Source organism: Nitrospina sp. P1_D6, from assembly GCF_052156615.1.
In the GTDB taxonomy this organism is placed as follows: Bacteria; Nitrospinota; Nitrospinia; order Nitrospinales; family Nitrospinaceae; genus Nitrospina.
This window is the reverse complement of record NZ_JBQKUN010000001.1, coordinates 229,751-287,421: the sequence shown is the minus strand read 5'-3', so window position 1 is coordinate 287,421 and position 57,671 is coordinate 229,751. Positions and strand designations below refer to the sequence as shown.

The window sequence follows — 57,671 nt, the reverse complement described above, 5'->3', positions numbered from 1 at the left end:
CACGCTGGATGGCGTGTCGGGCAACATCGACCGTGCCACGGTCATGACCACACTCACGCACATTGTCCGCGACAAAATCTTTCAGCCCAAAACGCGGGAGGAACCGATTCAGGTGGTCGGCCTTCTGGAATCGGCGGGCATGCAGTTCGATCATGTGTGGATTCTAGGTTGCCAGGCGGACGCCCTGCCCCCTCATAACGACCCAAATCCCTACATCCCTTTCACCCTCCAACGCAAACATAACCTGCCGCATTGCACACCCAACCGAACTTTGCAGTTTTACGAAACCATCCTGTTCCGGCTTTTAAATTCATCACCGGAAATCCAAATCAGTTATCCGTCTTTGGTCAAAGACCGAGAGAATCTCCCCAGTCCCCTATTGTCACCATGGAATGAATGGGAGCCTCCTGCCATTGAATTTTCTTCGAACCGCCTCATCGATCAATTCCAGGAACACAGTATTCTGGAAGAGATGGCAGACCGATCCCGTATTCAGGTTGAACCAGAAGAATTGGAAACCCTGAGAGGAGGCTATGCCGTCCTCAAGCATCAGGCCGAATGCCCCTTTCGCGCATTCGCCCTGCATCGCCTTAAAATCAGGGATATCCAACCCAAAGAAGTCGAAATGGATGCCTTGGCCCGTGGCAACCTCGTTCACGCCATCCTGGAGGGGTTCTGGCGGGAGGTCAAAACCAAACAGGCTCTCGATCGTTTGGCAGCCGATGGAACCCTGTCCGAAGTCATCCAAGCCCTGGTCGGTGACGTTCTGTCCGCGAACCGGAATTTATTTTTTGGGCAGGATGAATTTAGAAAGCTGGAGCGTCAGCGACTGGTCAATCTTGTTAAAGAATGGTTGGCTTTGGAACAGGCAAGAGAAGACTTTGAGGTCGTAAACACAGAAACCCCGCTGGAATTTTCTTTCGACAACCTGCATCTGCACCTAAAGATCGATCGCGTAGATCGTGTGGCCAAATCCAATACGGTTTTGATCGACTACAAAACAGGGAGAAATTTTCCCACAACAGGCTGGCATGAGGACCGAATCCGGGAACCGCAACTTCCCCTATACTGCCTCGCTCATCCCTCCGACGCCATCCTGTTCGCCCGCGTGGCCAGAAGCCAGTGCAACTTCAAGGGTGTCGGTCGCGATTCCCTGAATTTGCCGGGAGTCAAAAACAAATCCGCGGAACAAGGGGGATTTGAAGACTGGGACCAGGCCATCGAATTCTGGAAATCCAGACTGTCCGCCACCGCCCAGAATTTTTTACAAGGATCACTGGAGGTCGATCCCCTGGAAAGGCAGAGCCCGTGCAACCATTGTGAACTCCCCACCCTTTGCCGGAAGGCGGAACTCCTTCAGCAATCTCCGGAAGAAGAAGACGGGGCGGAATCATGAACGTGCCGATCCACGACCAGTATCAACGCGACCGGGCGCTCGATCCCACCCGGTCTTTCATTGTGCAGGCACCGGCGGGTTCCGGCAAAACGGAACTCTTGATCCAGCGGTTGCTCCTCCTCCTCGCGAAGGTGGATAAGCCGGAGCACATTCTCGCCATGACTTTCACCCGCAAGGCGGCAGGAGAAATGCAGACGCGAATCCTGAAAGCGCTCACGAAGGCCGCCAACGAACCTCCGCCTGATTCCCCGCACAGCCTGAAAACATACCACCTGGCGCAGGAAGCTCTGGAGCAGGACAGAAAGCATGGTTGGAACCTTTTGAAAAATCCCACCCGCCTGAAGGTGCAAACAATCGACTCCTTCTGTATGTCCCTGATCCGACAGACCCCGGTTCTTTCCGGCATCGGTTCGCTTCTAGGGGTTGAGGAAAATGCAGGAGACCTTTACCGCAAAACCGCATGGCGCATGCTAGCACGGGTTGAAGAAATTTCACCGGTAGGGGATGCGGCAAGGCATTTGCTGATGCGGCTCGACAACGACAAAAACAAATTCGTCGAACGTATGGTGCAACTGCTGGAGAAGCGCGATCGCTGGATGCTGACTTTTTTTTCAACCGATCTGGATACGCCTTCTTCATCCGAAAGCCGGGAACTGCAAGAGCGCGCCCTCTCCGACCTCATCGAGGCCCGCCTTGTGGAAGCCTGCCGTCATTTTGGAGGCTCCCTGGTTACTCAATTGCTCCCTCTGTTCCGATACGCGGGAAACAACCTGCAAACCACGGATCCGGATAACCCATTGGTGGTTCTAAAGGATATGACCCGGTTTCCGGAACCACTTGCCGAGAACCTGCCCTTGTGGCAGGCCATTGCCAAATTGCTGGTCACCGATCAAGGGGCCTTCAGAAAAAAAATGGATAAGAGGTCCGGTTTTCCCGCGAAAAACGACGGAGGCGATCCAGCCCTCAAAGAGGAGTATCAAAACATCCTGGAATCCTTGCGCGAGGACACAGCTTTTGCGCAGGCCCTGTCCCATGTCACCAATTTGCCAAAACCCTTTTTTGAAGACCAGGAATGGGAATTTCTGAGTTCGATGTTTCTTTTACTCCCGGAAATCGAAAAAACCCTGAGAAGGGTCTTCATCGAGTCCGGAAACACGGATTACTCTGAGTTGTCTCTGTCGGCCTTGAAATCCCTGGGTAAGCCGATGACCCCTTCCGATTTGTTGTTGAAGTACGACCTCAAACTGCAGCACATCCTCGTCGATGAATTTCAGGACACTTCTTACAAACAATATCAGTTGCTTTCCCTGCTGACCGAAGGCTGGACCCCCGGGGACGGACGCACGCTTTTCATCGTCGGCGACCCCATGCAGTCCATCTACCGGTTCCGCGACGCCGAAGTTTCTTTTTTCAACAAAGTAAAAGGAAGCGGCATCGGCCCGGTGCTGCTGGAATCGTTGCAATTGAGCTCCAATTTCCGGTCGCAGGCTCATCTTGTTCAATGGATCAATGATTGCTTTCAATCTCTCGACGAGCAGTCCATATCCACAGCCACCACCGACCTTGGGGGCGCTATTGCCCACAGTCCATCTCACGCGGAAAGAGACCCCGGGTTGGAAACCCCGGTGGTGTGCCATCCGTTCCTGAAATCGCAGGAAGGACAGGAAGCCGGGAGGGTTGTGGACGTCATTCGCGATTTGCAACGCGATCATCCAGTTGCATCCATCGCCATTCTCGTCCGGTCCCGCACTCATTTGGAATCACTGGTTCCGCATCTGCAGGAAGCCGGGATACCTATGCGCGCCGAGGACATCGACAAGATCACCTCCCGCCCTGCCGTGCTGGACCTGTGGTCACTCATGCGCGCTCTTCTCGATCCACACGACCGCATCGCCTGGCTGTCCATCCTGCGGGCTCCCTTCTGCGGGTTGTTGCTGGAGGACGTGCACCGGCTCTGCTGCATGGATTCTGACACCCCTGTATGGAAGTTGATGAACGATCCGGAACGCCGGCAGGCTTTTACCACAGACGGCCAATCACGGCTTACACGGACGATCGAAAAACTCACTCCCGTTCTCCAGGCCCTTCCGGGTGAGGACTTTCGCGATCTTCTGGAAGGGTGCTGGATCCATCTGGGCGGTCCCGCCTGCGTCGATCGCAACCAGTGGCAGGACATTGACGTATTTTTCGAGGAAGTTTCTAAAACCGTTCAATCCGGAAACGCCGACACCCTGAACCAATTTGAACGCGTGCTGGACCGGCTTTACGCGCGCCCCCCCACCGTCGAAGGCAATCCGGTGCAGATCCTCACCATGCACAAGGCCAAGGGACTGGAATTCGATTTCGTGCTCCTACCGGGACTCGGCAAGGGTACGGGGAAAAATGAAAAGCAGTTGATCTTCTGGCTGACTCATGACGATCGCATGCTGTTCGCGCCGATTGAAGAAGCCGGGAGCGACAACTCGGACATTTACCGTTTCCTGAGGGATATTGACAAAACCCGCGATCACCACGAAACCCGGCGCCTGCTTTATGTTTCCATCACCCGGGCGAAACAGCAGGTCCACCTGTTCGGCCATGTCACCGAGACCGACGATGGAATCATCAAGCCTCCGGTCAGCGGTTCCATGCTCAATCACCTTTGGCCATTCCTGCAAGCGGAGTGGGAACAGAATCTTCGAGAGCCTGCGCCAGGACAAGCGGGATACCAACCAAAACCAGAAGCGCTACGACTGCAACGGCTTGCGAAGGGATTTCAACCCCCTGCTCCACCCCCAGATATCCCTACCGGACGTCCCCTCGACATCCGCGAAGAACGGGAGGACCGCCCACCTTATTTCTGGGCGGGAAACGAAGCGCGATTCATGGGTAACGTGCTGCACCGGTGCTTCAAGGACATCGCCGATCAGGGACTCGCTGCATGGGATGCAAAAAAACCGGAATCCATGAAAACCGCGTTCAAGACCGCCCTGCTGAACGAAGGCCTGCCATTTGACCGGGCAGAGGCCGTGGCTGAAAAGGGGGTGCGGGCCCTTCAGAACATATTGGCAGATGAGAAGGTAGGGCGCTGGATTTTATCAACTCACGAAGATGCAAAAAGCGAATTCGCCCTCACCTATGCTAAAGACTCGATTTATTCCAACCGCATTCTCGATCGGACATTTGTGGATGAACAAGGGGTGCGTTGGATTATAGATTACAAAACCGGCGAACACGAGGGAAGCGAACTGGATGCTTTCTTCGAAGCGGAAAGAGAGCGATACAAAACACAATTGCAGGCGTATGCAGAAATCCTGCGGGCACGAGGGGAACAAAGGCCCATCAGGCTGGCCTTGTACTATCCCCTTCACCGCCGTATGGTGGAAGTCCCCGACATAAACGGCGACGGGTGAGGTAGCGGTACAAATCGTCAGCCTTTGCGAAACACCAGGCCGTCGTTCTCTTTTTCCACGCGGATGGTGTCGCCTTCGTGAATCTTTTCATCCAGCAGTTCCAGAGACAAAGGGTCCTGCACGTACTTCTGGATAACCCGTTTGAGCGGCCGCGCGCCGAATACCGGATCGTAACCCTTCTCAGCCAGCCATGCCTTGGCGTCCTCGCTCAGTTCAAGCGACATGTTCCGGTCGGCAAGCCGCTTGCGCAGGTCTTCGACCTGAATATCGACGATGTCCTTTATCTGCTCGCGTGACAGGTTGCGGAAGATCACGATGTCGTCGATGCGGTTCAAAAATTCCGGGCGAAAGTGCTGACGCAACTCCTGTCGTACCGCTTCCTGAACTCTCTCGTACTCCTGGTCCCAGTCCGCCTTTCCAGCCTTTTCCAACTGACCCATCTGCATTCCGGTTTCCTGGATCATCTTGCCGGCAATATTGGACGTCATGAGCACCACGGTGTTCCTGAAATCCACCGTCTTGCCGTGCCCATCGGTCAGGCGTCCTTCGTCCAGAACCTGAAGAAACAGATTGAATACATCCGGGTGCGCTTTTTCGATTTCGTCGAAAAGCACCACGGAGTAAGGGCGGCGGCGGACGTGTTCCGTCAGGTACCCGCCTTCCTCGTAACCGACGTACCCCGGAGGCGCTCCGATGAGCCGGGCGGTCGAGTGTTTTTCCATGTACTCGGACATATCGACGCGGATCATTGCCTGTTCGTCGTCGAACAGAAACTCAGCGAGGGTTCGTGCCAATTGGGTCTTTCCCACACCCGTGGGTCCGAGAAACAGGAACGTGCCGATGGGTCGGTTCGGATCCTGGATGCCGGACCGGCTTCTGCGGATCGCGTTGGACACGGCGGTGACCGCTTCGTCCTGTCCCACCACCTTGCGGTGCAGTTGCGATTCCATGGCCAGTAGCCGTTTCTTCTCCGACTGCATCATCTTTTCAACGGGAACACCTGTCCAGCGTGAAACAATGCTGGCGATCTCTTCCTCACCCACCTCTTCATTCAGGATTTTCTTTTCGGTCTGAACCTGGGAAAGATGGGACTCCAGGTCCTGCAACTCTTTTTCAAGTCTTGGCAGGCTTCCATACTTCAATTCAGCGGCCTGACCCAGGCGCCCTTCCCGTTCAGCCATTTCACACTCGCGCCGGGCCTGCTCGATTTTTTCCTTCAATTCGCGTTTCTCGGCGATGACTTTCTTCTCACTTTCCCATTGCTCCTTCATCGCATTACAGGCATCACCCAGTTTAGCGATTTCCTTTTCAATTTTCTGAAGGCGGTCCCTGGACTGCGGATCCGACTCCTTTTTCAAAGCCTCGCGCTCAATTTCCAGCTGCATCATCTTGCGCTGGTATTCGTCGATCTCTGCCGGCAGCGAATCGATCTGCATGCGCAGGCTCGAAGCCGCCTCGTCGATCAAATCGATTGCCTTGTCAGGCAGAAAGCGGTCAGAGATGTAACGATGGGACAACCGCGCCGCGGCGAGGATCGCCGCATCCTGGATGCGCACCCCATGATGCACTTCATATTTTTCCTTGAGACCGCGCAGGATGGAAATAGTGTCTTCCACCGAAGGTTCGCCCACCAGGACGGGTTGGAACCGTCGTTCCAGCGCTGCGTCTTTTTCAATGTATTTGCGGTATTCGCGCAGGGTGGTGGCCCCAACACAATGCAGTTCCCCGCGTGCCAGTGCGGGTTTCAGCATGTTGGAGGCGTCCATCGAACCTTCGGCCGAACCTGCACCAATGAGCGTGTGCAATTCGTCGATGAACAGGATGATCTCCCCTTCACTGCTGTTGATTTCCTTGAGCACCGCTTTCAGGCGATCTTCAAACTCGCCGCGGTACTTGGTCCCCGCTACCAACGCGGCGAGGTCCAACGCGATGATGCGTTTTTCCTTGAGGCCTTCCGGCACGTCACCATGATAAATGCGCTGGGCCAGCCCCTCCACAATGGCGGTCTTGCCCACGCCCGGCTCCCCGATCAGCACCGGATTGTTCTTGGTGCGGCGCGACAACACCTGCACCACGCGGCGGATTTCCGCATCACGGCCGATCACGGGATCGAGTTTTCCGGAACTGGCTTTCTGGGTGAGATCGATGCAGTATTTTTCAAGCACCTGGTATTTGGCTTCGGGATTCTGGTCGGTGACCCGCTGCGAACCTCGGAGGGTGGTGAGCGCCTGCAGGAGTTCTTCACGTTTGATGCTGTGGGACTTGAACAATTTGCCCGCGCGGGATTTGCTGTCCCCCGCTACTGCAAGCAGGACGTGTTCGGCATTCAAAAATTCGTCCTTGATTTGCCGGGCTTCTTCAAAGGCCTTGTCCAGGATGCCTTTGAGGTCGGGCGAAAGATAAACCTGGCCACCGGCCCCTTCGACGCGGGGGTATTTGTTGATTTGTTCTTCCAGATCGGCCACCAGTCGCGCCTTGTCCGCGCCGACTTTGCCGATCAAAACAGGCGCAATGCCTTCGGCATCATTCAACAGCGGCACGAGCAGATGTTCGCATTCAATGGCCTGCTGGCGCTCCCCTTCGCAAAGCGACTGAGCCTCCATCACGGCGTTCTGCAATTTAATGGTCATTTTGTCGAAACGCATCTTTATTCTCCTTGCCTGAAAGCCATACTGAGAATTTAATAAGATGCGCGACCGGGAGGGTCAAGGCAGGGGACGGGTATTTACCGCCGGTGAAAATGGGAACGGTTTTCAGGAAGGGTCAGGCGAGGCCCTGTTCACCCAGCCAGCGCTCGGCTTCCAGGGCAGCGGCACATCCGGCTCCCGCGGCGGTCACCGCCTGCCGGTATTTGTGATCGTGCACGTCTCCGGCGGCAAAAACGCCTTCCACACTGGTTTCCTGGGAACCGGGTTTGATCTTGATGTAACCGGTTTCATCGAGATCGATCTGACCCTGGAAGGGTTGGGTGTTCGGCGTGTGACCGATGGCGTAAAAGATACCCGCAACCTCGATGTCCCGTGTTTCGTTGGTTTTGACATTGCGCACACGCGCGCCGGTAACATACTGGTCTCCGATGGCGTCATCCAGCACCGTGTCCCACACCATTTCGATCTTTTCGTTTTTGAGCGCACGCTCCTGCATGATTTTGGAAGCACGTAACTCATCTCGGCGATGCACCAGATACACCACGGTGCCGAACTTGGTGAGGTAGGTGGCCTCTTCCACTGCTGTGTCGCCGCCACCGATCACCATGAGCGGCTGATTGCGGAAAAACGGGAGCGCCCCGTCGCACACCGCACAGGCAGACATGCCCTGGTTCCACAACTTCTCTTCGTTTGGAACCCCCATGCGTTTGGCAGTGGCGCCGGTGGAAATAATGACGGAATGGGCGAGCACTTCGGTCTTGTCGCCCTTGATACGGAAAGGACGTTTGGAGAAATCCACTTCGTGCACATCCTCCTGAACCATTTGCGTACCGAAGCGTTCCGACTGGCGACGGAACAATTGCATCAATTCAGGTCCGTTGATGCCATCAGGAAACCCGGGATAGTTTTCGACGTCGGTGGTGGTGGTCAACTGGCCGCCTGCGGAGCCGCCGACCACGTATCCCTCATACATGAACGGTTCCAGGTTGGCCCGTGCGGCGTAAATGGCCGCGGTGTGACCCGCCGGACCCGACCCGATGATCGCTACTTTCTTTACATCCTCCGCCATGTCTCTATCCTTTCTGACTCAACAAGGGGAGCCATCCATTATGACGACACCCGTCAGCATATCCGGTTATTGGTATTCGATGAGTTCCAAACCAAAAGGTTTCATACGGAAAGGCCCCTTCCGGTCAAACTGTCAGGTTGCCGTTCAACGCTTCGTTGATGGTATGCCTGATGCGGGTCTCGTCAGCCGGAAGTTCAAATGGTTTGAACAGGCATTCCGGTTCGACCCCTCGAAGGGTATTGGAATGGTATTTAACAAGAAAGTCGGTGAACTTCAATCCGTTGGCCGTTGAAATGACGACCACCCGGTGGTTCTTTTTGATCACCCCGCGCTTGAGCAGTTTTTCCATGACCGCCAGGGCCACCCCGGTGTGCGGGCAGCACAACAGACCTGTCTTGTTGGCGCGCCCCGCGGCATTGGCCAGTTCGTTTTCAGTGGCCTCCTCGACAATGCCGTCGAACTTCTGCAAAGCACGGATGGCTTTTTTCACGCTGACCGGCGCCCCGATCTGAATGGCGCTGGCAAGGGTCTTGCGCGCCTGGATCGATTTAAAGGATTTGAATCCGCGTTTGAAACTGCGTACCAGCGGATTGGCCCGTTCCGCCTGCGCACAAACCAGCCGTGGAAGCTTGTTGATGATGCCCAGTTCGTACATCATCTCGTACCCTTTGCCGATGGCGCTGACGTTGCCCAGGTTCCCGCCGGGAACGATGATGAAGTCCGGCACCTCCTGGTCGAACTGCTGGGTCAACTCGAAACTGATGGTCTTCTGCCCTTCGAGGCGAAGCGAATTCATCGAGTTGGCGAGGTAAATTTCCTTTTCCTGGCAGATGCTCTTGACGATCTTCATGCAGCCGTCGAAGTCGGTATCCAGCGAAAACGTCATCACCCCATGGGTGATGGGTTGAATGAGCTGGGTCATGGAAATCTTGTTGCGCGGCAGGAACACGATGGCCGGAATGCCCGCGACCGCGCAATAGGCGGCCAGCGAGGCGGAGGTATCGCCGGTGGAAGCACAGGCAACGGCCTTGATGTCCTGCCCTTCGGTTCGCATCTGTTTGACCATCGAAACCAGCACCGTCATACCGAGGTCCTTGAACGAACCCGAATGCGCCATGCCGCACTGCTTGACCCACAATTCTTCAAGGCCCAACTGTTGGCCCAGCCGCTCCGCCCAGAACAGGTTGCTTCCCCCTTCATAGGTGGAGACGATGTTGTCGTTATCCACGTTCGGACAGACCAGTTCCTTTTTGCCCCAAACGGAACTGCCATACGGCCAGTCGTGACGACGGTATCGTTCGTCAAACAGGTTTTTCCATTCTTCCGCCGAGCGTTTTTTCAGCCGTTCGAGGTCGTGCGTGACTTCCAACAAATCGCCGCAATGCGGGCAGTTGTAAATCACCTCATTCAATTCATACCGGCCGGAACAGCCATTGATGCACTGAAACCAGGCGTCGAATTCGAGAGCTACCTCTCCACTCTTATGAGAACCGTTTTCTCGCATACCACGTCCAATTGTTCGATTTCTTTTAAAGCCTGTTGAATGTTTTTCTCTTTTGCCTGGTGTGTCATCATCACGAGGGGAACGCCCTTGCCGTCCATATCCCGTCCCCGCTGGATCATGGACTCGATACTGATCGAGTGTTGCCCAAGAATACCAGAAATTTTGGACAATACACCCGGTTTGTCCTGCACGAGAAAGCGTAGAAAATATTCTCCCTCGATTTCCCGGGTGGGTTTGAGCGGGATTTTTTTAACGCTGTGGGTCTGGAACGACTGTGCCGGCACCCGGCCTGAGGCCCCGGAAAGGATGTTCCGGGCGATCTCCACGATGTCGCCCACCACCGCACTGCCCGTCGGCAGGGACCCCGCACCGTGCCCCACCAGCACGTTTTCCTCCATCAGGTCGTCGCGGACCATGATGGCGTTCAGCACCCCGTTGACGTTGGCCATCGGTTTGGCCTCCGGGATCATAGCCGGGTGCACGCGGATGTCCAACTCTTTTCCATCGAACTTGGAAACCGCCAACAGTTTGATCCGGAAACCGAACTCGCGGGCGCACTTGATATCGACCGGGGTGATGCGGCTGATGCCCTGGATGTAGATGTCATCGAAATTGACGGAGGTGCCGAAAGACAAGCGGCTTAAAATGGCTATCTTGTGCGCGGAGTCGATGCCTTCGACGTCGAAGGTCGGGTCTGCTTCGGCAAACCCCTTCTCCTGTGCTTCCTTCAGCACGAGTTCGAAATCCAGATCCTCGTCGGACATTTTACTGAGGATGTAGTTGGCGGTGCCGTTGACGATGCCTTCAATCGCCTCGATGCGGTTGGCGACGAATGCCTCGCGGATGGAACGAATGATGGGGATCGCTCCCCCGACGGCCGCTTCGAAACCGAGGTTCACCTTGTGCTTTTCCGCCGCAGCGAACAGTTCATCGCCGTGCTTGGCCAACAGGGCCTTGTTGGCGGTGACCACATGCTTGCCGTGCTCGAAGGCTTTCAGGATGAGGTCGCGGGCGGGTTCGTACCCCCCGATCAACTCCACCACCACATCCACTTCCGGATGGTTGACCACATCGTACGCATTGGTGGTGAGGATGTTCTGGTCCACTTCCACACCACGCGGGGTCTTGATATCGAGGTCGGCAACACACACCACCTCCACCGAGGTTCCCAAACGGTCCAAAATGTTCTGCCGGTTTTTTTGCAGGATGCGCACCACGCCGGCGCCAATGGTACCGAATCCGATCAAGCCTATTTTTACAGGTTTCATAAAGAAGCGAAGTAGGTTGAATTAGAAGATTTCACGGATGCCCCGAACAGCCTGGCGGATGCGGTGCTCGTTTTCCACAAGGGAAAAACGGACAAAATGATCGCCGCCGTCGCCGAATCCGATGCCCGGCGAGACCGCCACCTTGGCTTTATCGAGAAGCAGTTTGGAAAACTCCAGCGACCCCATCTGCTTGAACTGGTCGGGGATTTCCGCCCAGACAAACATGGTGGCCCTGGGCGGCTCCACCGGCCATCCGATGCGGTTGAGCCCGGAGCACAACACGTCCCGCCGGGCCTTGTACATGTCGCGGATCTCATTCACACAATCGCGGGGCCCGTTGAGCGCGATGATGGACGCGATCTGGATCGGCTGGAACATGCCGTAGTCCTGATAACTCTTGATGCGGGACAGCGCGTGGATGATCTCACGGTTGCCGACCATGAAACCCACCCGCCAGCCGGGCATGTTGTAGCTTTTAGACAGCGTGAAGCATTCCACGCCCACGTCCTTGGCGCCGGGCACCTGGAGCAGGCTGGGTGCGCGGTAGTCGTCGAAAACAAGATCGGCGTAAGCGTAATCATGGATCACGATCAACTTGTGCTCGCGGGCGAAGTCCACCACCTTGACGAAGAAATCGAGGTCCACCACCTGCGTAGTCGGGTTGTGCGGAAAATTGATGATAAGGGCTTTGGGCCGCGGCCAGCTCTGTTTGAACGCCTTCAGCAGGGCTTCAAAAAAATCGACGTCTTTATTCAGGGGTACGGAAGTGATGTCCGCATTTGCCAGGATAAAGGCGTAGGTGTGAATCGGGTACGTCGGCGTTGGCACCAGCACACTGTCACCGGGCCCGGTGATAGCGAGCGCCAGGGATGAAATACCTTCTTTCGAGCCGATGGTGGCGATGGCTTCGGTCTCCGGGTCAATGTACACCCCATGCTCCCGCTGATACCAATCCGCGATCGCGTGCCGCAGCTTGGGTATGCCACGGGAAAGCGAGTAACGGTGATTCTGCGGTTTCTGGATGGCCTCCACCAGCTTGTCCACGATGTGCTGGGGCGTGGCCTGGTCCGGGTTGCCCATGCCAAAATCGATGATGTCTTCTCCGCGGCGGCGGGCCTGCAGTTTCAACTCACCGACAATGTTGAACACATAAGGGGGCAAACGCTGAATGCGTGGAAATTCATTCATCCTTCAAATTCTTTTTTTATCAGATGTTATAAAAAGCAGGTCCGGCGGACTCAGTGCGAGATACAGAGGGGGTGGGCAAAACCTTCAGGCAGGCGCCCGGAATGGCATTCGGCCTTAACCCTTATAATATACCAACGTCCTCCCAAGCCAGCGTAAAGATAGCATATTTTAACCCGCCGTATCAATTTTATAAATGGGGGTTTAGGCCCCTTCGAATGTCCGGAAACCCTAAATAAGATTGAGTTTGCGCGCATGGTCCAGGATGGTGCGGGCATTGATGCCGATGCCTTGTTTGAATGCCGAATTCTGGTAATTGCTCATCATGCTCACCACCCCCATCAGACCCCCGTCGCAGGCCACGATGGCGCCGCCGGAATTGCCAAAAAACACTTCGTTGTCCTTGAACAGGATGAACTCGGATTTCTCCAGCACATCTTTTTTCTTGATCCGGGCTTTTTGCAGAGAGTAGTATTTGCGATTGGGATGCCCGACGATCATCAGATCGTCCTCACCATCCGGGTTCACCTTCAGATCCAGGTAGGAGGGGTAAGAACCCCGGGTTTGGATGAACGCCAGATCCAGGTTCCGCACCCGATGCACGGAATCGACTTCGATCGTCCTCCCCGGCCGGGCCAAATCGTCACCTGGGACCTCCGGAAGCACCACTTCGATCGATTTTCCATCCACCACGTGCCGCGCTGTCGCAATGAGGCGCGGACCGATGAACACCCCGGCGCCGACCGAATGATCCGCCTTGACCACAACCGTAGCCCCGGCCACCTGACCATACAGCCGGTGCGGTGTCCGGCATTCGATATCCTTGCCGATGAGGTGGCGGTCGAGCTCGTTTGCCGGGGGATTGAAAAACAGGCGCACCGCCCGCTTGATGCGCTTCGGGTAGGTGTTTTCCGGGTCAGTCATCGCCAGCCTCTGATTACTGAGGGCAACGACCCCGAGAACGACAAAAAATACGATCCAGCCTTTAATTTTTCTTGTATCGGAACGCATAGGTGCGAATGGAAGACCTCCAGGCAATTCTACTGGGCCTGATCCAGGGCCTGACCGAGTTTTTACCCGTTTCCAGCTCCGGGCATTTGATCCTGGTGCCCATCCTGTTTGAATTCGAGGACCAGGGGCTGGCTATGGATGCCATCCTGCACCTGGCCACCCTGCTCGCCATCATCATATTCTTCCGAAGAGAGATCTCGCAACTGCTGTGTGCGCTGTTCGACAAAAAGAACCAGCCCGCACGGCATCGTCTTGCATGGGGTATCATCGTGGCAACCGTACCGGCAGGCGTGATCGGATTGTCGCTCGGTGACTGGATCGAGGGGAACCTTCGAAGCCCGACATTCGTCGGAGGCAATCTTATATTCTGGTCATTCGTTTTCTGGTGGGCGGACCGGGGGGCATCCCGCACTGACCGGGGAGAAGCGGAACTGACCGGATTGTCCTTCAGGCAGGTTCTGTTGATCGGATGTGCTCAGGCCGTGGCCTTGTTTCCCGGCACGTCGCGGTCCGGCATCACCATCGCCGCCGGGCTTTTCATGAATCTGTCCCAACCCGCCGCGGCGCGTTTCGCCTTTCTGCTCGGGACTCCCGCCATACTGGCCGCAGGCCTGCACAAAACCGTGTCAGTAATCACACAACCCGGGGAAGCATTGATATTCACCAGCGGGCAAATGGCTATGGCCTTTGGAATCGCCTTTCTGTCCGGTTACCTCGCAATCAAACTGTTGCTCGCCGTGGTGAGCCGTGTCGGGCTGATTCCATTCGTCATTTACCGGATCCTTCTCGGGGGATTGATCCTGGCGCTGTACTGAAACAAAAAAAGCCGGACCGCCATTTAGCGGCCCGGCTCTCTTTGCTGACTAACGCGTTATTTGCATTCGACCATCAGGTCAACCGTTCCATTATTGGTGATGCGGACTTCGCCACTGATATCGCCCAGCGAATCACCACGGCTGAAATTGGGTTCGTGAGTCAAGGTAACCGACTGACGACCCATGCTGTGCTTGTTGGCCATGCCCACACCCCGATCGCCTTCCAGACCATGGTTCTGACCCGGTCCCAAGGTGATGGGAATGGTGGTGGCATTGGAAGATTTCCAGATAACCGCATTGGCACTTACCCCGTCCCCATGTGAAGAATTACCTGCGGCTTGCAGAGTGATCTGGTTGGCATCCACGCAGGATGTCTTGTCGCCCGGTTTCAGGGTTCCAGCAAATGCGGAAGCGGAAAAGCAGAGCGCGAGCACAGCGATAACAGCTACGAACAGGACTTTTTTCATAACGGACCTCCCTTACCCAATAAAATTGAACATTGCCCCATTTAAATTTGGATCACTCAATCTGCCCCTGTGGATCCAATTGCCCCAAAACTTCTATCAACCGGACCGTGCCGGTCGCTTAGTACCCTTTTCAGAGGGGCCCGCCTGCAACCCATTTCGCCCCTTACACTTAATTGTGGCCAGTATACTTGGATTAAGGTGCAAGTCAATAAAAAATTAGAATTTCTACTACAATTGATAATACCAATTCCTATAAGACTCAACCCTATTTTCCTACCACCCACGAAGTTATATAAAGCTTTATTTTTTAATTATTTTAAGGTGCAAGTCAATAAAAAATTAGAATTTCTACTACAATTGATAATACCAATTCCTATAAGACTCAATCCTATTTTCCTACCACCCACGAAGTTATATAAAGCTTTATTTTTTAATTATTTTTAAGAAACCTGATTTCCTTTAGAATGGTTGTATCGAGTTTTAATAGCCTTTTTGCAGTAGAAGTCCAGTCGCGGACAACGCCTGAAAAGAGAACCTATGGATGCCACGGGTCAGGAAGAAAGCAAATCCACCATTCCTGCCTCCGTGCGTCGGCGCTTCATCAAGTTCATTATTTTGATTCTGGTTGGTTTCGGAACCGGGTTTTACTTTTCCCGGCATGGGGTGAAACTGACCCCGGAATCGTTCCAGGCCTTTGTGCTGTCGATGGGAGTCTGGGGCCCGGTTCTTTACATCGGCGTGTTTGTCATCCGGCCTCTGTTCCTGATTCCTTCCATCGCCCTGTTCATTGCCGGGGGTCTGGCTTTCGGACCGGTGGTGGGTCCGTTGTATGCATCGGTCGGTGCAGCGGCTGGGGGCACGCTGGGGTTCTGGATCGCCCGCACCATGGGCCATGACTATGTGAAGAGCAAGCTGAAACTGGGCGCTGACATGATTGACGACACGCGTTTCAGCTTCTCGATGGTGTGGTTGTTGAGCCTCATCCCCATCATGCCTGTGACGGTGATCAACTACGGCGCGGGGCTGTCGACCATGCCGTTCCGGCATTACATCCTTGCCCATGTGCTGGGTTTGACGCCGCGTGCGTACGCTTACGGGTTTTTCGGAAGCACCCTTCTGGATATCGGTTCGACCGAATTCCGGGTCGCACTCATCATCCTGATCGTGTTGGCCCTCATCAGCCTGTTCCTTCGGTACCGCACCAAACGCAAACGGGCGCGGGAACTGGAAGCCACGCAATAAGCCGCCGAATCAGTTCTCCAGGGTCTGGTTTTCGATCACCACACCCCCCGGCACGGCCAGCGGATTTCCGTGGCTGATCAAACGCACTTTTCCTTTCAGTGTCGCTTCTCCCCGGAACCACACATTGCCCTCCACCTCCAACGACTCCAAACTCAGCAGGCCGGGAGCCTGCGGAATGCGGCGGCTGTACTCGTCGAAATTTTCCAGCGGCCCCTTCCAGGTGATCTTTGGCAGGTTCGCCTGCTTCCGCGCGGGATTCCGACGCAATTGAGACCCTTCCTGCACAAACAGGTCGGATTGAATCATCAACAAATCGGTGGTTTTTTTTACCGGTAAAAACCGGTCGCGGTTGACCACCAACCCGACAGCGTGCTCGAAATGCTCAAGAGCCGCCCCCATTGCGGTCTCCAGTTGAATGATGGATCGGCCGTTTACCGGTTTTTCGTTGACGATCAATTTAAGATCCATCGGTCCCTCATCCAACCGGCGTTTCAAATGCTCGAGGTGAATCCAGATGTTGTTGGTGTTGAACACCTTGAACTTTTCAGTGCTGCAAAACGATTCCATATGCTCCGCAGGCACTTGAGCCACCTCCAGCAGGTGAAGCCGTCCGTCATTATCCTCATACAACGTCCCTCCCTTGACATCCGCGGGGGTCTTCGCTGTCATCTCCATAAGAAAAGGAATGTTGTGCTTCAGCATATGGTGGGCGATGGCGGGATCGGGCGTCGCCCCCAGGTTATCGGCGTTGGATACAAACAAAAGCTTTTTGCCGTCGGCAAGCAGGCGGTCGAGAAGACCCTGATCCCCAAGGCAGGTATAGAGATCGCCATGCCCCGGCGGGTACCACGCCTCCTGTCCAAACTCTTCCTCACCAAGAAGCCGCCCCGTTTCCTTATCCAGCCGGGGAAGCCGGTTTTGCGTGAAACACTCGATCTGCTGCGACGGCGGACAACCGGAGAGGGCCGCCTTCGTTTGCTCTTCAGTATAAAAACTGTTCATCAAAATCAGCGGCACGCGCACCGCCCAGGTTTGCTCCAGCTCCTGCAACTGGTCCACGATGAAATTGAGGAAGGTGCGTCCCTCGCGAATGGGAATCAGCGACTTTGGCCCGGAGCACCCCATGCTGGTCCCAAGCCCGCCGTTCAGTTTGCAAACCACGAGGCGGGACAATCCTTCCCTGCCCCCGTCCTCGCCCGGAGGTTCCAGTTTTTCATGGGGCACCAGCTTGTCCGTCCGCGGAGATCGAATCTCATCCCAGTCCAGCGAAGGGTCGGGCCCTTTCCGGTACCGTTCCACCAACTGCAAAAAAGACCGGCGAGCACTTGGAGTCATGTCCACCTCCTGCAAAACCCGGTTCCACTCCGAAATTTCCATTGGTTTATCCCGTGAACAGCCTTAAATTAGATTCATCAACCCCTCTTTCAGAACCAATTCCGGGTTGATACGGATCGGAAACTTGTCTCGTCCGTATGACTCCACCATCTTCCATCTATGGACAGCTGATTATGAATGATAGCGTGCCAGAAACCAAATCCAGCAGTCCGTCGGAAAAGAACGGCATGGACGTGATCAAAGACTCCATTTCCCAGCATCTGAAATACTCGCAGGCGAAATCGCCCCGAACGGCGACGATCATGGATTACTACAACAGCATCGCCCTGACCGTGCGCGACCGTCTCGTGGAAAAATGGATCGAGACACAGAACCGTTATTTTACCAAAGACCCCAAGCGCATTTACTATTTGTCCATGGAATACCTTGTGGGCCGCGCCCTCAGCAATTACCTGGTCAATCTTGATTTCAAAAAGGAGGTGTGCCGGGCCATTGAAAAGCTGGGGCTCGAGTTGGAGCAGATTGAGCAGTCTGACATCGAAGCCGGGCTTGGCAACGGAGGTCTGGGTCGTCTCGCCGCCTGCTACATGGATTCACTGGCCACCCTGGGTATCCCCGCGGGCGGTTATGGCATGCGCTATGAATACGGGATTTTTTACCAGAAAATCATTGACGGCTTCCAGGTCGAAACGGCGGACAACTGGCTGCGAAAAGGCTATCCCTGGGAACTGCCCCGCCCTGATTACCTGTACCCCATACGTTTTTACGGCCATGTCCAGCACACTTCCAATAAGGAGGGCCGTGGAATCTGCCACTGGGTGGATTCGCACGATGACGTGATGGCAATGGCCTATGACATTCCGATCCCCGGGTACCACAACCAGACGGTGAACAATTTGCGTTTATGGAGCGCGCGTTCCACCCGGGAGTTCGACCTGGGAAGCTTCAACGAAGGGGATTACGTACAGGCCGTCACCCATAAACACGAATCCGAAACCCTCTCCAAGGTGCTTTACCCGAACGACAGCAACATGCAGGGCAAAGAATTGCGCCTGAAGCAGGAATACTTTTTCGTCTCCGCTTCCCTGCAGGACATCCTGCGCCGGTACAAGCGCAACCACTCCACCTTCGAACAATTCCCCAATAAAGTGGCAATCCAGTTAAATGATACGCACCCCGCCCTCGCGATTCCGGAACTGATTCGCTTGCTGATGGACCGCGAACACCGCCCCTGGGATGAAGCGTGGGAAATCACCATCAAAACCTTTGCCTACACCAACCACACCGTCCTTCCTGAGGCGCTGGAAAAATGGTCGGTCGATCTCCTGCAAAGGGTTCTGCCCCGGCACCTGGAAATCATTTACCATATCAACCAGGACTTTTTAAACCGTGTGCAGGTTTCGCACCCGGGCAACAACACCATGCTGGAAAAGGTGTCCATTGTGGAGGAAAAACCGGTCAAAAGCATTCGCATGTCCAATCTTGCCATCGTCGGCAGTCATTCCGTTAACGGCGTCGCCGCCCTGCATAGCGATATTTTGAAAAACAGGGTCTTTCCCGAATTCAACAAGCTTTTTCCGGGCAGGTTCATCAACGTCACCAATGGCATCACCCAACGGCTGTGGCTCAAGTCCTGCAACCCCGCGCTGGCAGACCTTCTGAACGACACCATCGGCGACGGATGGGTGACCGATCTCAACCAGATGAAGAAGCTGAGGGACTTCGCGGAGGACGTGAATTTTCAAAAACGCTGGCGCGACGTGAAGATGCTCAACAAAATACGGCTGTCGAAGTACATCCGCGAAGACAAGGCCCTCCGCATGGAGGTCAATCCCAATCACTTGCTGGACATTCAGGTGAAGCGCATTCATGAATACAAACGCCAGCTTCTCTGCCTCCTGCATGTCATTGTGTTGTACAACCGCTTCAAGGAAAACCCGAACTGCAGCCACGTCCCCCGCACCGTGTTGTTTGCGGGTAAGGCCGCGCCGGGTTACCACATGGCCAAACTCATCATCAAACTCATCACCAGCGTCGCCAAAAGGGTGAACGATGATGTACAAACGGCGGACAAACTCCGCATCGTGTTCATTCCCAATTACAGCGTGAACAAGGCGGAGGGTATCATCCCCGGAGCCGATCTTTCAGAACAGATTTCCACCGCAGGCATGGAGGCCTCGGGTACGGGAAACATGAAGCTCGCTCTCAATGGCGCACTCACCATCGGGACCCTCGACGGGGCCAACATCGAAATCAAAAACGAAGTGGGCGAGGACAACATCTTCATATTCGGACTCACCGCCGAACAGGTTGACGAGCTCAAGACCCGGGGCTACAATCCACACGATTATTATGAAAAAAACGGGGAATTGAAGCGGGCCCTGGACATGATCCGGGACGGCTACTTTTCTCCGGATCACCCGCACCTGTTTCAACCCCTCATCGAATCCTTGCTGGTCCAGGGGGATCGGTTCATGGTGCTGGCCGATTTTGCAAGTTACATTGAAACACAAAAAAAGGTGGAGACCTTGTTTCTCCAACCCAATGAATGGACGCGGAAGTCCATACTCAACGCCGCCGGGATGGGTCTGTTTTCGAGTGACCGTGCCATCCGTCAATACTGCGAAAAAATCTGGAACGTCCATCCGCTTCCAAAATAAGACAACGCCTTGAACGCACAAGCCCCCCTTCCGGGATATGCTGGTTTTCAAAAAAAATATATATTTTCATCCGCTTGATGCACTGCCCAATGGGGAGTTCAGGCCCTACGGCAGGGATGAAGAGCCCCAGCCGATCGCGTTTCACCTGATCCACAAGGCCCTCACTGCCGGGCGGGAAGTAATTGAAGAACTCACCGGGTACGAGGAATCTACCAGCTTTGAGAAGCTCAGGGTGCTGTTCCCCCATGCCACCCGCTTTGGCCGGCTGTCGGTAATGGATCCACTGTCTAAAATACTTCTGGACGGATTGCTCGACACCCGCACCTGGTATTTAATGAACTGCTATCATCTTTGCTACCTGTACGACGCCCTTCAGGAGATCGTCGAGGACTACAGTTACAGCGACCCCAAAAGGCGCCAGGAAATGATTCCGGAGTTAGGTGGAGAACCCATCAACTTCAACCATTTCCTCAACCAGTTTTTTTTCAACACCGCCTTTCTCATCTCCGCAAAACGCTACAACGGAATGACCCCGCAGGAGCGGCGTCAACTCGGAAAACTGGACCACGCCTACTTTGGCGCGGTCGTCCCCAAGGATGACCCGGAACGACCGGAAGACCCGACGATGGGAATGGTGATCAACGCCCAGCCTCCCGGGCCGGAAGAGATTTCCCTCACGCCGCACCCGGGAAATCCATACGCTTCCGGTGCGCTCAGTCTTTAAAAAGCTCCCCTTTTCTGCCTTTCCAAGCTATGCTAAATTAAACAAAAACAAGGTGCGGGGAAATCCATGCTGATTTTCAAAAACAACATTTACCGGAAACAACAGGGAGAACTGCTGGCCCTCTCCACCGTGCAGGATTTCTCCACAGAATTCGATCCCTATCACTTTGTCAAAGCCTGTCTGGACGAGGAGGTGGAGCTCCTGAACCTGATCGAGGGCCACCCGCAGGAATTCTGGCGTGACGACCTTGCCGGATTTTATCCGCGGTCCCATCGCTTTGCAGAAATGCCCGTGCTCCGCAAACTTCTGGAAATCCTCATTGAAGGGCTGGAGGACCACGATCACTGGTACCACATGAACACCTATCATTTCAGCCTGCTGTATGACGGGCTCAATCGATTCGCCTACAACTACAATCACGACAGTCCACAGGAAAAGCTGAAGTCGCTCCCTGAAATGCAGGGCAAGCCCATCTATTTCGAACAGTTCGTGGACGATTACTTTTTCAATACCGTCTTTCTGCTGACGGAAGATGCCTACAACCGCCTATCAGGCAAGGAAAAGCAGGATCTGGGTTACACCTGCCCGTGCCAGTTTGGGGCCATCAACGGCCTCATGCCCTGCCAGGAAGAAATGGAGTTGCAGATCGCCAAGGATTACCCTTACCCCGTATACGTCTGATCTCCGTCTTGCCCGCCAAATTAGATACAATATGCCGAGACGGGTGGACCCACCCCTTTCCTGAAATGTAAAAAAGGATTCGGCCATTGCAGAAAGTTGCGACAGCTCTGGAAATGCAGGCGGCAGACCGAACGGCAATCGAGCAGTTCAAGATCCCCGGTCTGGTTCTCATGGAAAACGCCGGACGCAGTGTGGTGGACCTCATGTTCACGCGCATTCCGGATCTCGCCGACAAAAAGGTCGCGGTGCTGGCCGGCAAGGGCAACAACGGCGGGGACGGATTCGTCATCGCCCGGCACCTGCACCAGGCGGGCGTGAGTGTTCGGGTTCTTCTCGCGGGCAAGATAGGCGATCTCAAAGGCGACGCCAGAACCAATGCAGACATCGCCGTCGCCATCGGGATACCCGTTGCCGAGATGAACGAACGCAACCTCAACTCACAGAACCATTCCCTCCGCCATTCCCACATCCTGGTGGACGCCCTGTTCGGCACCGGCCTGTCCAAACCCGCAGGCGGCCTCTACGCAAAACTGATCCAAAAGATCAACTCCGCGAGAAAATACGTGGTGGCGGTGGACTTTCCTTCCGGCATCGACGCCGACTCCGGGCAGATCAACGGGCCCTGCGTGCAGGCGGACCTCACCGCGGCCCTGGCTCTATTCAAACGCAGTCACCTGCTTTATCCCGCGGCGGAGGTGATGGGAGAAATTGTGCAATTCGACATTGGCATTCCCCGGCGGGCGGTGGAGGAACAGAACATCACAGTGGAACTGGTGGAGGAAACCGATATCGCCTCACTCCTGCCCAAACGCAAGCGCAACACCCACAAGGGAACTTATGGCCATGGGCTGGTCATCGGCGGGTCCAGGGGCAAGGGAGGCGCTGCGGGCCTGACGGCCCTGGCCGCCCTCCGGGCGGGAGCCGGACTCGTCACCCTCGCCATTCCTGAATCCTGCAACGCCGCGCTGGAGTTTCATCCGCTGGAGGCCATGACCCTGCCCCTGCCGGAAACGCCCTCCGGCTCAGTGGCACCGGAGGCGGTGGACCTGTGTCTTTCCCATCTCAAAAACAAATCGGCGCTGGCGATCGGGCCCGGTCTTTCCACGCACAAGGGAGCGCTGGCGTTTCTGGAAGCCCTCCTGCCACAAATCGCCTGCCCGGTGGTCATCGATGCAGACGGCCTGAACGGCCTGGCCAAACTTCCGGGTGTTCTCGACCGTATCCAAACCGAAGCGGTTTTGACGCCGCACCCCAAGGAAATGGCCCGGCTCATCAACACCACCACAAAAACCGTGCAGTCGCGGCGCATCGACACCGCCCGCGAATTCGCCCAGACCCACGGTGTGACGGTCCTGCTGAAAGGTGCCCCTACACTGGTGGCACTGGCTGACGGGCGAATCCGTATCAACCCGACCGGCAACCCCGGCATGGCAACCGGCGGCACCGGCGACGTGCTGACCGGCATGATTGCCGGTTTCCTGGCCCAGGGCTTGAGCGGACCCGATGCCGCCATCGCCGGAGCGTACCTCCATGGACTGGCGGGAGATCGCGTGGCCGCTGAGATGAGCGAGACCAGCCTCATCGCCGGGGACCTGTTGAAAGCCCTGCCGCAAACCCTGCAACAGGTCCAGTCGTAATATGCGATTTTCTTCCAGATCCCCTGAAGACACGAAAAACCTGGGGCAACGCATGGGCCGCCTTTTGAAGCCGGGGGATATTCTTCTCCTGTTCGGCGATTTGGGAACAGGCAAAACCACCCTGGTTCAGGGCATCGCACAGGGAATGGAGGTACCCCCGGACCAGTATGTCCGCAGTCCGTCCTTCACCCTCATCAACGAATACCGGGGCCGCATGCCCATTTACCACATCGACCTGTACCGTATCGAATCCGAGGGAGAATTGGCCGACCTCGGGCTGGAAGACTACCTTTTCGGGGAGGGCGTCACGCTTATCGAGTGGGGCGAAAAGTTGTTTCCCGATCAGAAAACGGACCAGCCACCCATTATTCCGATTGGCCATCGGGTCGATGTCCGACTGCAAATCGAGGAGGAAAACGACCGCACCCTCATCCTGACTCCCCATCCGGAGACCCCGGCCAGCCACCCCCTTTTTGCTTTACAATGAACGGCTCGTGTGGCATATTTTTCAGGTTGGTATATCCTTTGCATAGAGGGGCACTCAGCCAAAAATGACCAATAAAATCAGGAAATTATTGTTTGTCTCCATCCTCGCTCTGGTGTTTTCTTTTGGCGCTAACTATTATTCCAGCCTGGAAAACAACCCTCTCCCCATCTCCATCGAAAAAACCGAAAATGGCATCGACGTCCAGATCCAAAACTTTAAGGTAGAAAATGAGTATAATGGTCGTAAAGATTGGATTTTAAAGGCAGAAAAAGCAACGATCAATAATGAGCAGCAGGTCGTCAAGCTCAAGGACGTGAATGTAACCTATTTTCTGGACGAAGACCACGAATCGCATATATCCGCCCGGACCGGCCGCATGAACCAGGAAACGAATGACATCTACCTGGAAGGGGATGTCCGGTTCACTGCTGAACTGGGCGACTTTGTCCAGAAATACATGGACCGGAAACGGTCCGGAACCCAGACCTCGGTCAACGGATCGTGAACTTTTATTTCAAAAAACTTTTCTACAATCTCGCCTCTGTGGCGATCGGATTTTTGCTGATAGCCGGGGGGCCCTCCTGGGCACAGAAAGAAGCTCCAAAAAAGGAGGAGCCGAAACGGCTGGAGATCACCTCGGAGAAAATGCGGACTGAAGAAAACGGCCGAAAGATCATTTTCATCGGAAACGTACGGGGCACTTGGGAGGACGTGGTACTGACATCGAAGATCCTGGAGGTGTACACCAAGCCGCGGGACACTACCCAGTCCGGCTCCTCCCCCGGCAAAGAGGATCCCGGTCAAGGCCAGGAACTGGAGAAAATCATCGCGCTGGAAAATGTGGACGTGGTGAAAGGCACCAAAAAAGCCCGCGGCGATAAAGCGGTTTATTACGACAAAGACCAGAAGATGATACTGACCGGCACGCCTCACGCTACTGCATGGGAAAACGAAAACATCCTGGAAGGACCGGAGATGATTTTCTACATGAACGAAGACCGTTTCGAAGTCACCAACGGCGTCAAGTTGATCCTGTTCCCCAAGGATTCCGAACTGAAAAAGGTCGACAAAAAAAATTGAAACCGACACAGACGCCCCCAAGACGGACCGCCGTGAAGACCCTCAGCACGGTCAACCTGGTCAAGGCCTATCGCAAACGGCAGGTGGTCAACGAAATCAGCATCGAACTCAGGCAGGGAGAAATCGTCGGGCTCCTCGGCCCCAATGGAGCGGGCAAAACCACCACGTTCTACATGGTGGTGGGGTTGACGCGGCCGGACCGCGGCAGGGTTTTGCTGGATAAGGAGGATCTCACCGCCCAGCCGATGTTCGCCCGGGCGAAACGGGGCATCAGTTATCTGCCGCAGGAACCTTCCATATTCCGCAAGCTCACTGTGGAAGAGAATCTGCTTGCGGTCCTGGAATCCATGAACCTGCCGGTACGGGAACGCCAGCGCAAAGCGGAAGCGTTACTGAAAGAGTTCAACATCCTGCACATTCGCAATGCCATGGCGTATTCATTGTCCGGCGGAGAACGTCGGCGGGTGGAGATCAGCCGCGCTCTGGCAACCTCCCCTGTATTCATTCTGCTCGATGAACCGTTTGCGGGGATTGACCCGATTGCGGTGGCCGATATTCAATTGATTGTGGAAAAACTGAAGCAGCGCGGTATCGGCGTGTTGATCACGGATCACAACGTGCGGGAAACACTCCGTATCACGGACCGCGCCTATATCATCAGCGAAGGAAAAATCATCGCCTCGGGCCCACCACAAAAGGTGGCTCAGGACCAGAAGGTGAAAGAAGTCTATCTGGGAGAGAAGTTCACCTTTTAAAACAGAGATACGGTAGCGCTTATGGCCATGGAAATGAAATTGAATCTGAAGATGGCCCAGAAGCTGGTGATGACTCCCATGCTTCAGCAGGCCATCAAGCTGTTGCCGCTCGCGCGCCTGGAACTCGCCCAACTGGTCCGGCAGGAACTGGTGGACAATCCGGTTCTGGAAGAAATCATTGAAGAAGAATCCTTTCTGGAAGACGACGAAAACGACCCCGAAACCACCCCGGAAGACAATCTCCTCGATTCTCTTGGTGAAACGCCCATTGATGGTGACAAGAAAGAGGAGAACGACCCGGTCGAACAGGAGGTGGACTGGGAAAGTTTTTTACAGGATAACTACGAATACGGTCCCAGCCCCACTGCCGAAGCCGCGCCGGAACGCCCCTCGATTGAAGCCACTTACAAGAAAGAGCCGTCCCTCACCGATCATCTGCACTGGCAATTGAGCCTGGCTGTCGATACCGACGAGGATAAGTTCATCGGAGCCTGCATCATAGGCAACATCCAGAATGATGGTTATTGCACGGCGGAACCCGCCGAACTGGCTGAGATAAGCAACAGCACGCTGGAAGACGTCGAACGCATCATGAAAATAATCCAGACGTTCGAACCGGCGGGCGTCTGCGCCCGAAACCTGAAGGAGTGCCTGATGATCCAGGCACAGGCCCTTCCCGAACGGTCCCAAACCCTGGAAACCCTTATTGACAAATACCTGGAAAAAATTGACGAGCGGTACTACCAGAAAATTTCCAACGATCTGAAGTTACCGGTAGAGGAAATCATCGAAGCAGTGAAGGTGCTTCGCAACCTGGACCCCAAGCCGGGATACAATTTCAGTTCGGAGGGAACGGATTACGTCATTCCGGACCTGGTGGTCGTCAAAAATGAAAACGGCGAATACGACGTGGCCCTCAACGACGAGGGCATTCCGCGAATCACCATCAGCCCGTATTATCAGACCCTCCTCCAAAGCTCAAAGGAAAGCCAGACAAAAGAATACCTGGAAAACAAATACCGCTCAGCCATGTGGTTGATCAAAAGCATCGACCAGAGGCGACAGACCATCTACAAGGTGGGTAAAAGCATTATCAAGCTGCAGAAAGAATTTCTGGATGAAGGCCTCGCACACCTGCGGCCCATGGTGCTCCGCGATGTCGCGCAGGACATTGAGATGCATGAATCCACTGTAAGCCGCATCACCACGAACAAATACATCGACACCCCGCAGGGAATCTTCGAACTCAAGTTTTTCTTCCACAGTGGCATCAAGTCTTATACCGGGGACAACAATCTATCTTCCATCCGGGTGAAAACCATGATCAAGGAAATCATCCAGGAAGAAGATGAGAAAAAACCCTATACAGACGACGAGATGGTGGAAATCCTCATGAAGAAAAACGCCAAGATTGCCCGCCGGACGGTGACCAAGTACCGGAAAGAATTGAATATTCCAGCAGCAAGCAAACGGAAAAAATTTTATTGAAGGCCCCCACCCTGCTTGATATTTTGAGGAGTTGAGGCTAAATTCGTTACCTTTTATTCACTCGGCCTTTTGCAGGAGAATCGATCCATGAAACTCACGGTTTCAGGGCGCCAGTTGAAAATCACGCAGGCAATGGAAGACCATTTGACCCAAAAATTGAACAAGACCTTGAGAAACCTCGATGACTCTGCCGACGTCCATGTTGCTCTAGCTGTCGAAAAGCATCGCCATTTTGCTGAAATCACCTTAAAGGAGAAAGGCGTAACCGCACACAGCGAATCAGAGACCGACGACCTGTACCAGGCAATCGATCAGGCTATCGAAAAAATTGAAAAACAAGTAAACAAACACAGGGAAAAAATAAAAAGTAAAAAAATAAAGAAAAGCCAGGAAGAAAAAGACAAGCAGCTGGAATGAATATCTCCCCCTGACCTGTATACCGGACTCTGACATTCTCATGAAAATCAGCGAAATAATAACAGAAGACTTCGTTCTCTCCAGCGTGTCCGCTTCCGACAAAAAGGGGGTCTTGGCTGAGTTGGTTGAGTTTTTGAAAAAAAGAGGCGCAGTGGAAGACGGCAACGATCTTCTCACTGCATTGATCGAGCGCGAAAAACTGGGCAGTACCGGAATAGGAGAAAATGTTGCCCTGCCTCATGCCAAGGTCAAAAACCTGGATAAGATTGTAGCGGTTTTCGCCCGGTCAGTGAATGGTATCGATTTCGAGTCACTGGATCAGAAGCCAGTGCATTTTATATGCCTGCTTCTGGCACCCGAGTCGTCAACCGGACTGCACCTGAAGGCCCTGGCAAAAATCGCACGGCTGTTTAAAATCGAATCCCTGCGCGAAGCGATATTGAAAGCTCATGACACCACGGAAATTTACTCCCTGATCGAAGAGGAAGACGCGAAATTTATATGATTGAAAGGCCAACCCCTTTTAAAAAGAACTTATGAGCAAATACCCCGGTATCCCGGTTTCAAACGGAGTGTCCATCGGAAAGGCATATTTGCTGGACCGATCCAAAGTCTGCGTGGTCAAGCGCAGTCTCGCCGATAATGAAGTCTCGGCGGAAATCACGCGCCTTCGCGAAGCCATTCAAATGTCCAAGGACCAGCTTCGCGACATCAAACAACGCACGGGTTCGGTAGCTGAAAAATACGCCATCATCCTGGACACCTACACCCTCCTGCTTGAAGACGACCTTCTGGTCAATGAAACCATTGACAACATCAAACAGGACAAAATCAACGCAGAATGGGCCCTGAGCCGCACTCTCGACAAATTCACCAGCCTGTTCAACAACATCAACGACGATTACCTGAAAGGCAAGCGCGACGACCTGGATCTTGTTGTTCATGGCGTTATCAAGAACCTCATCGGCCATCATCAGGAAAGCCTGGTGGACATCGATGAACCCGTGATCATCGTCACACATGCCCTCAGTCCTTCAGACACGATTGTGATGAACCGGGCTTTTATTCTCGGGATGGCGACAGAGGTCGGAGGCAAAACCTCGCATGTCGGGATATTCGCCTCGGCTCTCGGAATACCCGCTGTCGTCGGCGTCCCCAACATCACCGAGTACGTTAACTCCGGAGACATGGTCATTATCGACGGTATCGAGGGCGAGGTGATCGTCAATCCCGATGAAAACACCCTCAACCATTTCAGGACAAAACAAAAAAACTACCTGCGTTACGAAAAGAAACTGCTCGACAACATCACTCTCAAATCGGAGACGATGGACGGAAACCCGGTTCAATTGATGGGCAATATAGAATCGGCGCACGAAGCCAGGGCGGTTCGCAAATACGGCGGCGAAGGCATCGGCCTGTACCGGACCGAGTTCCTGTATCTCGGTGCCAATTCCCTGCCCACGGAAAACGACCTGTACGCCAATTTCAAGAGCGTCGTGCAGGCCATGGAACCCTACACCGTGGTCATTCGTACGCTGGATATCGGTGCGGACAAGCAGTTATACCATCTCGATCACGAAACCGAGGCCAACCCGGCCCTCGGTCTGCGCGGAATCCGTCTTTCCCTCAAAAAGCCGGACGTGTTTATCCGGCAGATCAAAGGGATTCTAAGAGCCAGCCTTTACGGGCGCGTTAAAATCCTATACCCTATGATCACAAGCGTGGATGAAGTGCGGGAGGCCAACCACTGCCTCGAACAGGCAAAAAAAGAATTGAAACGCGCACAAATTCCTTTTGATGAAAAAATCCCCGTAGGGGCAATGATTGAAACACCTTCCGCCGCCCTCACGGTCGATTCGATCCTCGGCGTAGTGGATTTTATCAGTATTGGTACCAATGATCTGATACAATACGTGCTCGCCGTTGATCGGGTAAATGAGAATGTGGCCCATCTGTATCAGCCCTACCATCCCTCGGTCCTTAAAATTCTTCGACAGGTTTTTGAGACCGCTGCAGAAAAAGGCAAGCATGTTGCCATTTGTGGAGAGATGGGCGGCGACCCCATGGCCACATTCCTTCTCCTTGGGTTGGGGACGGTCCATGAATTGAGCATGGAACCCCATTCGATACCCAAGGTGAAAAAAATTCTGAGGAAGGTCACATTGGACGAGGCCCGGAAAATCGCGGACCACGCGTTGAGCCTGTCCACTGCTGAGGAGGTCAACCAGTTTATCACCAACGAAATGCGTACCCGCTTTCCGTCGGATTTCGACCGGGATCTCGCGTTTGGTGAAAAAATATCTTGAAACTCCCCCTCCCCATTAGCTGATTCCATCAGAAATCCGGTACACAGTTGTTTTTAGTTTTGATATGAACCATTGAACATAAGGATTCAATATGAGCATAGGAAATTACCTGTTTACTTCCGAATCGGTGTCCGAGGGACACCCCGACAAAATCTCTGACCAGATTTCCGACGCCATTCTCGACGAATGCCTGAAGGTGGACCCACTGTCACGGGTTGCCTGTGAAACCATGGTGACCACCGGTCTGGTGGTCATCGCTGGAGAAATCACCACCAACGCCCAGCTCGATTTCCAAGCCATCGCCCGCAAAACGATTGAGGAAATCGGTTACAACGATTCCGAGATGGGTTTCGATTATAAATCCTGCGGCGTGCTCGTCACCGTGGACAAGCAGTCCCAGGACATCGCGCAAGGCGTGGACGACGACAAGAAAGAACAGGGTGCGGGCGACCAGGGCATGATGTTCGGTTTCGCCACCAATGAAACACCCGAGCTGATGCCGTCGCCGATTCTGTTTTCGCACAAGCTGGTAAAGAAAATGGCCGAACTTCGCAAAAACGGAAAACTGCCCTACTTGCGCCCGGACAGCAAGTCGCAAGTCTCGGTCCGCTATGATGAATGGAAACCGGTCGGGGTGGAAACCGTTGTCATCTCCACCCAGCACGCACCGAAGGTCAGCAACAAGAAGATCAAGGAAGACCTGATCAAGCACGTGATCAACCCCATCATTCCGGAAAAATTACGTGCCAAGAAAATGAAAATCCACATCAACCCCACCGGCCGCTTTGTGATCGGCGGTCCGCAGGGCGATTGTGGTTTGACCGGACGCAAAATCATTGTCGACACCTACGGCGGTTATTCCCGCCACGGCGGGGGCGCGTTTTCCGGCAAGGACCCGTCGAAGGTTGACCGCTCCGCAGCCTACATGGGCCGTTACATCGCCAAGAACATCGTCGCCGCCAAGCTGGCGGAGCGCTGCGAAGTGCAGTTGGCATATGCTATCGGCGTGGCCGAACCTGTATCCGTGTTTGTCGATGCCTTCGGCACCCACAAGATCGACCTAAATCGCATCGAAAAACTCATCCGTGAACATTTCGATCTGCGCCCGGCGGGCATCATCAAAACGCTGGACTTGAGGAAACCCCGGTTCCGGGCTTCTGCCGCGTACGGTCACTTTGGTCGTACCGAGAAGGAGTTCACCTGGGAAAAGACGGACAAGGCTGCGGCATTGAAAAAAGCCGCACGGCTGTAAAAATTGAGCGCCCCGCCGTTTTGGCGGGGCTTTCTTTTTACACGGTCACTCATTTGCCCTGAATGCCGGTTTCCAGAACAACGGCCGGCGGACCCGTCCCTTTCTATTCCGGATCGCCTCCCATGAAGATCCATTCACTTCACCGCTGGGATGTCACTCCCAAAGAAGCCATCAGCATCCAGAAAGCCCTCGCCCGGCGCATAAACACATCAGCCAATTTGAAACAACGTCCGAAACTCATCGCCGGAGCGGATATCAGCCTGTCGCACTCACGTGGCCCGGCTTACGCTGGCGTGGTGGTGCTGGATGCCAACTCGCTGGAAGTGGTGGCGGAATACACACAGAAGGGGGTGATTGATTTTCCTTACGTGCCGGGCCTCCTGTCATTCCGCGAAGCGCCGCTGTTGCTTAAGGTGTTCGAACAGATCGATCCCCCGCCGGATCTGATCATGCTGGACGGACAGGGCATCGCGCATCCGCGCGGTTTGGGACTGGCCTCGCATCTGGGATTGTTTCTGGATTGCCCGGCGGTGGGTTGTGCCAAAAGTCGCCTGGTCGGGGAACACCGCGAACCCGGAACAAAGAAGGGGTCACACACACCATTGAAAGGAAAAAACGGGGAAACGCTGGGGGCGGTCCTGCGAACACGTGAAAACTGCAAACCCATTTTCGTCTCGGTGGGGCATAAAACCGATCTTGCCTCGGCACTCGAATGGGTTCTCCACGTCTCGCCGCGTTACCGCATCCCGGAGCCGACACGGCTCGCGCACAACCTGGTCAACCGTGTTCGCAAAGAGGGTCAGGGTTTACGCGCCACCAGCAGGTAACCGGAGTCCGCATAAACCGGTTTGATCTCCTCCACGGAAAGGCCCGCCGATTCAACCTCCCGGCGAAAATCGTCTCGATTGTACGCGTGCCACACTCCCGCTTCCAATTGATGCTGGATGTGGCGCAGCCCGAGCAAGAGCGTGAGGGGATAGAACAGAAAGCGTTTCACCCGGTGTTCCAGCAAAGACATCCTTCCTTTCTGCGAACGTACACTGTGCTTGATGATTCGGTGGCCATTGTAGGTCTCGGATGGATTGGAGATGATGGCACGCCCGCCGGTCTTCAAAACCCCGGCAATACGCCGGTACACCTGCATCCGGTCTTCGGCCCGGGCCAGCGTATACACGGAAAAATGGGCGACGACACAGTCGAAGGTTTCCGCTTTCAACGGCCACTCAGCCAGCATGTCCGCCTGATACGTGCGCACGGGAGGAAACGACGGAAGAAGCGATGCCTTCTGCCGGAGCTGTTGCAGGCCGGATGGAAGGATATCGGTACCCACGTATTTCAGGCCCCCATTCCGGTTTGCCCCAAGGTGGTTCACCAGGAGTCCGGAACCGCATCCCAGATCCAGAACGGCCGAACCCTCAACAGGGGCAACTATATCCGCCGCGGCTTTGATGGAATCGTGATAGGCCTGCGGGCAAAGCCCATCGTACAACCGGGTTTTGAACCCGAACTGCCAGTACCCCTTGAACAGGGTTTCAAAAACTTTCATCTGCAACTTGCCGGAAATTTAAGAACTCAATATAATAATGCATTCTGAAAGACCCGTTACACGGAGAACACAAGATGGCGAAAAAACCATTCATCAATAAATACGGATTTGTCGAATACCCGTTTTTGCACGACACGCGAAAAGGGCAGAACTGGTGGTTCTTCAACCTCCTCGAAGACTACCTGAAACGACGCTGCAAACACCGCCTGGGCGACGACTATACCAAAAACGATATGGAAGTGGACATGATGGGCTTCCTGCACGAAACCAAGCTGAAATTTTTCGCGCTGGTCCCGGTGGGCATGGGCATGGAGTTCAAGCTGATCGGCAAGTACCGCTCGGAAGACCTGATGCATCTGGAAGATCCCGTCCCCTTCATCGGCGAGACCTACGGCGGCGGCAAGTTCAAGGTGAATATCTACCACGAAGGCACCTTCGCCGGGACCGAAAACTATAAAACTCACGGCGATCCCAAATGGGTTGAGATCCCTGACGACGACTGACCGGACCGCCCTCCTTCCCCTCCGCCTGGGCTAAAGCGTTTCGTCCGGATTGATCGGTTTCTGGATGGTGGGAATTTTGAATTTCAGGGCTTCGGGCACGGCGTTCTTTTCCTTGCCCACCGCCTTCCTGTCCTCTTCCGCGTCGATGCCGATCCGCACCACGCCCTTGTGCACCCGTACCGGAAACACCGTCGTTTTCAGTTCGGGGTTCTGGGGGCATCCGCCCGTCTCCAGGCTGAACCGCCATTCGTGATTGGGGCAGATGATGACGCCTTCCTCGATCCGTCCTTCTCCCAGCGGCGCACCTTTGTGAGGGCATTTGTTCGACACCGCAAAGTACTTGCCCTTGTAATTAAACAGGGCGATTTCCTGGTCCCGTACTGTAACGATCGCGGATTTCCCCGGCGGCAGGTCGCCGTCCTTCATGACTTTGATATAGAGTTTCATGACTGCCTTTTCAAGTTCCGTCCGCCTTCATGCGGCAGAGCGGGCGGTCATTTCTTTTCTTCTTCCTGTTTGCGTTCGGCGGCACGCTTGCGGGCTTCTTCTTCGCTCAGGTACTCGAACTCGCACTGGGAATAAATGAAGTTCAGCGCTTTCTGTCCCAGAAGGCGGCTGGTGGTCTGGTTCAGGTGCTCCTGATTGCTCATCAGGGTTTTTCGCACCTCTTCCATCGATTTACCCGTCTGCTCGGCCAGCCGCTGGTATTCGGCTTCCAGGTCGGATTGCTTGACGTTCAGCTTTTCCTGTTTGGCAATGGCGTCCAAAATGACGTAACCCTTGGTGTTGTACACCGCGCGTTCGCGCCACTCCTCTTTGGCCCGTTCCTCGTCAAAACCGGAATCCTCCAGACTCATGCCCGACTGTTGAATCTGAAATTTCATTCCGTCGATCATGAACCCCACCTCCTGGTCAACCAGGGATGTCGGGGCTTCCACATCGTGTTCCTTGACCAGGTAATCGAAGATGTCCTGCTTGATGTGCATTTCCTCCAGGTGTTCCTTCTGCGCCTGCAGTCCGGTTTTGATCTTGCGGCGAAAAGACTCCACCGATTCTTCGCCCTGCGCCTGCACAAACTCGTCGGTCAACTCCGGTAGATTGAGCTTTTTTACCTGCTTGATGTGTACGCGGAAAGTGGCCGTATCCGGAAGTTCTTCACCGTCCTTCCCCGGAATCGGCATGCTGATGCGGCGCATCTTTTTATTCCAGTCCGCAGGAAGCTGGACCTTCACGTCGAAAGGATCGTCCTTCTTGTGTCCGATCAACTGATCCTCGAATCCCGCAATCATTTTCTTCTGCCCGACACGCACCTCGTACCCGTTTGCCGTGCCGCCTTCCAGCACCTCGCCATTATGCGTTCCTTCAAAATCCATGACCAGAAAGTCGCCGTACCCGACCTCGTAGTCGTCCGGCATGATTTCCATCGTCCCGAACGGCTCCAACTGCTTGCGTATTTCCGTATCGACTTCCGCGTCGGTGACCTTGAACTCGGTGCGCGGGAACTTGAGGCCCTTGTAGTTTTTGAACTGCAGTTGGGGTTTGACGTCAAGCGTCACGCTGAAGGTGAACGGCTTGTCACGGTCGATAGCCTCAATGTCGGAGTGGTCGATCTCCGGCGGCCCCGCGGGAATGATACCGGACTCGGTGAGCGCCTTGTTGTAGTACTCCTGCATCAGGTCCTGCCACATCTGTGTCATCGCCTGAAGGGGCACCTGCTTCTCCAGGATTTTCTGCGGGATTTTACCGGGACGGAACCCCGGCATGCTGATCTGCTTGTTCAGTTCGCGGTATGCGCCGTCGATCTTCTGGGACACGATGTTCTGCGGCACCTTGATCTTGATCTTGCGGCGAAGGCCTTCCAGTTCTTCCAGTTGGTAATCCATAGTTTGTCTCAGTTCCTCCGGCCTTACGAAATGCTCGGTTCCTTCGCGCCGTAACGGTCCTCAATCAGTTTGTCCAGTTCCTCTTTCAGCTTGCCCAGGATTTCATCGTAGCCGAAAGCGCCCACGGTCTCTGTTTTCTTTTTCAAATTGACGTGCGCCGGGCCGCACCACAGGCCGAGATCGGCGTCGTCGGTTTCGCCCGGACCGTTCACGCGGCACCCCATCACGGCGATGGTGATCTTGTACTTTTCCGCGTATTCCGTCATGCGGCGCACATCCTGAGCCAGATCGACGAACTTGCCGTTCTCCACGCGAGAGCAACTCGGGCAGGCGATGATGTTGAGTCCCTCCAGAAAGTTTTCCGGCACCGAACGGAACCGGCCGTTTTCGATGTCATCCAGAATCGAGCGGCCGACGTCGATCTCCTGCCCCTTGTCGTCGTCGGGCACAGTGAGGGAAACGCGAATGGTGTCGCCAATGCCCGCCGGGATCAACTGTTCGAACGCAATCCGGGTTTTGATGATGCCTTCCGGCGGCATACCGGCCTCGGTCACCCCCAGGTGCAATGGCACGTCCGGCCGCAATTCGGCGAAGCGCTTGTTGCCCTCGATCACCTTGCTGCTGTCGGAATCCTTGAGCGACACGCAGTAGTTTTCGAAGCCCAGCTCGTCCATCATGGCGCAGTGATCCACCGCCGAGCGCACCATGGCCTCGATGCTGTCCTCCGGGTAGCGCGCCTTGTAATCGGGATCGACGGAGCCGCAGTTGACGCCGATGCGGATCGCGAGGTCGTGCTCGCGCGCAGCATTGACAATGAACTCCACTTTTTCCTTAATGGTTTTGTCTTTGTCCAGGTGCCACAGGTGGCCGGGATTGTAACGGATCTTGTTGACGTAGGGCGCCACGATGGGAGCCAGCCGGTAGTTTTCCTGCAGGTCCACGGAAAAGATCGCCTTCGATCCCTTGCGCAGAATTTTCAGCGCTTCCACGTCTTCCTTGCTGTCCACGGCGATGCGGATAATGTCCGCGCCGGCTTTTTCGAGGATTTCGATTTGACGGCCCGTCGCTTGCAGGTCCTGTGTGCGGGTGGCGGTCATGCTCTGCACGGCAATGGGAGAGTCGCCGCCCAGGGTCAGGGTACCGACTTTAATTTTACGGGTGGTTCGAGGTTTTATGTTTGCACTCACTGAGTGGATTCTCTTTCATTAGAATGGGTTAGACAGGTAAATTCCAACCAAGATAGCAAAAACGGCCCGGCTTCTCAACGAATTCCTTCGCCGGAACCCCCAGTCGATCCGGACTTCCGAAGGGTCCTCTTGGCAACGCTTGCTTTATCCATTATAGTGAACACCCATGAGTCCAGACCAGCCCAATCCAACCCTTCCCCGCCCGAAAAAAGCCGTCCTAAGGTGCCCTCATTTTACCGGTTTTTTACTGGTTTTGGCCGCCTTGCTGGCCTTGCCCGGCCAGTCGCTGGCGGAAGCCCTGCACGGGCTGTCGTTGTACGGTCCTGAGGGGTTGAAATACAAGGCTGACCAGCCCTACGACCACGCCCGCATCCATGCGCCCAAGGGAGGTCACCTGATTCTGAGCGACGAGGGGGCTTTCACCAAGCTCAACCCGGCTTCACTGAAAGGCGTTCCCGCTCCCGGGGTCAATCTCGTTTTCCAGACCCCGATGGACAGCTCGAACGATGACGACGAGCCCTTTTCCCAGTACGGGGGCCTGGTGGAAAAGGTCGAACTGGCCGACGACCGCATGTCGATGATCTACCACATCCATAAAAAGGCCGCCTTCTCCGACGGCCATCCTGTGACCGCGGACGATTTCGTATTTTCATTCGAGCTCATCAAGGACCCGCAATACCACCCGTTCTACAAGCAGTATTTCCATGACATTGAAAAGGTGGAAAAGCTGGACACACACCGGGTCAAATACACCTTCGCCATTTTCAACCAGGAACTGCCGCTCATCACCGGGCAGATGCTGATCTTCCCAAAACACATTTACGGCAAAGCGGGCAAGAAATTTGGCGAGGACTTCGACGAAATTGCCGTGGGAACCGGTCCTTACGTGGTGGAGAAATACGAGTACGGCAAATTCATCACTTTCAAACGCAATCCCGACTGGTGGGCGAAGGACCTGCCCAAAAACCGTGGACGTTATAATTTCGACCGCATCACGTGGAAAATCTATCTCGATCCGGTGGCCATGCGTGAGGCCTTCAAGGGCGGAGAGTTCGATGCGCACCTGATTTCCAGTTCGCGCGACTGGGCACTGGACTACCAGGGCGATTTCGTGAAAAAGGGATACTACCTTCGCGAGATGGTGCCGCACAAGCGGGTGGCGGGCATGCAGGGATTCGTCATGAACATGCGCAACGATATATTTAAATCGCGCCGTGTGCGTGCCGCCATCGCCATGGTGTACGATTTCGACTGGGCCAACAAGAACCTGTTTTACGGCCAGTACACGAGGAACGACTGCTACTTCGACAACAACCCGGAAATGAAAGCCGACGGCCTGCCCAAAGGCCGGGTACTGGAATTGCTGCTGAAATTGAGAAAAAAACACGGAGCGGAGCACGTTCCCAAAACCGTGTTCACCAAACCCGTCGGCGCCCCGGGACAGGGAATCCCCTTTGAGAAAAACGTGGCGCTCGCCAATAAACTTCTCGATGCCGAGGGCTGGAAACTCGGGCCCGGCGGGGTGCGCATGAAAGACGGAAAGGCCCTCCGCTGGACGCTTCACCTCGCCAGCCCGGGATTCGAACGCATCGTCGAGCCTTACAAAAACAACCTGAAAAAAATCGGCGCCGACATGTCGTTCAAGGTGGTTCAGGTGGCACAATACGAGGAAATCCTGCGCGACTTCAAATTCGACATGATCGTCATGGGCTACGCGCAGAGCCGCTCGCCGGGCAACGAGCAGCGCAGTATGTGGAGCAGTGAGGCGGCGGACATTCCCGGGACGCGCAACTTCGCGGGCATCAAGAACCCCGCCATCGACGAGTTGATCGACCTCATCGTCGAGGCCAAAACCCGGAAACAACTCGTGGACCATGTGCAGGCCCTCGACCGTGTCCTAGTTCATCAATTTTACCTGGTCCACCACTGGTACATCGGCGCCGACCGCTTTGTGTACTGGAACAAATACTCCCGCCCGAAGAAAAACCCATCGCAGGCATCCATCCTGAATAACATGATCGAATGGTGGTGGTGGGACGAGTCGAAAGCGGAAAAACTGAAAGCCGCCCGAAAGGCGGGCATTCCGGTCAACTGACTCCCTTCCCTCCAGCTTCGATAAATAGCGCACCAATCCGCGTTGTTCCCTCCATCCGGGCTTGATATACTTTTCACAGTCCCGCAACTCCAGAAAAGGCTTGCGGGCCATCCGTAACGAGTCCCGATTCCCAACCGGCCTGACCCTATATGTTCAGTTACATCATCCGTCGCCTTCTTCTGATGTTCCCCACCCTGGTGGGCATTGTCACCATCTCATTTATCGTTGTGCAGTTCGTGCCGGGCGGGCCCATAGACCAGGTCAAATCCCTTCTGCGCGGCCACGCCGGGGTGCTTGGGGAGGCGGGAGGAGCGGCGCTGGACAACCGCAGTCTCAAGGCGCAGGAGCTCGATCCGCGCCACATGGAGCAGCTCAAGAAAATATATCATCTCGACCGGCCGTTATGGGAACGCTATCTCCGCACGTTCATCTGGTACGATCCCGAAAACCCTGAAGCGCCATTCACCGACCGGTTCTTCACCCGCGCCAACTGGGACGGATTTCTGGTTTTCCAGTTCGGCGACTCGTTTTACCGCAACAAGTCGGTGCTGGAACTCATCAAGGAAAAACTTCCAGTATCTGCATCGCTGGGCGTCATCAGCTTCTTTGTCAGCTACATCGTTTGCATCATGCTGGGGATCGCCAAGGCGGTGAAAAACGGCCAGGCGTTTGATACATGGACCAGCCTGGTGGTGCTGATCGGTTACAGCACGCCCGGTTTCGTACTGGGTATTTTCCTCATCGTGTTCTTCGGGCCGGGTGACAGCGCCATCATGCATCTCATTCCGTCCGGAAAACTGACGTCCTCCGATGTGCCGGGTTATGCCGACTGGAGTTTCTGGGAGAAGCTGATCGATTACCTGCACCACCTGGCCGCGCCGCTGTTGTGCTTCATGGTGGGCAGTTTCGCCACACTCACCATCCTGACCAAAAACTCGATCATTGAGGAGATGCGTAAGCAATACGTCATCACCGCCCGCGCCAAGGGATGCACCGAACAGCGCGTGCTGTACAAACACATCCTGAAAAACGCATTGATCCCGCTCATCACCGGGTTTCCCATCGGCTTCCTCGCCATGTTTTTTACCGGTTCGCTGTTGATCGAGCAGATATTCACGCTCGACGGCCTGGGCCGGCTTTCTTATGAGGCGGTCATCCAGCGCGACTACCCCATCGTATTGGGCACGCTGTTCATCTTTTCCCTGCTGGCGCTGGTGGGTCAATTGCTGACCGACATCTCGTACGTCATCATCGACCGCCGCATCACGTTTGAAGACACGCAAGGCTGAGGCATGATCCGCATCAACAAAGACCTGCAAACCAAACTGCGCAAATTTCGAAACGACAAGCGCGCTTATTACAGCATGCTGGTCTTGCTGGTTGCGTTTCTCATCACCCTGCCCGCGGAACTGTTGTGCAATGTTCGGCCGATCCTTTTGGTGGTGGATGGCAAACCGCATTTTCCGATTTTCATCACGTACACGGAACAGGATTTCAGTGGTACGCGTCCGGTGGAACCGGACTACAAATCGGAAGCGTTCATGAACTGGCTGAGAGGCGAGGTCCCATCTGAACCGGAAGCGATGTCACAATCAAAACCTTCCACGCAATTGATGGAGCGGGACACACAGGGACTGGCCCTGTCGATGGACGATTTTCAGGAACAGGAGTTCGATCCGGAACTGTTCCGCACGCTCAGCGAAATCCGCGGGGAGGACAGTGGAATGGGATTGGGTCTCGACGACTTTGAGGAAGACGCGGGGACCGGGCTGGGTCTGGATGATTTTGAAGAAGAGTCGGGCGGATCGTTGAGCCTCGATCTCGGCGACTTTGAAGAAGACAACGCGGCCTCGCCTCCTGTTTCGCAATCGGAGCCCAAACCCGAAACAACACAAAGCACCCTGCCGCCATCCCGTAAACCACACAGCGTGTGGGCCATCTGGCCTCCGGTGCGCTATGACTACAAGTACATTCCGACGGAAAGCCGGACCGGGCGCGTGGCGCTGGCCGCGCCGTACGAGGTGCAGTCCGCCGACGGCTCCCGCACCCTGGCCTCATCCTGGGAAGACGGGCATTATCTTGGAACGGACGACCGCGGACGCGATGTGCTGGCGCGGCTCATCTACGGATTCCGCATCTCCATGATATTCGGCCTGTCGCTCGCAGTGACCGGCACCATCATCGGTTGTCTTCTGGGCGGTGTTCAGGGATTCTTCGGCGGCTGGATCGATCTCATCGGCCAGCGCATGACGGAAATCTGGGGGTCCATCCCGCGCCTCTACATCCTCATCATCCTGAGCGCGTTTCTGGTCCCGAACACGTTACTGCTGTTCGTCATACTCAATCTCACCGCGTGGATGGGCATCGCCGCCTACATCCGCGCCGAATTCCTGAAAGGACGCAACCTGGAATACGTGAAAGCCGCGCGCGCCCTGGGTGTGTCGAATCCGTCCATCATGCGCCGGCACATCCTGCCCAACTCACTGACTCCGGTGATCACGTTTTTTCCTTTTGAAGTGACGGCAGGCATCCTGGCACTGGTGAGCCTCGATTACCTGAACCTGGGCGTGCCCAGCCCCGCCCCCAGCATCGGTGAACTGCTGGCGCAGGGGAAAAACAACCTGCAGGCTATCTGGATCCTGCTCCCGACGTTTCTCCTGCTCACCACCACGCTCACCCTGTTGACGTTTGTCGGCGACGGCATCCGCAACGCCTTCGACCCGAGAAAGGCGGAATGACCCTCCCATGATGCTCGAAGTCAAAGACCTGAAAACTTATTTCCGCGTGGTCAACGGCCAGGTGGCGAAAGCGGTGGACGGCATCAGCTTCGGTCTGGAGCGCGGCAAAACCCTCGCTCTGGTCGGGGAATCGGGTTGCGGCAAAAGCCAGACCGCATTTTCCATCATGCGCCTCATTGCCGAAAACGGGTTCCATCCCGGCGGCCATATCTATCTCGATCGTCGTGAACTCACCCAACTCGACGAGGAAACCATGCGCGGCATCCGCGGCAACGACATCGGAATGATCTTCCAGGAACCGATGACGTCGCTCAATCCGCTCTACCGCATCAGCAACCAACTGGAGGAAGCCCTGCGCATCCACCGTGAAATGCAGAAAGGCGACGCGCGCCGACGGTCCATCGAACTCCTTGAGCAGGTGGGCATCCCCGACCCGGAGAAACGCATCGACGACTATCCGCACCAACTCTCCGGCGGCATGAAGCAGAGGGTGATGATCGCCATGGCCCTCGCCTGTGAACCGAAACTGCTTATCGCCGACGAGCCGACGACGGCGCTCGACGTCACCATCCAGGCGCAGGTGCTGAAACTGATGGCCGATCTGCAAAAGAAGATGGGCATGGCCATCCTGCTCATCACCCACGACATGGGCATCGTCAACCAGATGGCCGATGATATCTGCATCATGTATGCCGGGCGCATCGTTGAGCACGGAACACGCGAACAGGTTTTTTCGAACATGTCGCATCCGTACACGCGGCGGTTGTTCGACTCGATTCCCAAGGCAGGCGACCAGCCTTATCTATTGAACACCATTCCCGGTATGGTGCCCCCCGCCACCGAATACGGCGAGGGCTGCCTGTTCGCCGACCGTTGCTCGTTCGTCATGGACGTCTGCCGCCGCGTGGACAGCCCGATTTACACCCTCGAACGCGGCCACACGGTGCGTTGCCACCTGTTCGAATCGAAAATCGGCACCGCCGTGGAAGAAGACAAGGCCCGCATCCCGGCACCACCAAAACCCATCACCCCGGAAACACTGGTATCCATCAAAGCACTCAAGACCTGGTTTCCCGTGCGCAAGGGCGTGTTCCGCACAGTGTCGGCGCATGTGAAGGCGGTGGACCATGTCGATCTCGACATCCAGCGCGGTTCGACCGTGGCACTGGTTGGTGAGTCCGGGTGCGGCAAGACGACGCTGGGCGAATCGATCCTGCGTCTCAACCGCGAAGTTCGGGGTACGGTGCGGTTTCGTGAACAGGACCTGATGGCGCTCTCCAATCCGGACATGAAAAAAATGAGAAAGTCCCTGCAGGTTATTTTTCAGGACCCGTTCGGGTCTCTCTCGCCGCGCATGCGCATTGAAGACATCGTTGGAGAGGGGTTGGAAGTGCACTTCCCTCACCTGACCGAGCAGGAACGGAAGGATCGTATTGCCAAGGTGCTGAAGGAAGTGGGGCTCGGGGCATCGGCCATGGAACGGTACCCGCACGAATTTTCCGGCGGCCAGAGGCAACGCATCAGCATCGCGCGCAGTCTCATACTGGAACCCGAGTTCCTCGTTCTGGATGAACCGACGAGCGCGCTCGATGTTTCGGTTCAGGCGCAGGTGTTGAACCTGTTAAGGGAGTTGCAGGCAACGCACAAACTGACTTACCTGTTCATCACCCACAACTTGAGCGTGGTGCAGTATATGGCGGACGTGGTGGCGATCATGTACCTCGGGCGGATCGTGGAATACGCCCCGGCCAAAGATCTTTTCGACAACCCGCTCCATCCCTACACGCAGACTTTGCTGAAAGCGGTGCCGACGCTGGGCGAGCGCAAGCCATTTGAAGCGGTGGTGGGAGATGTGCCCTCGCCGCTCAACCCGCCGCAGGGCTGTCATTTCCATCCACGCTGTCCGATTTTCCGGAGCGAACCCGAGGGATCGCCTCTGCGCAAAAAATGTCTGGAACAGTACCCGGAACAGAAGGTCAAAGGCAACGCGTATGCCGCGTGTCACGCTGTGGGGTGAAAGCTGGAGATGAGGTTGGGGCCGGGGTGAAGGCATCCCGGAAGGGAAAACGGATTCAGGCGTTGTTGGCTTTGTTTTTTTCGGAGATGTAGTAAAACAGACAGCCCAGTACGGCCACGCCGACCAGACCCCATACCAGCAGGCAATTGAGGGAGTCCACCACCATGATTCGGTCCTCGCAAAAGGTAGAAAGAGTTACGCGTTCCCGGCGATAAACCAGGTCCAAAAAGGATTAAAAATACATTTTTCCGGAACTTCCCGCAAGCCTTTTTTGTGCTCTCAGAGGTTTCAACCCCTTTTGTCGAAAGCATTTGGCTGGTTTGGACCTTTGAATTTGGGTTTGCCCATCCCACCCCCCTGCAAAACCAGTACTTGAAATCCCCTGCCGTTTCTGGCGAATCTAAATAGTGAGGGCATCCACCATCTCCTTTTCAGGGAGGCAGCTCATGCGCATTCTCTATCCATTCGCCAGGCGGTTCATTGCCGGGGAAGACCTCGCCACCGCTCTCAGGAACATTTGCAGGCTCAACGAGGACGGGTACCTTTGTACCATCGACGTGCTGGGGGAAGACACCCACAGTCCCGAACAGGCAGCCAATGCCCGGGACGAATACATCACGCTCCTGCGAGCCATCGAGACCCACCCCACCCCGCAGGACCTGTCGGTGAAACTGAGCCAGATGGGTCTCGCCTTCGACTACGATCTGTGCAAGCAGAATGTAGAAGCGGTGATCGATGCCTCGGGCCAGAACACGGTGCGCTTCGACATGGAAGGTTCCAACCTGACGCAGGGAATCATTGACATGTGTCTGGACCTGCACGAAACGCATCCCAGCCTGGGTATCGTCGTGCAGGCCTATCTGCACCGTACGGAGAAAGACGTCGCCACCATGGTCGACAAACAGATCTCCGTCCGTCTGTGCAAGGGGGCTTACAAGGAACCGGAAGACATCGCCTACCAGGACATGCAGGACATCCGGGCGAATTTCCTGAAGCTTGCGTGTGTATTGTTGAAAGAGGGGTACCTGCCCGCCATCGCCACCCACGACGAAACGCTGATCCGGGAAGTGCTGAAATTCATCAAAAAGGAAAACATCCAGCCGGAGCAATTTTACTTTGAGTTGCTTTACGGGGTACGGCGGGACCTGCAACAGCACCTGCTTGATCTCGGTTACCGGGTGCGGATTTACGTGCCGTACGGGAGTGCGTGGCTGCCTTACACCCTCAGGCGGCTGGCTGAGCGGAAGGAGAACATCCTGTTCGTGGTCAAAAGCCTGGTGCGCGAAACGCTGGGGTTGGGCAAGCTGGGAAAGTAGGAATCAGACCAAGCCCAAGACGCCGGCCTGACGATCGGCCTCGTATGAACTCCGCACCAGCGGACCGCTCTCCACGTGGTCAAATCCCATGTCCTCGCCAATCCGTTTGTATTCCGCAAACCGGTCGGGATGGATGAACTCCTTGACTTCCAGATGATCTCGCGTCGGCCGCAGGTACTGGCCGAGGGTGAGGATCTGGCAACCCGCATGGAGAAGGTCTTTCATCGTTTGAACGATCTCATCGTGCGTCTCCCCCATTCCCAGCATGAGGCTGCTCTTGGCGATCAGGCCGGAACGCCGCGCCACGGACAGCGTGTCGAGCGACCACTCGTAGCGGCACTGCGGCCGCACCATTTTCTGCAGGGATGCCACGGTTTCGAGGTTGTGCGCGAGAACATCGGGCGTTGCGTCGCATACGGTTTGAATGGCGCTTTTGTCGCCCTGAAAATCCGGAATCAGCGCCTCGATCTTGAGTTCCGGACAATGTTTTCGTACTTGCCGGATGGTTTCCGCCCACAATGCCGAACCCCCGTCTTTCAGGTCGTCCCGGTCCACGGACGTGATCACAACATAACGCAGGTTGAGTTTCGACAGCATGAGAGCGACTTCTTCCGGCTCTTCCATACGTGGTGGTTGCAGGTGGCCGGTGTCCACATCGCAGAAACGGCAGGCGCGGGTGCAGGTGTTGCCAAGAATCATGATGGTCAGCGTGCCGCGGTCCCAGCACTTGCCGATATTCGGGCAGGAAGCGGACTCGCACACGGTGTGCAGACCGTGTTGCCGCACCAGCGATTTGAGGTGGAAGAATTTCGGATTTTTGGGCAGCGGCGTTTTCAGCCAGTCCGGGAGGCGCATAAACTAAATTAATTCAAAAAGTTCGGATGTGTTTTTGGTTCACGGGAAAGGAATCGATAGTATAATCGAAATTCAGTGGGGTCCACGGACAGGATCCAAGCCCACTTCGTCCACAAAGCTTTCCATTTAATTCCGATTCTACCAGCAAACATGAAAATCATCCACCGCTACATTTTTACCGAGATGCTCAAAATCTTTGTTATCAGCACACTGGCGTTGACCATGGTGCTGTTTATGGACAAGGTCTTGTTCATCACCGATCTCGTGTTCAACCGCGGAGTGACTCTGCCGGAAGTGGTGCGGATGATTTTTTATATCACACCGGGGTTTCTGGGACTGACCATTCCCATCAGCGTGCTGGTGGCGGCCATCGTGGTGTTCAACCAATTGTCCACGGACAATGAGTATGTGGTGATGAAAGCATCCGGCTGGAGCTTTCTTTACCTGCTTCGTCCTGTCTTTTATTTTTCCCTTGCTGCCTACATCATCACCAACCTCAACATGTTTTATTTTCTGCCGTGGGGTGGCCAGCAGTTTCAGAAGATGGTGTACGACATCGTCCGCACCCGTGCCAATATCGATATCAAGCCCAACGTGTTCAACAAGGACTTTGAGGGCCTCACCGTATTCGTGAATGACAAGGAAGGCAGTCACGAGCTGCGAGGTATTTTCATTTCTCACAATGCAGCCGAAAACGACGCCAAAATCATCCTCGCTGACGAGGGAACCATCGTTTCCGACCCGAAAAACTACCGCATCCACCTGCAACTTCGAAACGGTTCCATTCACGACGCCAATAAACCCGGTACACGGTACCAGATTATCAAATTCCAGCGCTATGACCTGAACCTGGACCTGCCCACCGCGGGCAAAATGCGGGAGAGCGGGATTTTCAAGCACAAGGACAAATCCGTGGCCGACCTGTGGCAATTGATCCAGGAAAAGCAAAAAGCGGGGCAACCCACACAGTTTGAAGAAGTGGAGCTGAGTAAAAAATTTTCGATCCCCTTCACCTGCCTCCTGTTCGGTTTGATCGGCGGTCCCTTGGGCATCAAATCCAGCCGGTCCGGCAAGTCCGGCGGATTCGTCGTTGCAGTGGCGATCATCCTGATTTATTACGTCGGTCTCATATCCGGTCAAAACCTTGGAAAGGGTGGTGAAATCCCTGCACTCCTTTCCGTCTGGATACCCAACATCGTTTTATTTTTCTTCACAACGTATGTATTATATAAAGTGCATAGAGAAATTCCGTTCACACTGGTGGACCGGGTAAACGATGCCTACCTGACGTTGCTGGATGCATTCAGGCGACTGAAACCGGGAACGTCCGAAGCCGAATCCCGCCACACCAAACCAAACCTGTGAACGCGGATACGATGTTTTTCCGTTGACCGGAGGTGGAAAATGCTGAAAGCCCGCGACGTCATGACCAGCAAGGTGGTGACCGTAAAAAAAGACCTGACCCTCCGCGAACTGTCCAACCTGTTTCTCGCACACCGGGTCAACGGATTTCCGGTGGTGGACGACGACGGCACTTTGATCGGTGTGGTCACCGAAAAAGACCTCATCGAACAGAACAAAAACCTTCACATACCCACCGTCATCGCCCTGTTCGACGCAGTCATCTACCTGGAAAGTGATGAAAAGTTTGAAAAAGAGGTCAAGCGATTCACCGGCACCCGGGTGGAAGATATATTTCAGCAGGATGTACTTACCGTGGAGCCCGATACGGATATGAATGAAGTGGCCACCCTAATGGCCAACCACGACATCCACACACTCCCCGTTGTCGAGGACGGAAAGCTGGTCGGCGTGATCGGCAAGGTCGACGTGATCAAATGCATGAGTGAATTCTGAACCGCCAAAATTGGTCTTTTCATTCCCCCCGATTCCAGTCATAATTGAGATATAAATTCACGGCAAGTTACCCTGCCTCTTAAGGAGGTGGCTCCATGCGCACGCGGGTACGAATTCTTTCTTTTTTCTTGCTGTTGGGGGTGCTCACTGCCCTTCCACTCCCAAATTCTTCCGCAGTGGTCCTCAAAACGCCTCTTGGCATCTCCCCTGAGAAAGCCGCATATTTCATCCACGGCGTCATTGAGGCAGACCGTACCATTTATTCCCAATACCTGGTGGACCGTTTGAAGGAAACGGTGAATCTGGATTCCACGGAAAACTGGCAAAAAGACAAAACCCTGCCCCTCCCCGCCCAATTTCTTCTGATGGCATCGGAACGGGTGCGTTCCAAAAACGTGGGATTGGATTTCCGTTTGATGAGCCTCTGGCCCATCAATCCCAAAAACAAACCAAGAAACAACCAGGAGAAAAAAGGGTTAGAGGAAGTTTTCAAAAATCCGGACAAGCCATACACCTGGCTCCAGCAAAAAGACAACAAGCTCATTTACAATGCGGTCTATCCGGATAAAGCCGTCGCAAAAAGGTGTGTCAGTTGTCACAACAGTCACCCGAAAAGCTCCAAGCGCGACTTCAAGCTGAACGACGTGATGGGGGGCATCCTGCTGGCCTTTCCAATCGACCAGACACTGGGCGAAAACAACGAAACGATCTATCACGTGCCACCGGAGGTGGTGACCGATTACATCCATGCCATTCTGGAGGCGGACCGCACAGTGTACGCCCGGCACGTGGTGAACCACCTGCAGAAGGAAAATGTGATCTACGCGTCCGAAAACTGGTGGGAGGAAAACACCCTGCTGCTTCCTGCCCAATTCATGCTGAACGCGTCGGATCTCATCCGTAACTTGCGGCTGGGGGTGGATTACAGGTTGATCAGCCTGTGGCCAATCAATCCTCAAAACGGGGCGGCCAACAGATTTGAACGGGCGGGACTCGAATCAGTCGCCTCCTACCCGTTACGGCCCTACATCCGCACCACCCACGTGGGCGAACAAAAGTACTTTCAGGCAGTGTACCCGGACCTGGCGGTGACGCCCTCCTGTGTGGAGTGCCACAATGCCCACCCCCACAGCCCGAAGCATGATTTCAAACTTTATGACGTGATGGGCGGGGTGGTGTTGAGCGTTCCACTGGATCACGATTGACGGGATTTCCGCCGTTTCAGGGCCTGGGCAATAAACTCGTTGAACAGCGGATGCGGTTCGCGCGGGGAGGATTTGAACTCGGGGTGAAACTGACCGGCCAGGAACCATGGGTGATCGTTGAGTTCTATGATCTCCACCAGGTTGCCGTTGGGAGAAATGCCGCTGATGCGCATTCCCGCCTCTTCCAGTTGAAACCGGTATTTGTTGTTGAACTCATAACGGTGGCGGTGACGTTCTGAAATTTCACGCTTGCCGTAAGCTTTGAAGGCAAATGACCCCTTGCGAAGTTGGCAGGGATATTCTCCCAGCCGCATGGTTCCGCCCTTATCACCGTTCAACTCCTGGTCAGGCATGAGGTCAATAATGGGATGAGGGGTTTCAGGAACGAACTCCGCACTGTTCGCATTTTCAAGCCGCGCCACACTGCGTGCAAACTCGACCACCGCCGAATGCATGCCGAGACAGATGCCGAAGTACGGAATTTTGTTTTCACGTGCAAACCGGGCCGACTGCACCTTGCCCTCAAAACCCCGATCCCCGAAACCGCCTGGAACCAGAATGCCGTCGCACTCCCGCAGGTGTTCCCCGCCACCTTCGACTTCCAGGTCTTCAGCCGACACCCATTTCATACGAATGTGCACGCGGTTGCTGACTCCGGCGTGAATTAAGGCTTCGATCAAACTTTTGTACGATTCCTTGAGATCGACGTACTTTCCAACGATGCCAATAATGACTTCCCCTTCCGGCTTCTGAAGGTATTCATTGATCACCTGCCACTCCTTGAGGTCCGGCTCATGCACAGCGAGCCCCAGCTTTTCGAGAACGATCTTATCCAACCCCTCTTTATGAAAATTGAGCGGCACCTGGTAAATGGATTCCGCGTCCATCGCCGGAACCACCGCTTCCACCTCGAGGTTGCAGAACAATGCGATTTTCTTTTTTACATCTTCAGTGAGCTGACGTTCGGTGCGGCACAACAGGATATCCGGCTGAATACCGATTTCCCTCAGTTTCTGCACGCTGTGCTGGGTGGGTTTGGTTTTAAGCTCATCAGCGGTTTTCACATAGGGAAGCAGGGTGAGGTGGACATAGATGACATGGCGCGGACTCTGGTCGAACCGGAACTGGCGAATGGCCTCCAGGAAGGGAAGGCTTTCAATGTCGCCCACCGTACCGCCGATTTCGCAAATCACCACATCCACATCCTCGCTCACCGCGCGGATGCGGCTCTTGATTTCATCGGTGATATGGGGGATCACCTGAACTGTCGTTCCCAGGTATTCGCCGCGCCTTTCTTTCTGGATGACGTCATTGTAAATGCGGCCTGCGGTGACATTATTGAAACGGGTCATGCGGGCGTGGGTGAAGCGTTCGTAGTGACCGAGATCCAGGTCGGTTTCCGCTCCGTCGTGGGTTACGAACACCTCGCCGTGTTGGAACGGGTTCATGGTGCCGGGATCGACATTGATGTAGGGGTCGAGTTTCAGCAGGGTGATGGTGTAACCGCAGCACTCCAGCAGACTGCCGATGCTGGCGGCGGCGATGCCCTTGCCCAGGGAAGACAACACGCCCCCGGTTACAAAAATGTATTTGGTTTTTTTGCCGTTTGTTTTTTTCCTCAAGAGCGTCTCCCCGGTTGCGGTTCCAGTCCATCCTTTTCGTGCACTTTGATCCAGTTTTCCACTTTAACCAAATCCTCCTCGCAATCCACACCCATAGAAACCCGGTCCGTCTCCCCCACCTTTATACAATACCCGTTCTCCAGGATCCGCAATTGTTCCAGCTTCTCACGCTGTTCCAACGGAGTTGGAGTCATTCGTGTGTATTCCAGAAGAAAATCGCGGCGGTAGGCATACAGGCCAATGTGCCGGAACCACGTGCGCTCCGGAACCGGCTGGTCTTTCATCCGGTCAGGGGACGGACTTTGCCAGGTATCCCGAAAATAGGGAACCGGCGAACGGGAAAAATAAAGGGCACGACCCTCGCTGCCAGTCACCACCTTCACCACGTTGGGATCAAACACGTCTTCGTAGTTATCAATGGCTGACATCAAGGTTGCGGCTGCCGCCTGTTTGTCTTTTATTAATATCTGAACCACCTGTTCGATGTCCTCCGGTGGGATGAGGGGCTCATCTCCCTGCACGTTCACCACAACGTCGCAGGAACGCTTTAAAACCACCTCGGCAATGCGATCTGACCCGGAGGGATGATCAACAGAGGTCATGACTGCGTTGCCCCCAAATTCCTCAACCGCCTTGACAATGCGTTCATCGTCGGTGGCCACAATGACATCATTAATGGAGGGAGCCAACCGGGCGCGTTCCACAACCCATTGGATCATGGGACGTCCGGAAAGCGGTGCCAGGGGTTTGCCGGGAAACCGGGTGGAAGCCCAGCGGGCCGGAATGACCGCAACAACTCTCGGCTTCGCTGACATGTGTCCACCCATTTCAAACGAGGATTCCCTGAATACCTTGCATACCGGAGGCTGTCGATCCCAATAAAAGGAATGAAATCCGTCCTTCAGCACTCAAAACAAAAGGAGCCCGGACGCCCATTTCCGCAATGGAATAGTCCTGAAAACCCTCTTGGAATAACAGAATGTCTGGATCTGCTCGGTGACCCGGCCGGGGTGATCGTTGCCTGAAAGGTGCAGTGGAGTTGCCGAACCCCGCGAGAAAGGGTCCGGAGTCTTTTAACCCCGGGGCCATCGGATATGCCGGAATGATTGGGCCTTCTAACGGCAACCACGCCGGAACAATCGAAAGAATAGCTTAAAAGCCAGACCGCTTCAACAGCAAATTCCGACGCGGTGCCGTGCCCTTCTCCCGAAAATCAACCGTGTTGGCAGGACCGTAATTGAAACGGAATTCATTTGATTTCCATCAAATGCCGCTCAATTTTATCCCGTACCTCGGAAGGCGGATTCATCTGCAATGCTTTTTCCAGCGTATCGAGAGCGCGGCCCGTATCGCCCATCTTGTGCAGGGTGACCCCCATCATAAAACGGCTATCATGAACTTTGTTGCCTTGCGGATATTGGGTGAGCACGATTTCAAAGTGTGAAATGGCCTCGTCAAAGCGGCCCAGCTGGTAATAATTGTTACCCAGCCAGAAAATGATATTGTCCTGCAGGTCGGCGGGTGGGTTCTTCAGCCGGTATTCCTGGAACATCATGATCGACTCGTCGTACTGGCCACTGCGATAAGCGTTGAGCGCCTGTGTGTATTCCTGCGGAATTTTGTAGGCGGTGGCTTTCTTCATGATGGCCGGGCCCTTGCGAGGAGTGAGTTTGGCCTGCGTCATGGGGCCCGCATCTTTCATCGATTGGATTTCCGTCCCCAGGGCGTCAATCTGCTGTTTCAAGGTCTCAATGGCAGGAGCCAATCCCATCGTCTGTTGTGCAGTCATGTTGAGGTTGGTCTCCAACCGTTCCTGGGTCGCCGTAAGACGAGGCTCCATGTCCTGGATTACGGTCTGCAATTCCTTCACGCGCTGGATGAGCGCTTCCTGCTGGCTTTGCAGTATCTGGATGTCTACCTTCATTTCCTCGATGTCTGTTTTCTGGTCGATGCTGTCGAATCCCGGGTTCACCCCTTCGTTTGAAGGTGTTTCGGTGACGGGGTTTTGCGCCACCACGGTCTTTTCGGTACCCAGCGCTTCATCCTTGTCCTCCAGCAGGTAATCTTCCAGATTGTCCTCTTGCGGCTGGCTGGTTTCTTCGCCAAAAAATCCGCCGAACCCTTCATTGGAGGCGGTCTCCGTTTGCGGCGATTCCACAGGCGTCTGGCCACTCACTTCCTGGGTGCCGGCACTTTTGCCGAAAAAGTCTTCTTCTTCCTGCGACAGGGTGGATTCGTTGCTGCCGGAATCCGGAAAAAGCTGGTCTTCTTTCTTGTTCACAGCCGAACTGTCCTCCAATGTTCCACCGAGGTCCTGTTCGAACTCCTGTTCCAAAGCCAGTTCGTCTTCGGTTTTCTGGTTCCAGGGCATGGATTGACAGCCCGTCAGAAACACGACGGCGGCCAATGCAAAACTGCCTATGAGGCGGGGTGTGGTAAGCGTGTCAGGCATAGATGAACTCCCAAGTTTTGGTCCCGGAAAAGTTGGTTGGATAAAACCCATAAAAACAACCTCTTAAATTGCCCAGCATCTTATCACGAAACGCAACGGATGCCCTAATGGAAATGGGTTCCGTGAAGGTGCCAGGAATCAGGAGGCCACCTTCTGCTTTTTACGAATATCGGTCACAACCCGGATTATCGCTTTCACCACCCGGTCCACATCTTCCATTCGGTTGCTGCGTCCGAAACTGATGCGAATGGACTGCCGCATTTGCTCCTCCGGCACACCCATCGCTGTCAAGACGTCGGAGGGGAGGATGGAACCGGAACTGCACGCAGTGCCTGTGGACACGTATATTTGATCCAGGTCGAGCCGTATCATCAACGTCTGCCCATCGACCCCCTCGAATCCCAAGTTGAGCGTGTTGGGGAGGGACTCATCGGGATGACCAAAGAACCGGACCCCCGGCAAGGCCGAAACCCCGTCACGCAGACGCCGCTTCAACTGGCGCAACCGTTCGCCTTCCTGTTCCAAATCGCCTGCCGCGAGTTCGGCCGCCCTGCCGAACCCCGCAATACCCGGCAAATTTTCGGTTCCGCCGCGGCGCTTCTTTTCCTGCCCCCCGCCGACAATCAGCGGCGCCAGCTGAGGAAGTCCCCGCCGCACGTACAACGCTCCCACGCCCTTCGGACCGTACAGCTTGTGTGACGACATGGAAAGAAGGTCGACAGGCACCTCCTTCACGTCCAATGGAACTTTCCCCGCACTTTGTACGGCGTCGGTATGAAACAGGATTCCCCGGTCGCGCGCGATTTCCCCTATGCCCTCGATGGGTTGCAGGGTGCCGACTTCGCTGTTTGCAGACTGGATGGTGATGAGGATGGTTTCATCCGAAATCAGCGCCTCCAGGGCATCCAACCGGACACGTCCGAATTCATCCACGGGGGCGTAGTCGATGACGAAGCCCTCTTTCTGTAATTCCAGACAGGCATTGAGTACCGCCGGATGCTCCACCCGGGCCGTGACAATGCGACGCCCTTTGTCTCTCAATGCCCGTGCCGCGCCCAGAATGGCGAGGTTGTCGGACTCGGTACCGCCGCTGGTGAATACGATCTCCCGAGCATCGGCGTGAATGAGCGCCGCGACCTGCTCGCGGGCTTCGTCCATCTTGACGCGTGCCGAGCGACCGCGGGAATGGGTGCTGGAAGGATTGCCAAAATCCTCTTTCAGGAGAGGCAACATGGCTTCCAATACATCCGGATGAACCGGTGTGGTGGCGTTATGGTCGAGATAAATAGCGTTCATGGAACGAACCGTTTGGAATGTTGCAAGCGAGGTGCAAGCCCTGCCTTCACCCCGGGACTCACTCGGGTCATACCTTCTGGGGTCAGGATTCGTTGGAGGCTTTTTTGATTTTCGATTTCGTCGAAAGCGGTACCGGTTGAGGAGGTGGCGCGGGTTCGGGGTCGGGGTGCTCCAGGTTGACCGCATCCCGCAGGGCACGGATGTCTCGCTCCATCTGCGGAAGCCGGTCCAGAACATACTCGATGGCCTGCGACATGGGATCGCGGAAAATTTCCTCCGGGTCTTCCTGATCGGCCGAGATACCGGAGAACACCACCCGGGCAGGCACGCCGATGACCGTCGAATACGCGGGCACGCTCTGCACCACCACGGAACCGGAACCGATCTTGCTGTTCTTGCCGACGGAGATGGGGCCCAGCACCTGCGCTCCGGCGCCGATGACCACGTTGTCCTGAATGGTCGGATGCCGCTTGCCCTTTTTCATACTGAGGCCGCCCAGAGTCACGCCGTGGTACATGAAAACGTTGTCACCGATCTCGGAGGTCTCGCCAATCACCACCCCCATGCCGTGGTCAATGAAGAACCCCCTGCCGATCTTTGCCGCCGGGTGAATTTCAATTCCCGTCAACCAGCGCGCGATATAAGAAGTCACCCGCGCAAGGAGTTTCATGCCGTGCGTCCACAACCAGTGGTTGACACGGTACGCAATGAGGGCATGCACGCCGGGATAACACACCAGCACTTCAAAGGTGTTGCGCGCGGCGGGATCCTTTTCGATCGCTACCTGGATATCTTCTCGAATTTGTCTGAACATCCCCATTCAGGGCCTTTTATAGCGATTTTCAAGCAAAAATCATTATATCCCGGAGAACGGAAGGACACCATAGAAATCGCCGGATGGCGGCATCATGACGGGTGGCTTTACAAGACAATGCCCGGCTTTCGGGGTGGGTCAATCCAGGACCGTGTGCCCGCGGTTACGCATGCAGTTGCGGTACACGCGCTTGTACTTTTCCTCGGCGCTCACGCCGCCTTGCACTCCCCCGACGCCGCCTCCGATCACCGCGCCGGTCGAAGCACCCCGAACCGGGTTGCCTGTGATGAAGCCCAGCAGCCCGCCAAAAAATGCGCCAATGGCGCCACCCACAACCGAACCTTTGCCGGCTTCCTCCACCGTCTCCGCGGCCTGGGAGGCGATTGCCTTGCACTCTTTTAAATCCACTTCCAGCGTCTGTGGGGAGGAATCGGTTTTGGGATCGATCACCGGTTTGTAACTGCCGTAACTGGCGCAACCGGAAACGATGAAACTCAGTATCAGGAAAGGAATGAAAACTTTGGTCACGGGGCTGGATGGTCCTCGATGGTTCAACATTCAAAAATTATATCAAAATTTTCAATAACTTAAAACTACTCAACGGGAAAAAGCCTGAAGACCCTAGAAAAGCCAAATTCAACCCTTCACACAGACAATGGGCTCCACGCGTGCCACCTTGCGGGCCAGTCCCGCTGTATGCGCCGCCTCCACAACCTGGCTGACATCCTTGTAGGCACCGGGGGCTTCCTCCGCCACGCCGCGTTGCGACGGGCTGCGGATGAGGATGCCGCGCCTGGCGAGGTCATCGATCACCGCCCGCCCCTTCCATAGCTTCGTGGCCTGACGCCGGCTCATCTGGCGTCCGGCACCGTGTACCGCCGAGCCGAACGACAGCCCCATGGTCCGGTCGGTGCCGCAAAGAACGTAAGACGCCGTGCCCATGGTGCCGCCGATCAGTACCGGCTGGCCCACCTTTCGGAAGGCTTCAGGGATATCAGGGTGCCCCGGACCGAAGGATCGCGTCGCCCCCTTGCGGTGAACGAAAACGGTTTTGGTTTTGCCGTCGATCTGGTGTTTTTCCATTTTGCAGGTGTTGTGCGAGACGTCGTAGAGCAGGTCGAGCTCGGCTTTGGGCAGAACATGTTCGAAGGTTTCACGCACGAGGTGGGTGATGATCTGCCGGTTGGCCATGGCGCAGTTCATTGCCGAACGCATGGCCCCCAGGTACCGCTGGCCCAGTTCGGAATTGATGGGAGCGCAGGCCAGTTCGCGGTCCGGCAATTGGATGTCGTGTCCGGGTGCGGCAATGGCCATGGATTTCAGAAACTCGGTGCCTATCTGGTGACCCAGCCCGCGCGAACCGCAGTGGATGGAGAGGACGATATCCCCTTCCCGCAAACCGAAGGCTTTTGCCGCGTCGGCGTCATACAAATCGGTGACTTCCTGCAATTCGAGGTAATGGTTGCCGGAGCCGAGCGTCCCCATCTCGTCTTTCTGCCGCTTCTTGGCCTGCGGTGAAACGCAATTCGCATCGGCACCCTGCATGCGGCCTTCCTCTTCAATGGACTTCAGGTCTTCGGCGCGGCCCCAGCCAAGACCGACGGCCCACTGCGCACCGCCTTCGAGCATGGCGTCCATCTGTTCGGGATCGAGCGAGATCGCCCCGCGGCTCCCCACCCCCGCCGGAATATTGGTGTATAACAAATCGGCAACCGTATCTTTCACGCGTTCGATGTCGTCACGCACCAGCCCCGTGTGCAGGGTGCGCACACCGCAGGAGATGTCGAATCCCACACCGCCGGCGGAGATGACGCCGCCTTCGTCGGGGTCGAACGCCGCCACGCCGCCGATGGGAAAACCGTAACCCCAGTGCGCATCAGGCATGGCGTACGACGCCTTCTGGATACCGGGAAGAGCGGCAACGTTGCTCACCTGCTCGTGGACCTTGTCGTCCATGCCTTCGATCAGGTCTTCCGTGCCATAGATGATCCCCGGTACGCGCATCGGTCCGGTGGGCTCGATCCACCATTCGGTTTCGCTTATTTTGTTCAGACGTTTTTTCTGCACGGGATTCTCATTTCACACATCGACAACACACTGGGCGACCCAGAGTCCCGGGGTTTTCTTCTCGACCCTGAGGGCGGTGAAGGTCGCCCCTTTCACTTCGACGGCAGGTTGATGCCGGGCACGGTCCACCGGCTCGCCCCAGGCCGTGGCCGTGAGCCGGATTCCGTTCAAGATACTCACCTCAAAGCGGGAAAACAACAGGCGACGCGTCGACATTTCGTAGATGAGTGCGTTCAACCAATCGACAAACAGGTATTCCGGGTCCGGGGCTTCGCAGGCGATGGGGACTTCTTCTGTTTCGGCGACGTCTTTCGGGTCGGTGACGACCGCCGTCAACGCCAGCGCACCCTGCTCAAATGCCGATTCCAGCGTGGGACCGATGCCGCGCACACCCATGTCCGCATCGTGCGGAAAGTGTTCCCACGTGGCGTCCGGCATGGTTTTCTTTCTTGTCAGGAGGCTTCGTCTGTGACGGGCGGGGTTGTGTGCGGTTCCGGGTCTTTGAAATCCTTAAGCGCCGCTTCCTGCTTTTCCCGGTCGGAGTCGAGGTACAGGCGGATGGTTTCGAAATGCTTGCTCTGCTGACAGCGTGCCAGCTTCATGCGCATCAATTCCAGGATGGCGAGGAACGTGACGATGACCTCCTGCTTGGTGGTGGCTTCGTCGAACAACGCCTCGAAGGAAAGGCTCTCCACCTGGTTCAACCGGCCCAGCACCCCGCGGATGCGGTCGGTGACCGACAGCGTGGTGATCTCGATTTCGTAGTCTTTGTGGAAGGATTTCTGGTCGAGGACTTTTTTGAACGCGCTGAACAGGTCGAACACCGTGGCATCGACCAGCGTTTCCTCTGTCTCTTCTTCATCCTGCTCCGCAATTTCCACCGGAGCATGGCGGGTGAAGATCTGCTGGCGTTCGTGTTCCATCTGCCGCAGTTTGAAGGCCGCATCCTTGAACCGGCGGTAATCGAGCAGCCGCCGTGCCAGTTCCGAGCGCGGATCGGTGCCCTCGTCACCTTCTTCCTCGTGGGGACGTTTCTGCACCGGGAGCAGGATTTTGGATTTGATGCGGGTCAGCTCTGCCGCCATCACCAGGTACTCGCCTGCCACCTCCAGGTTGAGGTCCTGCATGAGGTCGAGGTATTCCAGGTACTGTTTGGTGATCTCGTTGATGGGGATGTCGTGGATATCCATCTTCTGCTCCTTGATGAGGTGCAGAAGCAGATCCAGCGGGCCTTCAAAAATGGGAAGCTTGAACTGGTAACTCATGGTTGCGTGGGCGAACAGGTTGGCATCGTGAGCAATGTACCACCATCGCGGGGCGAGGCAAAACGAAAACCGGAGTTCATAAATCCCCCCACCGCTGTTGCAGGAGGGAGAGGATGACGAGGGAGACCGAA

The 57,671-nt window shown here is 55.3% G+C and carries 50 protein-coding genes (2 of these 50 running past the window's edge); 27 read left to right on the top strand and 23 right to left on the bottom strand.

All coding sequences use genetic code 11. The features are described 5' to 3' along the window. Positions 1–1,396, top strand: the 3' portion of a protein-coding gene (locus ACTRXA_RS01285; protein WP_442425398.1) for a PD-(D/E)XK nuclease family protein. It extends 1,277 nt beyond the left edge of the window; the window shows 1,396 of its 2,673 coding nt (coding positions 1,278–2,673); its start codon lies beyond the left edge, outside the window; the stop codon is at positions 1,394–1,396. Continuing rightward, positions 1,393–4,788 carry a UvrD-helicase domain-containing protein gene (locus tag ACTRXA_RS01280; RefSeq protein ID WP_442425397.1) on the top strand — a complete coding sequence of 1,132 codons (3,396 nt, stop codon included), beginning with the start codon at positions 1,393–1,395 and terminating at the stop codon, positions 4,786–4,788. The genes ACTRXA_RS01285 and ACTRXA_RS01280 overlap by 4 nt, the downstream gene beginning before the upstream one ends. A 17-nt stretch (positions 4,789–4,805) precedes the next feature. Here ACTRXA_RS01280 and clpB read toward each other — a convergent pair whose 3' ends face one another. The 6 genes from clpB to ACTRXA_RS01250 all read right to left on the bottom strand — a co-directional run bounded on the left by clpB (position 4,806) and on the right by ACTRXA_RS01250 (position 13,386). After that, on the bottom strand, positions 4,806–7,433 hold the full coding sequence (clpB, locus tag ACTRXA_RS01275) for an ATP-dependent chaperone ClpB (RefSeq protein WP_442425396.1): 2,628 nt from the start codon (positions 7,431–7,433) through the stop codon (positions 4,806–4,808). Between the two features lie 118 nt (positions 7,434–7,551). Further along, a complete protein-coding gene (trxB, locus tag ACTRXA_RS01270; RefSeq protein WP_442425395.1) occupies positions 7,552–8,505 on the bottom strand; it encodes a thioredoxin-disulfide reductase in 954 nt (317 codons plus the stop codon). A 124-nt stretch (positions 8,506–8,629) separates the two neighbouring features. Next, positions 8,630–10,009, bottom strand: coding sequence for a threonine synthase (gene thrC / locus ACTRXA_RS01265; protein WP_442425394.1), 1,380 nt, complete (start codon positions 10,007–10,009; stop codon positions 8,630–8,632). Then, complete coding sequence (locus ACTRXA_RS01260) at positions 9,973–11,277, bottom strand: homoserine dehydrogenase (RefSeq protein ID WP_442425393.1); 1,305 nt, start codon at positions 11,275–11,277, stop codon at positions 9,973–9,975. The genes thrC and ACTRXA_RS01260 overlap by 37 nt, the downstream gene beginning before the upstream one ends. A gap of 21 nt (positions 11,278–11,298) precedes the next feature. Next, positions 11,299–12,465 (bottom strand): alanine transaminase, encoded by a 1,167-nt coding sequence (alaC, locus tag ACTRXA_RS01255; protein ID WP_442425392.1) that lies wholly within the window; start codon positions 12,463–12,465, stop codon positions 11,299–11,301. 228 nt (positions 12,466–12,693) lie between these two features. Continuing rightward, complete coding sequence (locus tag ACTRXA_RS01250; protein ID WP_442425391.1) at positions 12,694–13,386, bottom strand: S1 family peptidase; 693 nt, start codon at positions 13,384–13,386, stop codon at positions 12,694–12,696. Between the two features lie 95 nt (positions 13,387–13,481). Here ACTRXA_RS01250 and ACTRXA_RS01245 point away from each other — a divergent pair, with 95 nt between their 5' ends. Beyond that, positions 13,482–14,288 (top strand): undecaprenyl-diphosphate phosphatase, encoded by an 807-nt coding sequence (locus ACTRXA_RS01245; RefSeq protein ID WP_442425390.1) that lies wholly within the window; start codon positions 13,482–13,484, stop codon positions 14,286–14,288. A 56-nt stretch (positions 14,289–14,344) separates the two neighbouring features. Here the strand turns inward: ACTRXA_RS01245 and ACTRXA_RS01240 are convergent, their stop codons facing one another. After that, positions 14,345–14,755 carry a hypothetical protein gene (locus ACTRXA_RS01240; RefSeq protein ID WP_442425389.1) on the bottom strand — a complete coding sequence of 137 codons (411 nt, stop codon included), beginning with the start codon at positions 14,753–14,755 and terminating at the stop codon, positions 14,345–14,347. Positions 14,756–15,292: 537 nt separating this feature from the next. On the opposite strand from ACTRXA_RS01240, the gene ACTRXA_RS01235 reads away from it, so the two are divergent. Beyond that, the gene (locus tag ACTRXA_RS01235) at positions 15,293–15,997 is read left to right on the top strand and encodes a TVP38/TMEM64 family protein (RefSeq protein WP_442425388.1); all 705 of its coding nucleotides are present in this window, start codon (positions 15,293–15,295) and stop codon (positions 15,995–15,997) included. A gap of 9 nt (positions 15,998–16,006) precedes the next feature. Here the strand turns inward: ACTRXA_RS01235 and ACTRXA_RS01230 are convergent, their stop codons facing one another. Continuing rightward, entirely contained in the window at positions 16,007–17,332 is a 1,326-nt protein-coding gene (locus ACTRXA_RS01230; RefSeq protein WP_442425387.1) for a UTP--glucose-1-phosphate uridylyltransferase, read from the bottom strand. 173 nt (positions 17,333–17,505) lie between these two features. Here ACTRXA_RS01230 and ACTRXA_RS01225 point away from each other — a divergent pair, with 173 nt between their 5' ends. The 14 genes from ACTRXA_RS01225 to nfi all read left to right on the top strand — a co-directional run bounded on the left by ACTRXA_RS01225 (position 17,506) and on the right by nfi (position 31,649). Next, positions 17,506–19,992 (top strand): glycogen/starch/alpha-glucan phosphorylase, encoded by a 2,487-nt coding sequence (locus ACTRXA_RS01225; RefSeq protein ID WP_442425386.1) that lies wholly within the window; start codon positions 17,506–17,508, stop codon positions 19,990–19,992. 37 nt (positions 19,993–20,029) lie between these two features. Then, positions 20,030–20,716 carry a hypothetical protein gene (locus tag ACTRXA_RS01220; protein ID WP_442425385.1) on the top strand — a complete coding sequence of 229 codons (687 nt, stop codon included), beginning with the start codon at positions 20,030–20,032 and terminating at the stop codon, positions 20,714–20,716. A 66-nt stretch (positions 20,717–20,782) separates the two neighbouring features. Then, positions 20,783–21,397 (top strand): hypothetical protein, encoded by a 615-nt coding sequence (locus ACTRXA_RS01215; protein WP_442425384.1) that lies wholly within the window; start codon positions 20,783–20,785, stop codon positions 21,395–21,397. Between the two features lie 86 nt (positions 21,398–21,483). Further along, a complete protein-coding gene (locus tag ACTRXA_RS01210; RefSeq protein WP_442425383.1) occupies positions 21,484–23,034 on the top strand; it encodes an NAD(P)H-hydrate dehydratase in 1,551 nt (516 codons plus the stop codon). 1 nt (position 23,035) lies between these two features. Beyond that, a complete protein-coding gene (tsaE, locus tag ACTRXA_RS01205; RefSeq protein WP_442425382.1) occupies positions 23,036–23,521 on the top strand; it encodes a tRNA (adenosine(37)-N6)-threonylcarbamoyltransferase complex ATPase subunit type 1 TsaE in 486 nt (161 codons plus the stop codon). A 64-nt stretch (positions 23,522–23,585) separates the two neighbouring features. Then, the gene (gene lptC / locus ACTRXA_RS01200; protein ID WP_442425381.1) at positions 23,586–24,026 is read left to right on the top strand and encodes an LPS export ABC transporter periplasmic protein LptC; all 441 of its coding nucleotides are present in this window, start codon (positions 23,586–23,588) and stop codon (positions 24,024–24,026) included. Further along, on the top strand, positions 24,023–24,601 hold the full coding sequence (locus ACTRXA_RS01195) for an LptA/OstA family protein (protein WP_442425380.1): 579 nt from the start codon (positions 24,023–24,025) through the stop codon (positions 24,599–24,601). Before lptC ends, ACTRXA_RS01195 begins: the two co-directional genes overlap by 4 nt. 32 nt (positions 24,602–24,633) lie before the next feature. Further along, a complete protein-coding gene (lptB, locus tag ACTRXA_RS01190) occupies positions 24,634–25,356 on the top strand; it encodes an LPS export ABC transporter ATP-binding protein (RefSeq protein WP_442425379.1) in 723 nt (240 codons plus the stop codon). A gap of 33 nt (positions 25,357–25,389) precedes the next feature. After that, a complete protein-coding gene (gene rpoN / locus ACTRXA_RS01185; protein ID WP_442425378.1) occupies positions 25,390–26,844 on the top strand; it encodes an RNA polymerase factor sigma-54 in 1,455 nt (484 codons plus the stop codon). A gap of 87 nt (positions 26,845–26,931) precedes the next feature. Beyond that, on the top strand, positions 26,932–27,261 hold the full coding sequence (gene hpf / locus ACTRXA_RS01180; RefSeq protein ID WP_442425377.1) for a ribosome hibernation-promoting factor, HPF/YfiA family: 330 nt from the start codon (positions 26,932–26,934) through the stop codon (positions 27,259–27,261). A 40-nt stretch (positions 27,262–27,301) separates the two neighbouring features. Beyond that, positions 27,302–27,766, top strand: a complete 465-nt coding sequence (locus ACTRXA_RS01175) for a PTS sugar transporter subunit IIA (RefSeq protein ID WP_442425376.1) — start codon at positions 27,302–27,304, stop codon at positions 27,764–27,766. A gap of 31 nt (positions 27,767–27,797) precedes the next feature. After that, positions 27,798–29,570: a phosphoenolpyruvate--protein phosphotransferase gene (ptsP, locus tag ACTRXA_RS01170; RefSeq protein WP_442425375.1), complete on the top strand. Its 1,773-nt coding sequence runs from the start codon at positions 27,798–27,800 to the stop codon at positions 29,568–29,570. A 91-nt stretch (positions 29,571–29,661) separates the two neighbouring features. Then, the gene (gene metK / locus ACTRXA_RS01165; protein ID WP_442425374.1) at positions 29,662–30,822 is read left to right on the top strand and encodes a methionine adenosyltransferase; all 1,161 of its coding nucleotides are present in this window, start codon (positions 29,662–29,664) and stop codon (positions 30,820–30,822) included. A 122-nt stretch (positions 30,823–30,944) separates the two neighbouring features. Continuing rightward, positions 30,945–31,649, top strand: coding sequence for a deoxyribonuclease V (nfi, locus tag ACTRXA_RS01160; protein WP_442425373.1), 705 nt, complete (start codon positions 30,945–30,947; stop codon positions 31,647–31,649). Here the strand turns inward: nfi and ACTRXA_RS01155 are convergent. Then, positions 31,622–32,368: a class I SAM-dependent methyltransferase gene (locus ACTRXA_RS01155; RefSeq protein ID WP_442425372.1), complete on the bottom strand. Its 747-nt coding sequence runs from the start codon at positions 32,366–32,368 to the stop codon at positions 31,622–31,624. The two genes, nfi and ACTRXA_RS01155, sit on opposite strands and share 28 nt — an antisense overlap. A gap of 74 nt (positions 32,369–32,442) precedes the next feature. Between ACTRXA_RS01155 and ACTRXA_RS01150 the strand changes: the two genes are divergently transcribed. After that, complete coding sequence (locus tag ACTRXA_RS01150; protein ID WP_442425371.1) at positions 32,443–32,871, top strand: hypothetical protein; 429 nt, start codon at positions 32,443–32,445, stop codon at positions 32,869–32,871. A 30-nt stretch (positions 32,872–32,901) separates the two neighbouring features. On the opposite strand, the gene ACTRXA_RS01145 is transcribed toward ACTRXA_RS01150, so the two are convergent. From ACTRXA_RS01145 to ispG, 3 genes are read right to left on the bottom strand one after another with little or no spacing between them, the layout of a single operon-like run. Further along, complete coding sequence (locus ACTRXA_RS01145) at positions 32,902–33,318, bottom strand: Rieske (2Fe-2S) protein (RefSeq protein WP_442425370.1); 417 nt, start codon at positions 33,316–33,318, stop codon at positions 32,902–32,904. Between the two features lie 47 nt (positions 33,319–33,365). Further along, positions 33,366–34,754, bottom strand: a complete 1,389-nt coding sequence (gene tig / locus ACTRXA_RS01140; RefSeq protein ID WP_442425369.1) for a trigger factor — start codon at positions 34,752–34,754, stop codon at positions 33,366–33,368. A 23-nt stretch (positions 34,755–34,777) separates the two neighbouring features. Next, positions 34,778–35,941 carry a (E)-4-hydroxy-3-methylbut-2-enyl-diphosphate synthase gene (gene ispG, locus ACTRXA_RS01135; protein ID WP_442425368.1) on the bottom strand — a complete coding sequence of 388 codons (1,164 nt, stop codon included), beginning with the start codon at positions 35,939–35,941 and terminating at the stop codon, positions 34,778–34,780. Positions 35,942–36,194: 253 nt separating this feature from the next. On the opposite strand from ispG, the gene ACTRXA_RS01130 reads away from it, so the two are divergent. The 5 genes from ACTRXA_RS01130 to ACTRXA_RS01110 all read left to right on the top strand — a co-directional run bounded on the left by ACTRXA_RS01130 (position 36,195) and on the right by ACTRXA_RS01110 (position 44,107). Further along, entirely contained in the window at positions 36,195–38,036 is a 1,842-nt protein-coding gene (locus ACTRXA_RS01130; RefSeq protein ID WP_442425367.1) for an extracellular solute-binding protein, read from the top strand. A gap of 149 nt (positions 38,037–38,185) precedes the next feature. After that, positions 38,186–39,325: an ABC transporter permease subunit gene (locus ACTRXA_RS01125; protein ID WP_442425366.1), complete on the top strand. Its 1,140-nt coding sequence runs from the start codon at positions 38,186–38,188 to the stop codon at positions 39,323–39,325. Between the two features lie 3 nt (positions 39,326–39,328). After that, complete coding sequence (locus ACTRXA_RS01120; RefSeq protein ID WP_442425365.1) at positions 39,329–40,774, top strand: ABC transporter permease subunit; 1,446 nt, start codon at positions 39,329–39,331, stop codon at positions 40,772–40,774. Between the two features lie 7 nt (positions 40,775–40,781). Beyond that, on the top strand, positions 40,782–42,791 hold the full coding sequence (locus ACTRXA_RS01115; RefSeq protein WP_442425364.1) for an ABC transporter ATP-binding protein: 2,010 nt from the start codon (positions 40,782–40,784) through the stop codon (positions 42,789–42,791). Positions 42,792–43,237: 446 nt separating this feature from the next. Continuing rightward, positions 43,238–44,107: a proline dehydrogenase family protein gene (locus ACTRXA_RS01110; RefSeq protein WP_442425363.1), complete on the top strand. Its 870-nt coding sequence runs from the start codon at positions 43,238–43,240 to the stop codon at positions 44,105–44,107. A gap of 3 nt (positions 44,108–44,110) precedes the next feature. On the opposite strand, the gene lipA is transcribed toward ACTRXA_RS01110, so the two are convergent. Then, entirely contained in the window at positions 44,111–44,962 is an 852-nt protein-coding gene (lipA, locus tag ACTRXA_RS01105) for a lipoyl synthase (RefSeq protein ID WP_442425362.1), read from the bottom strand. 150 nt (positions 44,963–45,112) lie between these two features. Between lipA and lptF the strand changes: the two genes are divergently transcribed. From lptF to ACTRXA_RS01090, 3 genes are all read left to right on the top strand, one after another. Continuing rightward, positions 45,113–46,327 (top strand): LPS export ABC transporter permease LptF, encoded by a 1,215-nt coding sequence (lptF, locus tag ACTRXA_RS01100; protein ID WP_442425361.1) that lies wholly within the window; start codon positions 45,113–45,115, stop codon positions 46,325–46,327. 39 nt (positions 46,328–46,366) lie between these two features. After that, positions 46,367–46,819, top strand: a complete 453-nt coding sequence (locus ACTRXA_RS01095; protein WP_442425360.1) for a CBS domain-containing protein — start codon at positions 46,367–46,369, stop codon at positions 46,817–46,819. A 95-nt stretch (positions 46,820–46,914) separates the two neighbouring features. After that, positions 46,915–48,024, top strand: a complete 1,110-nt coding sequence (locus ACTRXA_RS01090; RefSeq protein WP_442425359.1) for a Tll0287-like domain-containing protein — start codon at positions 46,915–46,917, stop codon at positions 48,022–48,024. Here ACTRXA_RS01090 and ACTRXA_RS01085 read toward each other — a convergent pair. The 10 genes from ACTRXA_RS01085 to ACTRXA_RS01040 all read right to left on the bottom strand — a co-directional run. Continuing rightward, complete coding sequence (locus ACTRXA_RS01085; RefSeq protein WP_442425358.1) at positions 48,015–49,646, bottom strand: CTP synthase; 1,632 nt, start codon at positions 49,644–49,646, stop codon at positions 48,015–48,017. The genes ACTRXA_RS01090 and ACTRXA_RS01085 overlap by 10 nt on opposite strands. Continuing rightward, positions 49,643–50,461, bottom strand: a complete 819-nt coding sequence (gene kdsB, locus ACTRXA_RS01080; protein ID WP_442425357.1) for a 3-deoxy-manno-octulosonate cytidylyltransferase — start codon at positions 50,459–50,461, stop codon at positions 49,643–49,645. The genes ACTRXA_RS01085 and kdsB overlap by 4 nt, the downstream gene beginning before the upstream one ends. Positions 50,462–50,895: 434 nt before the next feature. Then, positions 50,896–52,098, bottom strand: a complete 1,203-nt coding sequence (locus tag ACTRXA_RS01075; protein WP_442425356.1) for a tetratricopeptide repeat protein — start codon at positions 52,096–52,098, stop codon at positions 50,896–50,898. A 138-nt stretch (positions 52,099–52,236) separates the two neighbouring features. Further along, positions 52,237–53,394 carry a cysteine desulfurase family protein gene (locus ACTRXA_RS01070; RefSeq protein WP_442425355.1) on the bottom strand — a complete coding sequence of 386 codons (1,158 nt, stop codon included), beginning with the start codon at positions 53,392–53,394 and terminating at the stop codon, positions 52,237–52,239. An 82-nt stretch (positions 53,395–53,476) separates the two neighbouring features. Then, entirely contained in the window at positions 53,477–54,208 is a 732-nt protein-coding gene (gene cysE / locus ACTRXA_RS01065) for a serine O-acetyltransferase (RefSeq protein ID WP_442425354.1), read from the bottom strand. A 138-nt stretch (positions 54,209–54,346) separates the two neighbouring features. Beyond that, positions 54,347–54,736, bottom strand: coding sequence for a hypothetical protein (locus ACTRXA_RS01060; RefSeq protein WP_442425353.1), 390 nt, complete (start codon positions 54,734–54,736; stop codon positions 54,347–54,349). A 108-nt stretch (positions 54,737–54,844) separates the two neighbouring features. Beyond that, a complete protein-coding gene (locus tag ACTRXA_RS01055; protein WP_442425352.1) occupies positions 54,845–56,275 on the bottom strand; it encodes an RtcB family protein in 1,431 nt (476 codons plus the stop codon). A gap of 12 nt (positions 56,276–56,287) precedes the next feature. Beyond that, entirely contained in the window at positions 56,288–56,713 is a 426-nt protein-coding gene (locus tag ACTRXA_RS01050) for an archease (RefSeq protein WP_442425351.1), read from the bottom strand. 14 nt (positions 56,714–56,727) lie between these two features. Then, positions 56,728–57,540 (bottom strand): segregation and condensation protein A, encoded by an 813-nt coding sequence (locus ACTRXA_RS01045; protein ID WP_442425350.1) that lies wholly within the window; start codon positions 57,538–57,540, stop codon positions 56,728–56,730. A 76-nt stretch (positions 57,541–57,616) separates the two neighbouring features. Continuing rightward, on the bottom strand, positions 57,617–57,671 hold the final stretch of the coding sequence (locus ACTRXA_RS01040; RefSeq protein ID WP_442425349.1) for a 16S rRNA (uracil(1498)-N(3))-methyltransferase. 686 nt of this gene lie beyond the right edge of the window; 55 of the gene's 741 nt are visible here — the last part of the coding sequence; its start codon lies off the right edge, out of view; its stop codon occupies positions 57,617–57,619.

Excerpts from the sequence above, each read along its gene's own strand:
- nfi (WP_442425373.1), top strand. The coding sequence starts at position 30,945 with ATGAAGATCCATTCACTTCACCGCTGGGATGTCACTCCCAAAGAAGCC.
- ACTRXA_RS01175 (WP_442425376.1), top strand. The coding sequence starts at position 27,302 with ATGAAAATCAGCGAAATAATAACAGAAGACTTCGTTCTCTCCAGCGTG.
- ACTRXA_RS01110 (WP_442425363.1), top strand. The coding sequence starts at position 43,238 with ATGCGCATTCTCTATCCATTCGCCAGGCGGTTCATTGCCGGGGAAGAC.
- alaC (WP_442425392.1), bottom strand. The coding sequence starts at position 12,465 with ATGAATGAATTTCCACGCATTCAGCGTTTGCCCCCTTATGTGTTCAAC.
- ACTRXA_RS01240 (WP_442425389.1), bottom strand. The coding sequence starts at position 14,755 with ATGAAAAAAGTCCTGTTCGTAGCTGTTATCGCTGTGCTCGCGCTCTGC.
- ACTRXA_RS01095 (WP_442425360.1), top strand. The coding sequence starts at position 46,367 with ATGCTGAAAGCCCGCGACGTCATGACCAGCAAGGTGGTGACCGTAAAA.
- ACTRXA_RS01145 (WP_442425370.1), bottom strand. The coding sequence starts at position 33,318 with ATGAAACTCTATATCAAAGTCATGAAGGACGGCGACCTGCCGCCGGGG.
- ACTRXA_RS01245 (WP_442425390.1), top strand. The coding sequence starts at position 13,482 with ATGGAAGACCTCCAGGCAATTCTACTGGGCCTGATCCAGGGCCTGACC.
- clpB (WP_442425396.1), bottom strand. The coding sequence starts at position 7,433 with ATGCGTTTCGACAAAATGACCATTAAATTGCAGAACGCCGTGATGGAG.
- rpoN (WP_442425378.1), top strand. The coding sequence starts at position 25,390 with ATGAAATTGAATCTGAAGATGGCCCAGAAGCTGGTGATGACTCCCATG.
- ACTRXA_RS01050 (WP_442425351.1), bottom strand. The coding sequence starts at position 56,713 with ATGCCGGACGCCACGTGGGAACACTTTCCGCACGATGCGGACATGGGT.
- ACTRXA_RS01215 (WP_442425384.1), top strand. The coding sequence starts at position 20,783 with ATGCTGATTTTCAAAAACAACATTTACCGGAAACAACAGGGAGAACTG.
- cysE (WP_442425354.1), bottom strand. The coding sequence starts at position 54,208 with ATGTTCAGACAAATTCGAGAAGATATCCAGGTAGCGATCGAAAAGGAT.
- trxB (WP_442425395.1), bottom strand. The coding sequence starts at position 8,505 with ATGGCGGAGGATGTAAAGAAAGTAGCGATCATCGGGTCGGGTCCGGCG.
- tig (WP_442425369.1), bottom strand. The coding sequence starts at position 34,754 with ATGGATTACCAACTGGAAGAACTGGAAGGCCTTCGCCGCAAGATCAAG.
- lipA (WP_442425362.1), bottom strand. The coding sequence starts at position 44,962 with ATGCGCCTCCCGGACTGGCTGAAAACGCCGCTGCCCAAAAATCCGAAA.
- ACTRXA_RS01075 (WP_442425356.1), bottom strand. The coding sequence starts at position 52,098 with ATGCCTGACACGCTTACCACACCCCGCCTCATAGGCAGTTTTGCATTG.
- ACTRXA_RS01045 (WP_442425350.1), bottom strand. The coding sequence starts at position 57,540 with ATGAGTTACCAGTTCAAGCTTCCCATTTTTGAAGGCCCGCTGGATCTG.
- ACTRXA_RS01260 (WP_442425393.1), bottom strand. The coding sequence starts at position 11,277 with ATGAAACCTGTAAAAATAGGCTTGATCGGATTCGGTACCATTGGCGCC.
- ACTRXA_RS01230 (WP_442425387.1), bottom strand. The coding sequence starts at position 17,332 with ATGACTCCAAGTGCTCGCCGGTCTTTTTTGCAGTTGGTGGAACGGTAC.
- metK (WP_442425374.1), top strand. The coding sequence starts at position 29,662 with ATGAGCATAGGAAATTACCTGTTTACTTCCGAATCGGTGTCCGAGGGA.
- ACTRXA_RS01250 (WP_442425391.1), bottom strand. The coding sequence starts at position 13,386 with ATGACTGACCCGGAAAACACCTACCCGAAGCGCATCAAGCGGGCGGTG.
- thrC (WP_442425394.1), bottom strand. The coding sequence starts at position 10,009 with ATGCGAGAAAACGGTTCTCATAAGAGTGGAGAGGTAGCTCTCGAATTC.
- ACTRXA_RS01155 (WP_442425372.1), bottom strand. The coding sequence starts at position 32,368 with ATGAAAGTTTTTGAAACCCTGTTCAAGGGGTACTGGCAGTTCGGGTTC.
- ptsP (WP_442425375.1), top strand. The coding sequence starts at position 27,798 with ATGAGCAAATACCCCGGTATCCCGGTTTCAAACGGAGTGTCCATCGGA.
- ACTRXA_RS01120 (WP_442425365.1), top strand. The coding sequence starts at position 39,329 with ATGATCCGCATCAACAAAGACCTGCAAACCAAACTGCGCAAATTTCGA.
- ACTRXA_RS01220 (WP_442425385.1), top strand. The coding sequence starts at position 20,030 with ATGCTGGTTTTCAAAAAAAATATATATTTTCATCCGCTTGATGCACTG.
- ACTRXA_RS01115 (WP_442425364.1), top strand. The coding sequence starts at position 40,782 with ATGATGCTCGAAGTCAAAGACCTGAAAACTTATTTCCGCGTGGTCAAC.
- hpf (WP_442425377.1), top strand. The coding sequence starts at position 26,932 with ATGAAACTCACGGTTTCAGGGCGCCAGTTGAAAATCACGCAGGCAATG.
- kdsB (WP_442425357.1), bottom strand. The coding sequence starts at position 50,461 with ATGTCAGCGAAGCCGAGAGTTGTTGCGGTCATTCCGGCCCGCTGGGCT.
- ACTRXA_RS01150 (WP_442425371.1), top strand. The coding sequence starts at position 32,443 with ATGGCGAAAAAACCATTCATCAATAAATACGGATTTGTCGAATACCCG.
- ACTRXA_RS01280 (WP_442425397.1), top strand. The coding sequence starts at position 1,393 with ATGAACGTGCCGATCCACGACCAGTATCAACGCGACCGGGCGCTCGAT.
- tsaE (WP_442425382.1), top strand. The coding sequence starts at position 23,036 with ATGCGATTTTCTTCCAGATCCCCTGAAGACACGAAAAACCTGGGGCAA.
- ACTRXA_RS01070 (WP_442425355.1), bottom strand. The coding sequence starts at position 53,394 with ATGAACGCTATTTATCTCGACCATAACGCCACCACACCGGTTCATCCG.
- ACTRXA_RS01090 (WP_442425359.1), top strand. The coding sequence starts at position 46,915 with ATGCGCACGCGGGTACGAATTCTTTCTTTTTTCTTGCTGTTGGGGGTG.
- lptC (WP_442425381.1), top strand. The coding sequence starts at position 23,586 with ATGACCAATAAAATCAGGAAATTATTGTTTGTCTCCATCCTCGCTCTG.
- lptF (WP_442425361.1), top strand. The coding sequence starts at position 45,113 with ATGAAAATCATCCACCGCTACATTTTTACCGAGATGCTCAAAATCTTT.
- ACTRXA_RS01125 (WP_442425366.1), top strand. The coding sequence starts at position 38,186 with ATGTTCAGTTACATCATCCGTCGCCTTCTTCTGATGTTCCCCACCCTG.
- ACTRXA_RS01225 (WP_442425386.1), top strand. The coding sequence starts at position 17,506 with ATGAATGATAGCGTGCCAGAAACCAAATCCAGCAGTCCGTCGGAAAAG.
- ACTRXA_RS01235 (WP_442425388.1), top strand. The coding sequence starts at position 15,293 with ATGGATGCCACGGGTCAGGAAGAAAGCAAATCCACCATTCCTGCCTCC.